The 56,990-nt window shown below is 73.2% G+C and carries 49 protein-coding genes and 2 pseudogenes (1 of these 51 only partly in view); 24 read left to right on the forward strand and 27 right to left on the reverse strand.

Features of this window, described 5'->3' with window-relative positions; translation table 11 throughout:
* Window positions 1–45: 45 nt before the first annotated feature.
* Window positions 46–741: a terpene synthase family protein gene (locus ACF9IK_RS04750; RefSeq protein WP_395292973.1), complete on the reverse strand. Its 696-nt coding sequence runs from the start codon at window positions 739–741 to the stop codon at window positions 46–48.
* A 43-nt stretch (window positions 742–784) separates the two neighbouring features.
* On the opposite strand from ACF9IK_RS04750, the gene ACF9IK_RS04755 reads away from it, so the two are divergent.
* On the forward strand, window positions 785–1,039 hold the full coding sequence (locus ACF9IK_RS04755) for a hypothetical protein (RefSeq protein WP_395292974.1): 255 nt from the start codon (window positions 785–787) through the stop codon (window positions 1,037–1,039).
* 68 nt (window positions 1,040–1,107) lie between these two features.
* Here ACF9IK_RS04755 and ACF9IK_RS04760 read toward each other — a convergent pair.
* Window positions 1,108–2,247: pseudogene (locus ACF9IK_RS04760) on the reverse strand (cytochrome P450); the annotation flags it as partial.
* Window positions 2,248–2,270: 23 nt separating this feature from the next.
* Between ACF9IK_RS04760 and ACF9IK_RS04765 the strand changes: the two are divergent.
* A complete protein-coding gene (locus ACF9IK_RS04765; protein ID WP_395292975.1) occupies window positions 2,271–2,450 on the forward strand; it encodes a hypothetical protein in 180 nt (59 codons plus the stop codon).
* On the opposite strand, the gene ACF9IK_RS04770 is transcribed toward ACF9IK_RS04765, so the two are convergent.
* Window positions 2,422–2,748: a hypothetical protein gene (locus tag ACF9IK_RS04770; RefSeq protein WP_395292976.1), complete on the reverse strand. Its 327-nt coding sequence runs from the start codon at window positions 2,746–2,748 to the stop codon at window positions 2,422–2,424. The genes ACF9IK_RS04765 and ACF9IK_RS04770 overlap by 29 nt on opposite strands.
* Window positions 2,745–4,001, reverse strand: a complete 1,257-nt coding sequence (locus tag ACF9IK_RS04775; RefSeq protein WP_395292977.1) for an IS256 family transposase — start codon at window positions 3,999–4,001, stop codon at window positions 2,745–2,747. Before ACF9IK_RS04775 ends, ACF9IK_RS04770 begins: the two co-directional genes overlap by 4 nt.
* A gap of 121 nt (window positions 4,002–4,122) precedes the next feature.
* On the opposite strand from ACF9IK_RS04775, the gene ACF9IK_RS04780 reads away from it, so the two are divergent.
* Window positions 4,123–4,416 (forward strand): EF-hand domain-containing protein, encoded by a 294-nt coding sequence (locus ACF9IK_RS04780; protein WP_395292978.1) that lies wholly within the window; start codon window positions 4,123–4,125, stop codon window positions 4,414–4,416.
* A gap of 161 nt (window positions 4,417–4,577) precedes the next feature.
* Here the strand turns inward: ACF9IK_RS04780 and ACF9IK_RS04785 are convergent, their stop codons facing one another.
* Window positions 4,578–4,793 (reverse strand): hypothetical protein, encoded by a 216-nt coding sequence (locus ACF9IK_RS04785; RefSeq protein WP_395292979.1) that lies wholly within the window; start codon window positions 4,791–4,793, stop codon window positions 4,578–4,580.
* A gap of 254 nt (window positions 4,794–5,047) precedes the next feature.
* Between ACF9IK_RS04785 and ACF9IK_RS04790 the strand changes: the two genes are divergently transcribed.
* The 3 genes from ACF9IK_RS04790 to ACF9IK_RS04800 all read left to right on the forward strand — a co-directional run bounded on the left by ACF9IK_RS04790 (window position 5,048) and on the right by ACF9IK_RS04800 (window position 8,611).
* Window positions 5,048–5,383: a hypothetical protein gene (locus ACF9IK_RS04790; RefSeq protein ID WP_395292980.1), complete on the forward strand. Its 336-nt coding sequence runs from the start codon at window positions 5,048–5,050 to the stop codon at window positions 5,381–5,383.
* 427 nt (window positions 5,384–5,810) lie between these two features.
* Window positions 5,811–7,706, forward strand: coding sequence for a hypothetical protein (locus ACF9IK_RS04795; RefSeq protein ID WP_395292981.1), 1,896 nt, complete (start codon window positions 5,811–5,813; stop codon window positions 7,704–7,706).
* A gap of 242 nt (window positions 7,707–7,948) precedes the next feature.
* The gene (locus ACF9IK_RS04800; RefSeq protein ID WP_395292982.1) at window positions 7,949–8,611 is read left to right on the forward strand and encodes an HAD family hydrolase; all 663 of its coding nucleotides are present in this window, start codon (window positions 7,949–7,951) and stop codon (window positions 8,609–8,611) included.
* Window positions 8,612–8,667: 56 nt separating this feature from the next.
* Here ACF9IK_RS04800 and ACF9IK_RS04805 read toward each other — a convergent pair whose 3' ends face one another.
* Window positions 8,668–9,135 carry an NUDIX domain-containing protein gene (locus tag ACF9IK_RS04805; RefSeq protein ID WP_395292983.1) on the reverse strand — a complete coding sequence of 156 codons (468 nt, stop codon included), beginning with the start codon at window positions 9,133–9,135 and terminating at the stop codon, window positions 8,668–8,670.
* Window positions 9,122–9,883: an XRE family transcriptional regulator gene (locus ACF9IK_RS04810; protein ID WP_395292984.1), complete on the reverse strand. Its 762-nt coding sequence runs from the start codon at window positions 9,881–9,883 to the stop codon at window positions 9,122–9,124. The genes ACF9IK_RS04805 and ACF9IK_RS04810 overlap by 14 nt, the downstream gene beginning before the upstream one ends.
* Before the next feature lie 307 nt (window positions 9,884–10,190).
* Here ACF9IK_RS04810 and ACF9IK_RS04815 point away from each other — a divergent pair, with 307 nt between their 5' ends.
* Entirely contained in the window at window positions 10,191–10,688 is a 498-nt protein-coding gene (locus ACF9IK_RS04815) for a hypothetical protein (protein WP_395292985.1), read from the forward strand.
* A gap of 256 nt (window positions 10,689–10,944) precedes the next feature.
* On the opposite strand, the gene ACF9IK_RS04820 is transcribed toward ACF9IK_RS04815, so the two are convergent.
* Window positions 10,945–12,180 (reverse strand): agmatine deiminase family protein, encoded by a 1,236-nt coding sequence (locus ACF9IK_RS04820; RefSeq protein WP_395292986.1) that lies wholly within the window; start codon window positions 12,178–12,180, stop codon window positions 10,945–10,947.
* A gap of 140 nt (window positions 12,181–12,320) precedes the next feature.
* Here ACF9IK_RS04820 and ACF9IK_RS04825 point away from each other — a divergent pair, with 140 nt between their 5' ends.
* Window positions 12,321–12,992 (forward strand): TetR/AcrR family transcriptional regulator, encoded by a 672-nt coding sequence (locus ACF9IK_RS04825; protein ID WP_395292987.1) that lies wholly within the window; start codon window positions 12,321–12,323, stop codon window positions 12,990–12,992.
* A 217-nt stretch (window positions 12,993–13,209) separates the two neighbouring features.
* Here ACF9IK_RS04825 and ACF9IK_RS04830 read toward each other — a convergent pair whose 3' ends face one another.
* The 7 genes from ACF9IK_RS04830 to ACF9IK_RS04860 form a co-directional block, all read right to left on the reverse strand.
* Window positions 13,210–14,037 (reverse strand): ABC transporter ATP-binding protein, encoded by an 828-nt coding sequence (locus ACF9IK_RS04830; RefSeq protein WP_395292988.1) that lies wholly within the window; start codon window positions 14,035–14,037, stop codon window positions 13,210–13,212.
* A gap of 40 nt (window positions 14,038–14,077) precedes the next feature.
* On the reverse strand, window positions 14,078–15,145 hold the full coding sequence (locus tag ACF9IK_RS04835; protein WP_395292989.1) for an ABC transporter ATP-binding protein: 1,068 nt from the start codon (window positions 15,143–15,145) through the stop codon (window positions 14,078–14,080).
* On the reverse strand, window positions 15,142–15,996 hold the full coding sequence (locus ACF9IK_RS04840; protein ID WP_395292990.1) for an ABC transporter permease: 855 nt from the start codon (window positions 15,994–15,996) through the stop codon (window positions 15,142–15,144). The genes ACF9IK_RS04835 and ACF9IK_RS04840 overlap by 4 nt, the downstream gene beginning before the upstream one ends.
* Window positions 15,993–16,952 carry an ABC transporter permease gene (locus tag ACF9IK_RS04845; protein WP_395292991.1) on the reverse strand — a complete coding sequence of 320 codons (960 nt, stop codon included), beginning with the start codon at window positions 16,950–16,952 and terminating at the stop codon, window positions 15,993–15,995. The genes ACF9IK_RS04840 and ACF9IK_RS04845 overlap by 4 nt, the downstream gene beginning before the upstream one ends.
* Entirely contained in the window at window positions 16,949–18,616 is a 1,668-nt protein-coding gene (locus ACF9IK_RS04850) for an ABC transporter substrate-binding protein (RefSeq protein ID WP_395292992.1), read from the reverse strand. Before ACF9IK_RS04850 ends, ACF9IK_RS04845 begins: the two co-directional genes overlap by 4 nt.
* A gap of 142 nt (window positions 18,617–18,758) precedes the next feature.
* Window positions 18,759–19,781, reverse strand: coding sequence for an agmatine deiminase family protein (locus tag ACF9IK_RS04855; RefSeq protein WP_395292993.1), 1,023 nt, complete (start codon window positions 19,779–19,781; stop codon window positions 18,759–18,761).
* A gap of 136 nt (window positions 19,782–19,917) precedes the next feature.
* Window positions 19,918–21,090 carry an agmatine deiminase family protein gene (locus tag ACF9IK_RS04860; RefSeq protein ID WP_395292994.1) on the reverse strand — a complete coding sequence of 391 codons (1,173 nt, stop codon included), beginning with the start codon at window positions 21,088–21,090 and terminating at the stop codon, window positions 19,918–19,920.
* Between the two features lie 259 nt (window positions 21,091–21,349).
* Between ACF9IK_RS04860 and ACF9IK_RS04865 the strand changes: the two genes are divergently transcribed.
* The gene (locus tag ACF9IK_RS04865; protein WP_313766947.1) at window positions 21,350–21,937 is read left to right on the forward strand and encodes a TetR/AcrR family transcriptional regulator; all 588 of its coding nucleotides are present in this window, start codon (window positions 21,350–21,352) and stop codon (window positions 21,935–21,937) included.
* Window positions 21,938–22,010: 73 nt separating this feature from the next.
* The gene (tatA, locus tag ACF9IK_RS04870) at window positions 22,011–22,313 is read left to right on the forward strand and encodes a Sec-independent protein translocase subunit TatA (protein ID WP_395292995.1); all 303 of its coding nucleotides are present in this window, start codon (window positions 22,011–22,013) and stop codon (window positions 22,311–22,313) included.
* A gap of 336 nt (window positions 22,314–22,649) precedes the next feature.
* Here the strand turns inward: tatA and ACF9IK_RS04875 are convergent, their stop codons facing one another.
* The 3 genes from ACF9IK_RS04875 to ACF9IK_RS04885 all read right to left on the reverse strand — a co-directional run bounded on the left by ACF9IK_RS04875 (window position 22,650) and on the right by ACF9IK_RS04885 (window position 25,907).
* Window positions 22,650–23,825 (reverse strand): agmatine deiminase family protein, encoded by a 1,176-nt coding sequence (locus tag ACF9IK_RS04875; protein ID WP_395298469.1) that lies wholly within the window; start codon window positions 23,823–23,825, stop codon window positions 22,650–22,652.
* A gap of 177 nt (window positions 23,826–24,002) precedes the next feature.
* Window positions 24,003–25,115 (reverse strand): agmatine deiminase family protein, encoded by a 1,113-nt coding sequence (locus ACF9IK_RS04880; RefSeq protein ID WP_395292996.1) that lies wholly within the window; start codon window positions 25,113–25,115, stop codon window positions 24,003–24,005.
* Between the two features lie 237 nt (window positions 25,116–25,352).
* A complete protein-coding gene (locus ACF9IK_RS04885) occupies window positions 25,353–25,907 on the reverse strand; it encodes a TetR/AcrR family transcriptional regulator (RefSeq protein WP_395298470.1) in 555 nt (184 codons plus the stop codon).
* 219 nt (window positions 25,908–26,126) lie between these two features.
* Between ACF9IK_RS04885 and ACF9IK_RS04890 the strand changes: the two genes are divergently transcribed.
* Window positions 26,127–27,194, forward strand: a complete 1,068-nt coding sequence (locus ACF9IK_RS04890) for a serine/threonine-protein kinase (RefSeq protein ID WP_395292997.1) — start codon at window positions 26,127–26,129, stop codon at window positions 27,192–27,194.
* Between the two features lie 210 nt (window positions 27,195–27,404).
* On the opposite strand, the gene ACF9IK_RS04895 is transcribed toward ACF9IK_RS04890, so the two are convergent.
* Window positions 27,405–29,228, reverse strand: coding sequence for an AfsR/SARP family transcriptional regulator (locus tag ACF9IK_RS04895; protein ID WP_395292998.1), 1,824 nt, complete (start codon window positions 29,226–29,228; stop codon window positions 27,405–27,407).
* A gap of 334 nt (window positions 29,229–29,562) precedes the next feature.
* Here ACF9IK_RS04895 and ACF9IK_RS04900 point away from each other — a divergent pair, with 334 nt between their 5' ends.
* Window positions 29,563–32,367 carry an AfsR/SARP family transcriptional regulator gene (locus ACF9IK_RS04900; protein ID WP_395292999.1) on the forward strand — a complete coding sequence of 935 codons (2,805 nt, stop codon included), beginning with the start codon at window positions 29,563–29,565 and terminating at the stop codon, window positions 32,365–32,367.
* Here the strand turns inward: ACF9IK_RS04900 and ACF9IK_RS04905 are convergent.
* Together ACF9IK_RS04905 and acs are read right to left on the reverse strand one after the other, a co-directional pair.
* Window positions 32,353–35,280, reverse strand: a complete 2,928-nt coding sequence (locus ACF9IK_RS04905) for a helix-turn-helix transcriptional regulator (RefSeq protein ID WP_395293000.1) — start codon at window positions 35,278–35,280, stop codon at window positions 32,353–32,355. The genes ACF9IK_RS04900 and ACF9IK_RS04905 overlap by 15 nt on opposite strands.
* Before the next feature lie 170 nt (window positions 35,281–35,450).
* Window positions 35,451–37,449: pseudogene (gene acs, locus ACF9IK_RS04910) on the reverse strand (acetate--CoA ligase).
* 375 nt (window positions 37,450–37,824) lie between these two features.
* Between acs and ACF9IK_RS04915 the strand changes: the two are divergent.
* The 5 genes from ACF9IK_RS04915 to ACF9IK_RS04935 all read left to right on the forward strand — a co-directional run bounded on the left by ACF9IK_RS04915 (window position 37,825) and on the right by ACF9IK_RS04935 (window position 42,830).
* Complete coding sequence (locus ACF9IK_RS04915) at window positions 37,825–38,616, forward strand: hypothetical protein (RefSeq protein ID WP_395293001.1); 792 nt, start codon at window positions 37,825–37,827, stop codon at window positions 38,614–38,616.
* Between the two features lie 43 nt (window positions 38,617–38,659).
* Window positions 38,660–39,724: an AMP-binding protein gene (locus ACF9IK_RS04920; protein WP_395293002.1), complete on the forward strand. Its 1,065-nt coding sequence runs from the start codon at window positions 38,660–38,662 to the stop codon at window positions 39,722–39,724.
* Window positions 39,725–39,901: 177 nt separating this feature from the next.
* Window positions 39,902–40,897: a GlxA family transcriptional regulator gene (locus ACF9IK_RS04925; protein ID WP_395293003.1), complete on the forward strand. Its 996-nt coding sequence runs from the start codon at window positions 39,902–39,904 to the stop codon at window positions 40,895–40,897.
* 43 nt (window positions 40,898–40,940) lie between these two features.
* The gene (locus ACF9IK_RS04930) at window positions 40,941–41,768 is read left to right on the forward strand and encodes an MBL fold metallo-hydrolase (RefSeq protein ID WP_395293004.1); all 828 of its coding nucleotides are present in this window, start codon (window positions 40,941–40,943) and stop codon (window positions 41,766–41,768) included.
* Between the two features lie 90 nt (window positions 41,769–41,858).
* Window positions 41,859–42,830 (forward strand): NAD(P)-dependent alcohol dehydrogenase, encoded by a 972-nt coding sequence (locus ACF9IK_RS04935; RefSeq protein WP_395293005.1) that lies wholly within the window; start codon window positions 41,859–41,861, stop codon window positions 42,828–42,830.
* A 36-nt stretch (window positions 42,831–42,866) separates the two neighbouring features.
* Here the strand turns inward: ACF9IK_RS04935 and ACF9IK_RS04940 are convergent, their stop codons facing one another.
* From ACF9IK_RS04940 to ACF9IK_RS04950, 3 genes are all read right to left on the reverse strand, one after another.
* The gene (locus tag ACF9IK_RS04940; RefSeq protein ID WP_395293006.1) at window positions 42,867–43,496 is read right to left on the reverse strand and encodes a hypothetical protein; all 630 of its coding nucleotides are present in this window, start codon (window positions 43,494–43,496) and stop codon (window positions 42,867–42,869) included.
* Between the two features lie 107 nt (window positions 43,497–43,603).
* Window positions 43,604–43,762, reverse strand: a complete 159-nt coding sequence (locus ACF9IK_RS04945) for a hypothetical protein (RefSeq protein WP_395293007.1) — start codon at window positions 43,760–43,762, stop codon at window positions 43,604–43,606.
* Window positions 43,763–43,907: 145 nt separating this feature from the next.
* Entirely contained in the window at window positions 43,908–45,122 is a 1,215-nt protein-coding gene (locus tag ACF9IK_RS04950) for an RNA-guided endonuclease InsQ/TnpB family protein (protein WP_395298430.1), read from the reverse strand.
* Window positions 45,123–45,147: 25 nt separating this feature from the next.
* Between ACF9IK_RS04950 and tnpA the strand changes: the two genes are divergently transcribed.
* Window positions 45,148–45,564 carry an IS200/IS605 family transposase gene (tnpA, locus tag ACF9IK_RS04955; RefSeq protein WP_395292292.1) on the forward strand — a complete coding sequence of 139 codons (417 nt, stop codon included), beginning with the start codon at window positions 45,148–45,150 and terminating at the stop codon, window positions 45,562–45,564.
* 219 nt (window positions 45,565–45,783) lie between these two features.
* Here the strand turns inward: tnpA and ACF9IK_RS04960 are convergent, their stop codons facing one another.
* Together ACF9IK_RS04960 and ACF9IK_RS04965 are read right to left on the reverse strand one after the other, a co-directional pair.
* Window positions 45,784–47,232 (reverse strand): IS1380 family transposase, encoded by a 1,449-nt coding sequence (locus tag ACF9IK_RS04960; protein WP_395292307.1) that lies wholly within the window; start codon window positions 47,230–47,232, stop codon window positions 45,784–45,786.
* Window positions 47,233–47,363: 131 nt separating this feature from the next.
* Complete coding sequence (locus tag ACF9IK_RS04965; protein ID WP_395293008.1) at window positions 47,364–48,125, reverse strand: phospholipase; 762 nt, start codon at window positions 48,123–48,125, stop codon at window positions 47,364–47,366.
* A gap of 453 nt (window positions 48,126–48,578) precedes the next feature.
* Between ACF9IK_RS04965 and ACF9IK_RS04970 the strand changes: the two genes are divergently transcribed.
* Window positions 48,579–49,790 (forward strand): enoyl-[acyl-carrier-protein] reductase FabV, encoded by a 1,212-nt coding sequence (locus ACF9IK_RS04970; protein WP_395293009.1) that lies wholly within the window; start codon window positions 48,579–48,581, stop codon window positions 49,788–49,790.
* A gap of 98 nt (window positions 49,791–49,888) precedes the next feature.
* On the opposite strand, the gene ACF9IK_RS04975 is transcribed toward ACF9IK_RS04970, so the two are convergent.
* Entirely contained in the window at window positions 49,889–50,872 is a 984-nt protein-coding gene (locus ACF9IK_RS04975) for a helix-turn-helix transcriptional regulator (RefSeq protein WP_395293010.1), read from the reverse strand.
* 303 nt (window positions 50,873–51,175) lie between these two features.
* Between ACF9IK_RS04975 and ACF9IK_RS04980 the strand changes: the two genes are divergently transcribed.
* The 5 genes from ACF9IK_RS04980 to ACF9IK_RS05000 all read left to right on the forward strand — a co-directional run.
* Complete coding sequence (locus ACF9IK_RS04980) at window positions 51,176–51,490, forward strand: hypothetical protein (protein ID WP_395293011.1); 315 nt, start codon at window positions 51,176–51,178, stop codon at window positions 51,488–51,490.
* Window positions 51,491–51,700: 210 nt separating this feature from the next.
* Window positions 51,701–51,934: a hypothetical protein gene (locus ACF9IK_RS04985; RefSeq protein WP_395293012.1), complete on the forward strand. Its 234-nt coding sequence runs from the start codon at window positions 51,701–51,703 to the stop codon at window positions 51,932–51,934.
* Between the two features lie 168 nt (window positions 51,935–52,102).
* Window positions 52,103–53,140, forward strand: coding sequence for an AfsR/SARP family transcriptional regulator (locus ACF9IK_RS04990; RefSeq protein ID WP_395293013.1), 1,038 nt, complete (start codon window positions 52,103–52,105; stop codon window positions 53,138–53,140).
* Window positions 53,141–53,442: 302 nt separating this feature from the next.
* Window positions 53,443–56,229, forward strand: coding sequence for a penicillin acylase family protein (locus ACF9IK_RS04995; protein ID WP_428846365.1), 2,787 nt, complete (start codon window positions 53,443–53,445; stop codon window positions 56,227–56,229).
* A 385-nt stretch (window positions 56,230–56,614) separates the two neighbouring features.
* Window positions 56,615–56,990, forward strand: partial view of a ketoacyl-ACP synthase III family protein gene (locus tag ACF9IK_RS05000; protein WP_395293014.1) — the start only. It continues 683 nt past the right edge of the window; only the first 376 of its 1,059 coding nucleotides appear in the window; its start codon is at window positions 56,615–56,617; its stop codon lies beyond the right edge, outside the window.

The following is a 56,990-nucleotide window of genomic DNA, read 5'->3' on the forward strand; positions in this document are numbered from 1 at the left end:
TGTTGGGGAGGCCCTGCCGGTCACCGTGCCAGGCGCTCACAGGGCTTATTCAGGCCGGAAGAGGGTTCGGTGCGGTGCGAGGATGACGGTGGCGGCGGTGTGGCCGTTCCAGGTGTGGTCTTGGCCGTTGTAGCGGGTGGTGATGTAGGACCATTCCAGGTTGCCGGCGATCATCCAGCGCAGTGCTTCGATGTACTGGCTGACCGCCGGGTCCCGGCCCGACGCTGTGGTCAGCAGGTGCTCGCCGAGGGCGCAGAACTCGTCCTCGGTTCGTTGGATGGTGTCGGTGATGCGGTCGACTGCGGCTTGCAGGTTGCCGCCGTTGGTGGTGAGGGCGAGGGTGATTTCGTTGATGGTGTCGCCGCTGTAGAGCTCTTTGCGGTAGGAGAAGATGTCGTTGACGCCGACCCAGTGTCGTGCCACCAGATGGTTGAGCCGCCTGAGCTCCGGCACGGCGGTGAAGTGGTCGGTGAGGTCGATGCCCAGTCCGTATTCCAGGAGTGGGAAGCAGCATTCGCCTACGCTCTTGATCCGCGATGCCTCGTAAGCGGCCATGTCTACGGCCGTGCCGGCCTCAAGCCAGTCCCGCTCGGTGCGGCAAGCGGCGAAGAACCCTTTCATCTCGTGGGCGAAACGGTTCCACAGGCCGGGCGGCATGCCGGCGCGGATGCGTTGTGCCAGTACTTGCAGCGCGCGGGTAGGAGGCTCTGGGGGCGGACTGGTCGTCGTCGAGGACGACATCGAGCTGGTGCAGACCTAGGCGTTCCAGGCGTGGGCGCGGGGCGTGGACGAAGAGATCGTCAATGCTGAACAGGACGTCGATCCAGTGGCAGATCGTCTTCGTCCGCTCGGTGTCGGTGGTGGGGTAGGCCAGCAGGTTCCACAAGGTGGTGCGCTGGTGGAGGAACTCCTCGAACGCCTGCGGGCTGTCGGCGTGGGCGTCCCGCAGGGCGTCGTCCAGCCATGTACGGCAGGAGTGCTCCAGGTCATCGATGCCGGGGCGGCGCAGTGCGGGCTGGAAGCGTGGGAGGGACGGTAGCCGAAAGCTGGGGTAGGAACTCGGTTCGACTGCATCGCCGGGCTGAAGGCCAGGGGTGGGGAGGCTGGTCACCCCGGAGCGCCTTCCGGGGCGCGCAGGTGCAGGGTGAGGGGTTGTTCGGCGGGGACGAGCAGGAAGCGCGGCAGCGGGCGGAGGGGGGCCGGCCGGGTGGGGCGCAGGTGCCAGGTGCGGGTGATGGTGGCCAGCGCGAGGGTGGTCTCGGTCATGCCGTAGAACTCACCCATGCACCGGCGGCGTCCGGCACCGAAGGCGAGGAACGACTGGCGCTGGCCGGTGGTGAGGTGTTCGGGCAGCCAGCGGTCCGGGTCGAGACGGTCGGCGTCGGGGAAGACGTCGGGGTTGCGTTGCAGGGCGTAGGGGCTGATCAGGACGTCGGCGCCCTTGGGCAGCAGGAATCCGCAGATCTCGGTCGGTTCGACGACGATGCGGCTGAGCAGCCAGGTGGGTGGGTACAGCCGCAGGACCTCGGTCAGCAGCCGCTTGGTGTAGGGCAGGGACGGCAGATCCTCGAAGGTGATCGGACGCTCTCCCCGGGCGCCGTCGACTTCCTCCCACAGCCGGTGCTGGATTTCCGGGTGGCGACCCAGGAGTTGGAAGGTCCAGGCGAGAAGCGAGGCAGATGTCTCCACGCCTGCGGCCAGCACCGACATCACCTGGTCACGCACCTCGGTATCACCAGGTCGGCGTCCGCTGTCCTCGTCCCCGGCCATGATCTGCGACAGCAGGTCTTGCCGGCCCTGCTCTTGCTGCCGGTACTGGGCGATGACCTCGCCGATGGCCGCGTCCAGGCGGGCGCGCGCCGCATCGAAGCGCCGGTTCGCCGGGGTCGGAACGCGGTGAACCCAGTCCGCCGGGATCAGCATCCGGCGGAGCAGACCGCGCAGGAGCTCCGGCAGCGCCTGCGCCATCACCTGTGCCGCCTGCCGGCCGGCCGGCGCGGATACCAGTGTTCGCGCGACCACCAGCGCCGCCACCCGGTACATCGCGGACCCGGCATCGAGTACCTGGCCCGCCTGCCAAGAGGATGTCGCTTCCACCACGCACTCGCGCATCACGTCGGTGTAGCCGGCGACCCGGCTGCGGTGGAACGCGGGCTTCATCACCGGCTGCTGAGCCCGGTGGTCCTCGGCACTGCAGGTGATCACACCGTTCCCGACCAACTGACGGGCCGCCTCCATCCCGGACGGCTCGGCCGGGCGACGATGCCAATGTGAAGGCCATCCACGAGGCGTTCGGTCAGTGGTGGGATCTGCTGGTCGAGCACCCGGACACCGACGGCGACGAGCTGGTCTCCCGCGAGGCGTTCAGGGCGGTCATGCAGGAACAGCGGAGCAATTGTCAAAACCTGTGGGCGGGCGGAGTCACGAGGAAGGGTTTGCGCCCTGGATGATCTTCCAGCCGTGAGCATTGTTCCCTGAAAGAAGGAGAGGCGTTCCTGCTCCGCGGAGGGTCACGAGGGCGGTGTGGGAGGGATCGAGTTCGTCGACCGGACGCTCGTAGAAGAGGATCTCCGTCAGCTCCAGGTCGATCGGGACCGCGGTGTCGCGGATGCGGTGGAAGCGCGCCCCGAGGCGGACCGGTCCGCGGATGCACCGCACGACAACGGTTGCCTTGTCTTCCTCGGTGCCCCGGATGCCGTCGATCTGGAGTTCCGCGTCGATCCGCGGGTGCTTGGGAGTCATCGTCACGCTGCCATGATCTCAGGGCATTCGACGAGCCGGCCGCGTTCGAAGCGTGCTCCCGCGCGGACGAGCGGGACGAGGTGGGCGCCGTTGACCGAGCGCCAGCGGCTTTGGGCGCACTCGACGAGCTTGAACACCATGGCCAGACCGGCAGCGCGGGAGCCTGCACCCTTGGTGACCTTGGTCCGCAGTCGGACGGTGGCGAAGGTCGACTCGATGGGGTTGGTCGTGCGCAGGTGGATCCAGTGCTCGGCCGGGAATTCGTAGAAGGCCAGCAGCTCGGCCTGGTCGTCGGTGATCTTCTTGACGGCCTTGGGGAATTTCGCCCCGTAGAGCTTCGCGAACGCCTTGATGGCCTGCTCGGCGTGCTCGCGGTCCTCGGCGTTGTAGATGTCCTGCAGGGCCTTCTTCGCCGCCGGCTGCGCGGATTTGGGCATGGCGTCGAGGACGTTGGCGGTTTTGTGAACCCAGCCCCTCTGCTCGCGGGTGGCCGGGAAGACCTCGCGCAGGGCCTTCCAGAAGCCGAGCGCGCCGTCGCCGACCGCGAGCACGGGGGCGCGCATGCCGCGGCGGGCGCAGTCGCGCAGCAGGTCGGCCCAGGCCTCGGACGATTCGCGGTAGCCGTCGGTCATGGCCACCAGCTCCTTGGCGCCGTCCGCGCGGACGCCGATCATGACCAGGACGGCGGCCTTCGTCTCGTCCAGGCGGATGCGCAGGTGGATGCCGTCCACCCACATGTACACGTAGTCGGTGCCGGACAGGTCGCGCTCCTGGAACGCAGTGTGGTCGGCCTGCCACTGCGAGGTGAGCCGGGTGACGGTGGCCGGGGACAGGCCGGCGGCAGAGCCGAGGAACTGCTCGAGCGCGGGCACGAAATCGCCGGTGGACAGGCCGTGCAGGTAGAGCAGTGGCAGCACCTCCGCGATCTTCGGTGACCTGCGGCACCAGGGCGCAAGGATCGCCGAGGAGAACCGCTTGCGTTCCCCGGTGGCCGCATCGACCCGCTTGTCGTTGACCCGCGGGGCCTTCACCTCGACCGATCCGGCGGCGGTGGTGACCTTCCTGGCCTGGTGGTAGCCGTTGCGCACCACCAGACGGCGACCGTCCGGATCCCGCTGGTCGGATAATTCGGCGATGTAGGAGTTGACCTCGGCCTCCAGCGCGGCGGCCAGCATCCGGCGTGCGCCCTCTCGAACTATCTCGTCCAGCAGCGATGCACCGCCAGGGGTGGTGCCGTCGGTGTTGACTACGGTGAGCACGGACGTGCCTTCCCGGCCGACGTTGACCTGTCGGCCTTGCTCGGTGACCTATCGATCGATCACCAGGGAAGGTACGTCCTCCCCGGGCGATCCACAGGTTCCGAGCATTGCTCAGGACAGCGTGACCGCCCCCGCACACTTCGAGAGCGCGGTGATGCGGATCGCCGACGCGGTGATGAACGCCTTCGACACCAACGGGGACGGCGTGCTGTCCCTGGAGGAGTACATGCGCCTCTACGACACCCTGGGCGTTCCCCGCGAAGTGTCGGCACCAGCGTTCGCCCGGATCGACCTGAACGGGGACGGCGTCGTCAGCCGCGCCGAGTACCGGCAGGCGATCGTGGAGTTCTACCTCAGCACCGACCCCGCCGCACCGGGCAACTACCTGCTGGGCCCGGCAGGTCTCCCCTCCTGACCCGTCCGCCCATCGACGCGGGACATGACGGCTTGTGGTGCGCCCGGACAGCCCCAGGGGTAGGGACGCCAGGCCGCCACCAAGGGCGGACAGGTGCGGTCGTCCGTCTGGCGGGCACACCTGCCCCGGGCGTCCCAATCGTTCGCAGGCCGGCCTTTGATCTACACGGGAGGCATGGCGTCGACAAGAGCCGGGGCGCTGTGGATGGTGCCACCGAGCTGCATGGATGTGGTGGCCCACCCGCCGTCATCGACCCTCTCCTCGACACCGGTGGCGGCGAGGCAGAGCTTGCCTTGATGGGCTGCCAGGGCTGGCGCCTTCGCGGTCTTGAAGTCGGTGACGGTTGGGAAGGCGCCCCAGCCGACGCCTTGGAGCATGGCCACGTACACCTGAGCGTTCTCACCCCTGCCGCCGGCCGCACAGTAGAGAATGCCGTCGCAGCTGGCCAGGGCCGGCCCCACGGAGCTGCCGCCGGGGAGCTCGGCGGCCCGTCGCCCTGCACTGCGCAGACAAACGGGATCGAAGAGGGCGGCCGGCCCCCCCTTCCGCGTTCGGCTGACACGGTAGGCAACCGGACCCTACGCTGAGGTTGATCATCTTTGCCCACGCCGACTGAACCGAGGACCTCCTCATGGCAAGCGTGCTCCCCAACGGTGCGACCCTCAGCGATGCCGCCGAAAGCGCCCTCAACACGGCGCGGAACCGGACCGAGTACGAAGACGCCCTGCGCCTGGCGCCGGCCTGCCTCTACGCAGACCCCTTCGGCAGCGGCATGACCTACTACGAGAAGACAGCCGACGGGCACCTCTTCCTCATGCACACGGCCGCCTGCAATCTCCAGCCGGAACGCTGCCCGGAGGGCTACCTCTACTTCAACATGACCGAGCAGAAGAACCTCTACCCCGACGAGACCCCCTGCCTGGGCGACCACAGCGACCCCAACCCGCAGACCGGCCAGATCTACTAGATTCGCCAGCCCGCTGCAGCGCGGTGCGGTGAAGTTCGAGTGGCGCCGTGAGACGGAGCGAGTGGCCCTCGCCGCGGCGGATGATGCGCTTGGAGACGGCGGCGCGGGGCGATTGGATCGGCGCATGGGGGCGTAATCGACCGGTTCAGCCCCCCGGCCGTGATGAACGGGCCCGGGCGGGACCGCGACCGCCGGCGGTGTCGGCCCACGGCCTCACGCTTCGGCGCATCGTGGAGTAGGCGTCGCAGTCGAGATCAAGCCATTCGCGATACATTCCGTGCGCGTGCGACTACGGACCTTCTAGGTTGTTTCGGGCATACCCACGCTCGGGCTCGTCGATCCTAAGGAGCGTCCCATGGTCCAACTCGATTCCACGCCCGAGGAACGACTTGCTCGACTGCGCACGCGGCTGGGGGACAATCCCACGGTGTCACGTGCGGCTGGCCGGATGCAGATGAACCGGCCCTGCAACGTCCTGGCCGGTGTGATGATGCACGCCGCTGCCCGCCGGGATCAGGGCTTGGCCCTGTCCGACCTGGAGCAGGGGCTGGTGGACGTGCTGGGTGTGTTCGTCTCCGACGAGGAGATCTCCGCCGCCGGGCGTATCTGGCGCAAGGCATCCCCGAGTACCTCCGCACAACTGTTCCCTGCGGTCGTCACTGCCCTGCCCGTCGAGATCGCGTACACGTTCGACGACCTCGCCGCCGACCTGCCGGGCCTGGCCGCGGAGATCCTTGCGCAGCCGAATGTGAACATCGTCGATGTCTCCACCCTGGAGTCCGACGGGAGCGTCGACACGGCCGAGGACGTGGACGCGATGACCGAGTACGGTGGCAGCGCCGTCACGGTCCTGACCGGCCCCGCCCTGGACGAGAGCGCCCGCGCGGCCCTGACCGGGGTGAACATCGTCCCGAAGTCGTTCTCTTGTGTCCGTAGCACGCCGGGCGAGGCGGGGAACGACGAGATTTACTGGGTCTGCGGCGCCGGCAGCGACACCGAACAGCAGACGGAGTATAGGTCGGCCGTGTTCGAGGGCCTGAGGACCGGCCACGTCAGGGACTTCCCCGCCGGACAGCCTCTTTTCCTCGGTTCCCTCCACGAATCGCTCATCCTGAACATCGAGTGCTGGGAGGAGGACAACGGCGCGATCTTCGAGGAACTGCGCAAGCAGCTGTGGAAGATCTCTCAGCAGGCCGCCGCCTCCGCCAAGAGCATCATCGACCACGGCGAGTCCTCCGATGCGGCCCTGGCCGCCGTCGTCGCGGTGGTCGCCGCGCTGCTGACTTGGATCCTGGGGTGGTTCACCAACGACGACGACCTCGTCGGCGAGCGAAGCATCGCCATCACCGCCAAGGCCCTGGGGTACGCCGCCTCCCGCCTCACCGACGGCCCGTCGATGCCGAACACGCCCGGCTTCACGTGGGACTTCTCCAGTTCGGAGGGCCACTACCGGCTGGTCACGGCCGCCGATGCCGCGCCGGACCAGAACATGTACCTGCGCACTTGGTCGGCCGATCGGGGCTGGAGTGGGGAGTCGTTCGTTCCCGGGGTGCGCGTGGGCACCGGCGCCCCGGCGGTGGGTGTCCTCAACGGCACCTTGCACTACCTCCACCGCGAGTGGAACGCCGAGGAGTTCACCAACGCCGTGCAGTGGCGCACGTACGACGGGACGACCTGGAGCGACTACACCAAGACGCCCTTCGCCTCCGAGACCCCCCTGTCGAACCTGGCCACCATGGGCGACCACCTTTACCTCTGCTACATCCCCTGGCCGCACGGCGGAGACAAGCTGAAGCTGGATCGCACCGACGGCACCCGCTGGAACGGGCTGGCCTCGCCCATGGGCGGGTCGCGGGAGCACGCCCCCGGCTTGGCCGTCATGGACAACACGCTCTACTGCGCCTACCAGCGCGGGGACGGCATCTACTGCCACCCCTACCGCTCCGACGGTACCTGGGGGGATTGGATTCCCGCCATCCCCTACAGCAAGGACGCCAAAGGCCACGTCCTGGCGGCGTATCTCGGCAAGCTCCACTGCGTGTTCCGCGACAGTGCCGACGGCTTGATCTGGGCGTCGTACGACGGCTCCGTGTGGACGACACATGGAGCCATTGCCGGAGCTCGCAGCCCCGCCACCCCCGCTCTAGCCGTGCGCGTCAACATGATGTACTGCGTCCACCGCGGCATGGACGGCGTCAACTGGTGGAGCAAGTTCAACGGCGCCCGATGGAACACCTGGGAAAAGCTGCCCGGTAACGATCCCATCGACAGCCCGGTCATGACAGTGTTCCGGGACCAACTGCACTTGTTCTATCGCCGCTGAGGCCCTGTCGACCTACAAGAGTTCCCCACCGGCCCCGGCTGGCTCCACATCCAGTGGGGCGAGCGCCTGGCAATGTGACCGGCGGGGGCCTCCCCATCACGAAGCGTTACTTAATCAACACGCTCGGCGGAACCGGGGCGCCCATGCCGCCCCGTCCTCGTGCTCGTGATCGTGATCGTGATCGTGCGGCAGTCAACCGCCAAGCCGGTGAACCTTCCCGGTCACGGCACTAGGCTGCGGACATGACGATCAAGGCTGTGGTGTTCGACGTTGGGGAGTGCCTGGTCGACGAGACTCGGGAGTACGGCACCTGGGCGGACTGGTTGAACGTGCCACGTCACACCTTCGTCGCTCAGCTCGGCGCGGTGATCGCGCAAGGCCGGGACTATCGGGAGACGTTCCAGGTCTTCCGCCCCGGCTTCGACCTCTATGAGGAGCGTGAGAAGCGCGCGGCCGTTGGTCGACCAGAGACCTTCGGTGAGGAAGACCTCTATCCGGATGTCCGGCCCTCATTCGCTCAGCTCCGCGCGGCCGGCCTGTGGCTGGCGATCGCCGGGAACCAGACCGTCCGGGCCGGCGGGATCCTGCGCGAGCTGTTCAGCGCTGATGTCGACCTCATCGGCACGTCGGACGACTGGGGAGCGAGCAAGCCGGACCCGCTGTTCTTCGAGCGGGTCGCCGAGGTGACGCCGGCCAGCCCAGGGGAAGTCCTCTATGTTGGCGACCGGCTCGACAACGACGTGCTCCCCGCAGCCCGCCAAGGGATGCAGACGGCCCTCATCCGGCGCGGGCCGTGGGGCTGGATCCAACAGCACGACCCGACTACCGAGCAGGCCACGTTCCGGATCGACTCGCTCGCAGAGCTGCCGGTGCTGATCGCCAACTTCAACGCTGCAGCGCGCTGAGGGTCGTCAACCAGGGGTACGAGCGATTGTCCAGATGCCTGCCACCCAGATCAGGTTCAGCGCACTACCGGGATCATCCCGGATCGCCAGTCCGTGATCCGCTTGCGGATGCTGGCGACCATCGGGAGGTCGTCCGTCTCCGCGGGCTTGAACCATGCCACCTCGTGTGACTCGTCGGACACTCGCAGCTCGCCTCCAACCGGGCGCCCGAGCAGGCAGATGCTGAACTCCTGCCGGACCTCACCGTCGTCGTAGGCGAAGACGTGCCCCGGGTTGGTATAGGTACCGACGACCCCGGTGATCTCAACCCGGATTCCGGTCTCCTCGCACGTCTCGCGGATGCCGCAGTCGCCGAGGGACTCGCCCAACTCCATGACGCCACCGGGCAGCGCCCACATGCCGTTGTCGGTGCGGCGCTGGAGGAGCACCCGGCCGGCGTCGTCGACCACGACGACGCTCGCGGCGGGCACCAGACTGTTGGGCCTCGGGGCATTCGGGTCGTCCTCGTAGTCACGCCTGGGCACGGTCCACCTCCGGGGTCGTCCATACATCGCGGCCACGCGCCCACAGGTCCTCGACGTGACCGGCGAACCGGTCGAACACGCCGTCATCCTGGCACCTTCGCAGGTGCATCATCGGGGCATCGTGGCCGAGCCCACCGGGCAGCAACGGGGTGACGATCATGTCGTTGTCAAAGCGGAAGACCGACAGGCTCACGTGCCCGGTCTCGTACCGCGCTTCGATCGGTGTATCGCGGAGTTTGGCCAGCTCGGACATGGTCACCTCGATCCGGGTGGACAGGGTGAGCGGCACGTTCTCTTCCCGTTCGCGCTGCCGGGTGACGGGGCTTGCGGGGTCGCCGAGGATGAATCGGACCCGGACGCCCGACTCGGTCTTCGCTCTGAGCAGGGCGCCGAAGTTCGCTTGCTCCAGCCACAGGAAGTAGTTCGTGTATCCAGCAAAGATCAGTTCACAGGTGGCGCCCCTTATCAGCTGCCGCCAAAGCGTCGCCGGCGCTGCCGATCGGTAGGGATACATCCGTACGAGCTCCCTGTCGGGCCCGCTCTTCACCCGCTGCTGGACGGACGGCCACAACGCGGTCTCCTCCTCTCCGAGGATCCGGCTTGCCGCTTCACGGTGCCGGGGGTGGGGTTCGCGCGAGGGGTTGGCGATCCATCGTCCGACCGTCTTGGGGTCGACTCCGCATGCCCTGGCGAGCTGGGACTCGGTCAGGTTGGCGCGGATCATCGCGTCGCGGAGCGGACTGTTCACGGGGCCTGCCTCTCACAGCCAGGACGAATCAAGTTGTACCGCGGAAACGTCCCAAGTGTCCCGCAAAGGCGGTATGACGTCCCGTCACATGCGCCGACGATTCTTCCGTGAATCGCCCCCCGACCCCGACGCCCTTCACCAGGGCTCAGCGGGAGTGCCGCGCGTGCATCACCTGCGGCCGCTCCGATGTGAAGCTGGCCGCGACCGGCCACTGCTGCACGCAGACCAGTGAGGACCGGGCTCCGCTCGGCTGGGCTGTCGTTGCATGCGCCGCCTGCCAAGCGGCCGAGAATCCCGAGGAGAGGACATGACGACCGAAGACGGGGCCCTGACGGTGGCGGTGGACGGCGTGTTGGATCCGACCGTCGAGCCGATCGAGACCGCCATCACCACCCTTTGGCGGTGCCTTCGCGGCCTGGCCATCGGTGACTTCCAACGGCGCGCAATGCACCGGCTCCTCGGCGCCGGCGACACGCGGCCGATCGAGAAGCTGCTCGACGGCGAAGGGCGGATCGACTGGCCCCTCCGACTCGCGAGCGGCGGCACGGTGACCGTGCGGGTGTGGCGGGGCGACGGGCTCACCACCCAGCAGCGGGTTGCTGCCCGCTACGTACCCGTGCAGCTGCCGGCCGCGCGTCACGGCGAGGGGCTGTGGGCGGTACGGGACAGGGCCACGGACGAACTCGTCCGTGACGACGAGGGACAGGCGCGTCGATTCGCTCTGGAGCACAGCGCACGAGCCTGGGTCAGCGGCCAGGTCGCGCTCGCCGGATACCGCGGCTACCGTCAGGGCGGCACCGGGTGAGCGGCGTCGGTGGGCAGCCCGGCGGGGCGGTTCGGACCACCGGCACGTGTACCGAATGCGGTGAGTTTCCCGTCGTCGGGTGGCTGCTCCGGACTGTCGACGAGCGGACCGAGCTGGTCACCGGCCACGCGTGCAAGCGCAAGCGGCCTGCGCCGAAGCGGCCCGCGGAACGCCCCCACTGACTCTCCTCGGCCGGGCGTGCCGGCGCACGACCGGCCGAGGAGTTGCTGGTCGAGGCTGTGAGCAGCCGGAGCTGTCAGGGCTTCGGCTTCGGCTGCTGCTGGGTGACGCAGTGGATGCCGCCTCCGCCGAGGCCGATGTAGTCGACGTTCAGCTGCTCGACGACCCGGCCGGGGAAGAGGGACTGGAGCTTCGCCTTCGCGGCGGCGTCGGCGCGCGAGTCGCCGAACTGGGACGCGATGACGGCGCCGTTGCAGACGTAGTAGTTGGCGTAGGAGCCGACGAAGTACGGGTCGCTCTGCCGGATGGCGTAGTAGTCGGGGCCGCCGAGTTTGGTGGCCTGGATGCGCACGCCGCGGGCGTCGGTCGCCGCGGAGAGCACGTTGTACTGGTTGAGCTCGTCCTTCGTCCAGACGTCCGACGGGTCGTCGGTGGCGTTCGGCTGCTGGACGAGGCCGCGGCCCGGGGCGAGGAAGCGCGAGGTCGCGTCGACGTGGTCGCCGGTGATGTCCTGCCCGGCGACCCCGGTGAACCAGATGACCTTCGAGGCGCCGTACGTGGCCGTCATCGCGGCCTCGGCCCGGGCCTGCGTCATGCCCGGGTTGCGGTTGGAGACGAGGATGCTGCTCCGGGTGGCCATCAACGTGCCTGCGCCGTCGGTCTCGATCGCGCCGCCCTCCGCGACCAGACCGGCCGCCGTGAAGGGGACGCCGACGAGGGCGGCCACGCGGGCGGCGACCTTGCCGTCGTTGGTGTAAGTCTGTTTGCCGCCCCAGCCGTTGAAGTTGAGGCCGATCGCGTCCAGGCCGCCGAGCCCGTCGGTGCGGAAGACCGGTCCGGAGTCGCGCATCCAGCAGTCGTTGACCGGGATCGTGGTGATCACGGTGATGTTGGCCGACGGGCAGGCCCGGCGGGCGCCCGCGGCGGCGGCGGGGTTGGCGCACAGGTAGACGGGCTCGTACTTGGCGATGGTGTTGGCGACCAACGCGATGTTCGCCTGGATCTGCGCGAGCGACGGGGTGGTGCCACCGCGGCGGCCGCCGCGACGGCCGGTCCAGATGGCGGGGTCGTCCGGCCATGCCATCCAGGTCCGGGTGTGGGCCACCGTGTCGACCGGCACCGCGAAGGTGCCGGCCGCGGAGGCGGCGGGGGCGGAGGCGGCGGGGGCGGCTGCCCGCACTGCGGCGCGGGCTCCGTTCGCTCCGAGGGCGGTGCCCGCCACCGCGAGTCCGGTGGCGGCGAGGAGCCCCCGCCTCCCGATTGCACCCGGGACTCTTCCGGACGAGACGTGCGGTGCGTCGTGACCGTTCATCTCTCGGCCTCCTGTCCTGCCTGTCCATCGGTGGTCGGTCCACGCGATGGCCAAGACGCTAAAACTAACCAAGCGCTCGGTCAATACTTTGCGCAGCGGTCGGCGGGCGGGGGCCCGGGAGCAGGCCCTAGAGTGGCCCGATGGCTCAACGTGCTGCGCAATCCGGCGAGGCGAAGTCCGGCAGGGCGAACACCGGCGAGGCGAGGTCCGGCGAGGCCCCCGCCCTCAGGCGTCCGCGCCCCTCCGCCAAGGGCGAGCAGACGCGCGCACGGCTGCTCGCCGCCGCACGGGAGTTGCTCGCCGGGGACGGCTCGACGCCCTTCACCACCCGCAACGTGGCGGCCCTGGGCGGGGTGACCCACGGCATGTGCCACTACCACTTCGCGAACCGCACCGACCTGATCGTGGCGCTGGTGGAGAGCATCCGGCCGGAGTGGATCACGCCCCTGGAGGAGGCGGTGGCCGGGCCGGGCACGTTCGCCGAACGGGCCGAGCGGGTCGTCGGGCTGCTGGCCGAACCGGAGGGCGGCGACCTGGCCCGGGTCCACGCCGCCCTGCACTGGTTCGCGGCGGGCGACGAGCGCGTACGGGAGTGCCTGGAGGCGGAGTACCGGCGGTGGCGGGAGTGCTTCGTCGCACTGTTCCGGGTGCTCGCGGAGGAGCACGACGGCGCGTTCGACCCCCGCCCGCTGGGCGAGGCCGCCGCCGCCGGGACCGACGGGCTCGCCGCCTTCCAGTCCCTCGGCGCGGCCGTCGACCCCGCTCCGGTGATGCGGGCGCTCGTGTTCGGACTCGCGGCCGGCGCCGCGTAGCCGCCCCCGTCGGCAGACGGGACCCGGGGCGCGGCGCCCATGGCAGGGTCCCCTCACGGCTCGCATTCACCCGGAAGCAGGTGATATCCGACAGTAGGGGCGGCCGGGCGGCGAGCCGGTGAACCCGCCTGCCGCCGGTCGGGGGAACGGGTCCGGACCGCCGCCGTGGGGGCGTCGACGGCCCGGACCCGGCACAGGGTGACGCGCGCCGGGCGCCCTACGGGGCGCGCTCCGCCAGAGTGCGGCGGGCGGCGGCGATGGACCGCGGGTCCCACCCGGGCCTGGGCACGGATTCCAGTAGCAGCCGGGTGTAGGGGTGCTGCGGGTGCGCGAGGACGTCGGCGGTCCGCCCGGATTCGACCACCTTCCCGTGCCGCATCACGATCACGTCCTCGGTGACGAACCGGACCACGCCCAGGTCGTGGGTGATGAAGAGGTAGCCGATGCCGGTCTGCTCTCGGATGTCGGCGAGCAGGTTGAGGATCTGGGCCTGGACCGAGACGTCGAGCGCCGCCACGGCCTCGTCCAGGACCAGCACGGCCGGCTCCACGGCCAGCGCCCGGGCGATGGCCACCCGTTGGCGCTGCCCGCCGGAGAGCTGCCGGGGCAGCGCGCCGGCCTCGCGCTCGCCGAGGCCGACCTGGTCGAGGAGTTCCGCGATCCGGCGCGGGTGGTCCGCGTCGGGGAAGTGCAGTCGCAGGGTCTCGCGCAGCACGGCACCGACGGTGGTGCGCGGGTCCAGGGACTGGTACGGGTCCTGGAAGACCATCTGGACCTCGCGCGCCCGGGCGAGTCGGTGGGCGCGACCCCGCCGGTGCTCGGTGCGGTCCCGGCGGTGCACCAGGACCCGACCGGTGTCGGCCCGTTCCAGGCCGACGACGATCCGGGCGGTGGTGGTCTTGCCGGAGCCGGACTCGCCGACGATGCCCAGCGACCCGCCCTCGAACAGCGTGAAGGACACGTTGTCGACCGCGCGGACGCCGCCGTAGGCACGGTGCAGGCCGACGGCCTCCAGCACGGCCCTCCCGCTGTCCGGCTGTGGCATCGGCGGCGTTCCCTTCGGACGGGCGGCGGTGGTGCCGGGGCTACGCATCCGCGCTCCCCTCCCCCGTACGGTCGCTGTGGTGGCAGGCCGCGCGGCGTACCGGTTCGGCCTCCACCGGCAGCAGCGCGGGCTCCTGCTGGGTGCAGAGGAAGGTGGCGAGCGGGCAGCGGGGCGCGAACGGACAGCCCGTCACCTCGTCCCGCAGGCTGGGCGGCCGGCCCTCGATCGCGGCGAGCCGGCTCCCGGGGGCTTCCAGGCGTGGCGTCGAGGCGAGCAGCGCGGCCGTGTACGGGTGGCGCGGCCGCTCGAACAGCGCCTCTGCGGGACCGGTCTCGACGATCCGGCCGGCGTACATGACGCAGACCCGGTCGCTGATGGCGGCGGCGAGGCCGAGGTCGTGGGTGACGAACAGCAGGGCGGTGCCGAACCGTTCCTGGAGCGCGCCGAGGAGCGCGATCACCTCGGCCTGGGTGGTGACGTCGAGTGCGGTCGTGGGCTCGTCGGCGAGGACGATGGTGGGGTCGCCCATCAGGGCGGCGGCGATCATGACGCGCTGGAGCATGCCGCCGGAGACCTGGCCCGGGTAGCGGTAGAGGACGGTGGCGGGCAGGCCCACCGCGTCCAGCATCTCGGTGGCCCGCGCGCTCGCCGCCGCGGCGGTGAGCCCGCCGTTGAGCCGCACGCTCTCGGTGAGGAAGTCTCCGAGGCGGCGCATCGGGTTGATGGCGGCCCGGGGGTCCTGGAAGATCATCGCCGCGGTGCCGGTGCGCAGGCGGCGCAGCCGGTCGGGCGTCATGGTCAGGACGTCCTCGCCGCCGACGCGCACGGCGCCCTCGGTGGTGGCGCCCTCCGGCAGCAGTCCGAGGACGCTGCGGGAGGTGAGGCTCTTGCCGGAGCCGGACTCCCCCACCAGGGCGACCGTCTCGCCGGCGGCCACGGTGAGGTCGACACCGTCCAGGACCGGCCGGGCGGTGCCGGGCAGGCGCAGCCGGTAGGCCTGGATGTCGAGTGCGGCCTGGTCGGACGCGGTCGGGCGGGACACGGCCGGCTCGGACGTGGCCGTGCGGCGCCCGGTCGGGTCGGACGCGGGCGTGCGACGTGCGGTCATCGGTCCCTCCTGGAGACCTGGTCGGCCCAGCGCTCGCCGACGACGTTGAAGGCGACGACGGTCAGCACGATCGCCAGGCAGGGCAGGACCGCGGAGAGCGGGTACCCGTGCTGCACGGCGGACTGGCCGTCGAAGACCATGCGGCCCCAGTCGGGGGTGAGAGCGGGCACGCCGAGCCCGAGGAAGGAGAGGCCGGCCAGGTCGATCAGGGCGTAGCCGAAGTTGACGGTCGCCTGGGCCAGGACCACCGGGGCGATGCCGGGCAGGACGTGGCGCAGGCAGATCTGGAGCCCCGAGTGGCCCTGGACCTGGTAGGCCTCCACGTAGGGCCGGGCGCGTTCGGCGAGGACGAGCGAGCGGGTGAGGCGGCTGACGTAGGGCAGGTAGGCGACGGCGAGGGCGAGGACCGGGGCGAGCAGGCCCTCGCCGTAGACGGAGACGATCAGGATGGCCAGCAGCAGGCCGGGGAAGGCGAAGACCAGCTCGGCGCTCCGGGAGAGGACGGAGTCAAGCCAGCCGCCGCGCCAGGCGGCGGTGACGCCGACGGTGACGCCGGCCAGGGTGGAGAAGGCGACCACGCCGAGCGGTCCGAGCAGGGAGGTGCGGGCTCCGGTGAGCAGCCGGGTCAGGGTGTCGCGTCCGGAGGCGTCGACGCCGAGCAGGTGCTCCCCGGAGGGCCCGGCGAGGGCGTCGCCCAGGTCGACGGCGTTCGGGTCCTGGGGGGCGATCCAGGGTGCGAGCACTGCCGCGAGGACGACCAGGACGACGAAGGCGAGGCAGATCCGGTGCAGCGGCGCGCGGTCGGTGCGCAGGCGGCCGAGTCCGGGCCGGCGCAGCAGGGTGGCGGTCATCCGGTGGCCTTCCGGGATCCGAGGGTGACCCGCGGGTCGACCAGCGGGTGGAGCAGGTCGACCACCAGGTTCACGGCCATGAACAGTCCGACCATGATCAGGGAGATGGCCTGCACGGTGGGGAAGTCCTTTGTGGTGGTGGACAGTTCGAGCAGTTGTCCTACGCCGCCGACGCTGAACGCGGTCTCCACCAGGACGGTGCAGACCAGGAGGGTGGAGACGATCAGACCGCCGGTGGTCAGCACGGTGCCCAGGGCGTTGCGGAAGACGTGGCGACGGATCACGTGGTGTCCGGTGACGCCGCGGCTGCGGGCGACGGTGACGTGTTCGTGGCCGAGGACGTCGGCCATCGCGGCGCGGGTGACCCGGGCGAGCATGCCGATCAGGTAGAGGGCGAGGGCGACGGCGGGCAGGGCGAGGTGCCAGATCATGTCGCCGACGCCGTCCCCGGTACCGCCGCTGGGGAACCAGCCCAGCTTCACCGCGAACAGACCCTGCAGCAGCACGGCGGCGACGAAGGAGGGGGTGCCGACGGCCACGGTGGTGGAGACCAGGACGGCCGAGTCGACGGCGCCGCCGCGGACGGCGCCGATCCAGCCGAGCAGCAGGCCGAGGGTGACGACGAGGACGAGCGCCATCACGACCAGGAGCAGGGTGGCGGGCAGCCGGTCGGCCAGCAGCCGGGAGACGTCGGTGCGGTAGGTGATCGAGCGGCCGAAGTCGCCGTGCAGGATCCGGCCGGCCCAGCGCAGGTACTGGAGCAGGAACGGGTCGTCCAGGTGGTAGCGGGTGCTGATCGCCTGCAGTGCCTCCGGGGAGGCCGAGCGGCCGGCGAGCAGGAAGCTCGCCGGGCTGCCCGGGGCGAGGTGCATCGCGCCGAAGATCAGGAAGGAGGCGCCGGCCAGGGTGGCGGCCATCTCGACCAGCCGGCGGGCGGCGAATCTCAGGAAGCTCACCGGGCCGCCCCCACGTCGGCCGCCCACGGGTAGTACATGTAGGAGATGGTGGTGGGGGCGCCGGTGATCCGCTTGTTGAGGAACACCGCGGTGGGCCACTCGGCGACGGGGATCCAGAGCAGCTGGTCGGAGGCGGTCTTCTGGAGCTGCGCGGTGACGGCGAACCGCTGGGCCGGGTCGGTGGCGGCGACCGCCTTCTTGACCAGCTCGTCGTAGGCGGGGTCGCTGAAGGACGCGAAGTTCTGGTAGGCGCCGGTCCTGAAGTTCGCCAGCAGATCGAGCGGGTCGGTGATGGAGTCGTAGTACGTCTCCGGGAACATGTCGATGCCCTCGCGCGCCGCCGGGTCGGTGAAAAGGGCGGTGAAGGCGTTGGGGGCGACCGTCTTCAGCCGGACGTCCAGGCCGATCTTCGCGCCGGCGGACTGGACGGCCGTGGCCAGCACCGAGACGTCCTGGCCGATCGGGCTGGTGGCGACGGTGAGGGTCTTTCCGGTGGCGCCGGCCTCCTTGACCAGGGTCTTGGCCCGCTCGATGTCGGGGGCGGTGGGGGTGAGCCCGTCGAAGGCGGCCTTGCGGACCTCCTCGGGCGCGCCGGCCCAGGCCGCCCGGGTGGTCAGGGAGCCGGTGACGCTTCCGGCGCCGCCGAGTCCGGTACGGACGAAGCCGGAGCGGTCGAGGGCGAGCGAGAGCGCCCGGCGGACCCGGACGTCGCCGAGCACGCCCTGCATGCTGGTGACGTTGACGTTGACGGTGCTGAGGCCCTCGCCGAAGTAGAGGGTGCCCGGGCCTGCGGAGCGCAGCCGCTCGTACGACTCGGTGGGGATCAGGTAGCCGCCGTCGGCCTCGCCGCTGAGCAGGGCGTTGACCCGGGCCGAGGGGTCGGTGAGGAAGCGGAAGACGGCCTTGGACGACTTGGCCCTGGTCCCCCAGTAGCCGTCGAAGCGCTGCAGCTCGATCGACTGGCCCTTGGTCCAGGTGCCCAGCGCGTACGGGCCGGTGCAGGCGAGGCTGCCGCCGGTGCCGTAGTCCTTGCCGGCGGCCTCGATCCCGGCCCGGGAGGCGACGACGCCGGCGGCGGTGGCCATGTACTGGTTGAACTGCGAGTCGGGCTGGGTGAGTTTGACGGTGACCTGGAGCGGGCCGGTCTTGGTGACGGAGCCGACGTTCTGGAACTGCTGGGCCCAGGCGGCGGCGTTCTGGGGGTCCATCTGCCGGCCGAGGCTGTAGACGACGTCGTCGGCGGTCATCGTGCCGCCGTCGTGGAAGCGGACGCCGGGGCGCAGGTCGTAGACCCAGGTGGTGGGGTCGGGGTTGGAGGCCTTCTCGGCGAGCCCCGGGGCGAGGGTCAGCTGCGGCGTCCACCGCATCAGGCTCTCGCAGACGTTGGAGAGCACGGTGTTCTGCGGGTAGTCGAACGCGGAGATGTAGTCGAGGGTGGGCGGTTCGGCGTAGACGGCCCAGGTGAAGGAGTCCAGCTCGCCCCCGGCCGCGGGGGTTCCGGCGGAGAGCCGGTACGACTCGCCGTCGGAGCCGCCGGTCTTCGGCGGGCCGGAGCAGGCGGCCGCGAGCATGGAGGTGACGAGGGCGGCGGCGGCCACGGCCGTGAGCGGGTGCCGGCGGCGGGGCCTGCGGGTCGTTCTCGACCCGTTGCGGGGTTCTGGCATGAGGGTGGCTCTCTTCCGTGCGGGACGGGACTGCGAGGGGGCCGGACAGGCGGGCCGACGGGAGTGGGACCGCGGCCCGCCTGTCCTGCTCAGGGGGAGGCGGGCGTCGGCAGGGAGGCGCGCATGACCGGAAGGGCGGGCGTCACGCGGTGCGGCACGCCGCGGGCACCTGCTGGGTGATGCAGTGGACACCGCCGCCGCCGTAGGCGATCACCCGGGAGCGCACGCCGACGACCTTGCGGCCGGGCAGCGCGGCCGCGATCACGGCCAGCGCCCCCTGGTCCGCCTCCGGAACGCCGGCGATCGGGACGACCACGCCGCCGTTGGCGATGTAGAAGTTGAGGTAGCCGACCTCGGTCTCCTTGCCGTCGACCTGGACGAAGGCGCTCTGCGGCAGGTCGATGATCTCCAGCTTCCGGCCCCTGGCGTCGACGGCGGCCTCCAGCACGGCCCGGTTCTCGATCATCCGGTAGTAGTCCGGGTGACCGGGGTCGCTCGGCAGCTGGACGACGACCTTGCCCGGCGCCACGAAGGCGCAGACACCGTCGACGTGACCGTCCGTCTCGGTGTCCAACAGCCCCCCGTACGGGAGCCAGATCACCGTGGTGACACCGAGCTTCTCGATCAGTTCGGCCTCGATCTCGGCCTTGGTCATGCCCGGGTTGCGGTTGGGGTGCAGCAGGCACTGCTCGGTGGTGATCAGCGTCCCCTCGCCGTCGACCGTGACGGCGCCGCCCTCCAGGATCATCCGGGAGTCGATCCGCTCGACGCCGAGGCGCTCCAGCAGGACGCCGGCGATCCGGTCGTCGGTGTCGAACGGGTGGTGCTTGCCGCCCCACGCGTTGAAACGGAAGTCCACGCCGGCGCGCCGGCCGTCCTCGTCGAGCACGAAGATCGGGCCGGAGTCGCGGAACCACGAGTCGTCGACGGGGAGTTCCACCACCTCGACGCCCTCCCCGCACAGGGCGCGGGCCTCGTCGCCCTGACCGGGGCAGGCGACCATCGTCACCGGTTCGAACGCGGCGATCGCCCGGGCGACCTCGGCGTACTCGCGCCGGGCCTCGTCGAGGGTGCCGCCCCACAGGTCGGCCCTGGTCGGCCAGGCCATCAGGCAGCACTCGTGCTCGGTCCACTCGGCGGGCATGCGGTAACCACGGGTACTCACGGTGGGACTCTTCTCTGCTGGGAGGTTCGGTCGGTGGGGCGGTTCGGCCGGTGGGGCCCGGGTCGGTGGGAGGGGTCCGTCGGTGGGGCCTCCCGCCCGGGCGCACACCAGGCCCGGGCGGGAGGAGCCGGGAGGGTCAGACGGCGCCCGGCACGGCCGGCTGCGACTGCGTGGCGCAGTGGACGCCACCGCCGCCGCTCGCGATGCTGTCGATGCCGACCTGGACGATCCGCCGGTCCGGGTACTTCGCCTGGAGGATCGCGTAGGCGACGCCGTCCGCGTAGCCGTCACCGAACTGCGGGGCGATGACGGCGCCGTTGACGGTGTAGTAGTTGCCGTAGCTCGAGAGGAACTCGTTGCCGCGGCCGCGGATCAGGGTGCGGTCCGGACCGGGCAGCTCGGTGATCTCCAGCCGCCGGCCCCGGGCGTCGGTGGCGTTCTGCAGGACCCGCTTCGCCTCGTTGTAGACCGCCACCCACTTGGCGTCGGCACCGGGACCGGGCTGGTCCAGGAGGACCCGGCCGGGGGCGGCGAACCGGGCGAGGCAGTCGATGTGGCAGTCGGTGATGTCCTGGCCCGCAAGCCCCGGGACCCAGATGACCTTGTCGATGCCCAGCGACGACTTGAGCGCCCGCTCCACCTGGTCCTGGGACATGCCGGGGTTGCGGTTGGGGTTGACCAGCGAGCTGACGGTGGCCAGCAGGGTGCCGTCCCCGTCGGTCTCCAGCGAGCCGCCCTCGCCGACGAACGGGGCGCGGACCCGGCCGACGCCGTACTCCGCGAGGAGGGTGCCGGCCGCCGCGGCGTCGTTGGCGAACGGCTGGTAGTAGGCCGTGCCGGTCTTCCCCCACCCGTTGAAGTTGGTGTCGACACCGGCGATCACGCCCGGGCCGACGACGAAGGTGGGCCCGAAGTCGCGGATCCACAGGTCGTCGTTGGCGATCTCCAGGACGTCGATGACGTGGTAGGCGCCGGACCCGCAGTAGTAGCGCGCGTCGGCGGCCTGCCCGGGGCGGGCGAGGACGACGACCGGCTCGAAGCGCGAGATCTCGTAGGCCAGGCTGGCGATGTCCAGGCGTACGGCGGACAGCTGGTTCTGCCAGACCGAGAACAGCGCGGGCCAGGCCATGAAGGTCCGGGTGTGGCGATCGGTCTCGGCCGGCATCCGCAGGGCCGGCCCGGCCGGCGACGCGGCCGACGACTCGGCAGCGCGGGCGCTCACCGGGAGGACCGCGCCGAGCGCGGCCAGCGGCAGGGCGGCGGCACCGAACTTGAGCAGGCTGCGCCGGGAGGAGTCGGGGGTGTTCATGAAGCTCCCTGGAGGGATCGGGAGGTGTGGGGTAACCGCCATCCTGGACCGGACTGAAAGTTCAGTCAATATTTCGCTCGCAGCTGTCTCAACCCGCCGCCCGGCCAGCCTGCTGAAGCCCGTCCCGTGCGCGAACGCACCGATTCCCCGCCCATCCGCCTCGCAGGAGCCCTGGGGGCCGCGCTCAGCGCAACAGGTCCTGAAGATGTGGTCAGCTGATGGAGCCCGAGCCGCCTACGGGCGAGTACAGTGAACGACCGTGTCAGACCGTCGAACAGAGATAGTCAGAGCCGCCACCCGCGTCATCGCACGACGCGGCGTCCGCGGACTGCGGGTTGGGGAGCTGGCGGCCGAGGCCGGAGTGTCGACCTCGCTGATCTACTACCACTTCACCGACCGCGCCGGGATCCTCCGCGAGACGCTGGAGTTCATCGGCGAGCGGGCAGACCGCTACACCGCCGAGCCCGCCCGCACCGGAGCGGCGGACGACCCCGGCGGGGAGCTGGAGCGGACCCTCCTGCTGGAGCTCCAGGACACCGCCGAGGTGCGCGAGAACAGCACCGCCTGGGGCGAGTTGAGAGCAAGCGCGGTCTTCGAGTCCAGCCTGCGCGAGGACCTGGCCAGGGCCACCCACACCTGGGTGCACGAGATCGCCGAGCTACTCGGCCGCGCCCACCCGGCCGGCACCGCCCCCGCCCACGCCGCCTCCGCCGAGCGCCTGACCGCCCTCCTGGAGGGCCTCAGCGTCCGGTGGCTTAGCGGGTCCCTCCCGCTCGACCACGCCCGCACACTGCTCGGTGAGGCGATCGCCGCCGAGCGAGCGAGCCATCGATCGAGCATTGACTGATATTTCAGCCGATGCGAGAGTGGTCCCGCTCGACCGAGCCCACCCCCTGCTCCGAAAGGCCCGGTGAGACGCGATGCTCCGCAATGGTCTGGAACCCTGGCACCTGCTGGTCGTGGTGGCCGTGGTCGTCCTGCTCTTCGGCTCGAAGAAGCTGCCCGACATGGCGCGCGGCCTCGGGAAGTCCCTGCGCATCCTCAAGGCCGAGACGGCCGCCATGCGCGAGGGCGAGGCGCCGCCGGCGGCCGCCGACACCGCCCCCGCGCACCCCCGCTCGGCGGCGCCCCCGGCACCACCCGCCGGGACCCCGGCTCCGCCCGCCGCAGCGGTGGCACCGGCCGGAGCCGACCGGACCCGCCGGACCGATCCCCCCGCCTGACGGCCACGGAAGCCCGGCACCGGCCGGACCGAAGCCGCCGTGGGCGACACCCCGTGTCGCCCACGGCGGCTTTCGGCTGTGCACCCGGCGGGCGCGCCGACCCGTCCCGCAACGGCACATCCGGCGTCGGGTGGACCGGGCACGCCGAAGCCCCCGAGCCGTGGTACGGCTCGGGGGCGGGCCCCGCACCCGGTCGGGGGCCTCTGCAGGAGCCGGCGGCGGTTGCGGCCGACGGAGTCGGCGGATCCGGAGTGCACCGGTTCGCCGTCCGGCACCGGTTCGCCGTCCGGCGAGACGGTCCGGCGCGGACGTGCACGTGTCCCGCCCCGAGGAGGGTCAGGATTCCGGCTTGCCGGGCTGGTCGTGGGTGGAGCAGTGGATCCCACCGCCGCCGGAGGCGATGTTGTCGATCTTCACCGGGACGATGTCGCGACCGGGGAAGTGGTCCCGCAGGATCTGCTGGGCCCGGTCGTCGGCCTTGGCGTCGCCGAATCGCGGCAGGAACAGCGACTTGTTGGCGACGTAGAAGTTGACGTACGAGGAGACGAAGGCGTCGCCGCGGCCGGTGATCCGGTCCGGGTCCGGCTGCGGCAGGTCGATCACCTGCAGCGGCTTCCCGTGGGCGTCGGTGGCGCTCTTCAGGACCTCGCGGGCCTGGGCGGCCGAGCGCGACCAAACGTCGGCGGGCGCCCCGGGGAAGGGCTGGTCGAGCAGGACGACACCGGGGGCCGCGAAGCGGACCAGGCAGTCCACGTGCGCGTCGGTGATGTCCTGGTCCCGGACGCCGGCGAACCAGATCACCTTGGTGACGCCGAGCGCCTTCTTCAGCTCGGCCTCGATCTCGTCCCGGCTCCTGCCGGGGTTGCGGCGCTGGTTGACCACCGAGCTCTCGGTCACCAGCAGTGTCCCCTGCCCGTCCGTCTCGAAGGAGCCGCCCTCCGCGACCACCGGCGTGCGGACCCGCTCGACCCCGTACTTCACGAGCACCGCGGCGGCCAGCGCCGAGTCGTTGCCGTGCTCCTTCTGCTTGTTGCCCCAGCCGTTGAAGTTGAAGTCGACGCCCTTGAGCGTGCCGCCGTCCTCGACGAACACGGGCACGGTGTCACGCGCCCACAGGTCGTCGACGGGCAACGGGACCACCTCGACGCCCTTTCCGCAGGCGTTCTGCGCCGCGTCCACCTGGGCGGGCCGGGCGAACATCACGACCGGCTCGTAGGCACCGACGGCGCGGGCCAGCCGTGCGATGTCGCCGCGGACGTCGGGGAGTTGATCGGCCCAGATGCCGGTGGACGCCGGCCAGGACATGAAGGTCCGGGCGTGACCCTCCCACTCGGCGCCGAACCTGCGCCCGGGGGTCGCCCCCTCCCCTCCGGGCTTCGACGGCGGCGCGGCCGTGCCCGGCGCGTCGGGCGTGCCCGGCGCGCCCGGCTCGGGCTCGGCGGGCCCGTCCAGGTCGGAGCAGGCGGTGGCGCCCAGCGCCAGCAGGCCGGCGCCGCCCACGGCACGCAACATCGTGCGACGGGACGGGGTGGCCGGGGTGGCGGGGAACGGCGAGGAGGGGTTGGTCACGGAACTCTCCGGCTGAACGAGGGAAGGCGTACGGGACGTGCGTGGGTGGAGGTGCGCCACCCCGGCGTGGTCACGGGGCGGACGGCGGGCCGGGAGCGACGGTGCCGCCGGGGACCGGCCTCACGGCAGCGGTTCCTGCATCGTGGAGCAGTGGATGCCGCCGCCCCCGGCCATCAGGCGGTCGGCGTCGAGCTGGACGACCTCGCGTCCGGGGAAGGCCTCGGCGAGGACGCGGCGGGCGGCCTCGTCCTTGGCCGGGTCGCCGAACTGGGCTGTGATCACGCCGCCGTTGACGACGTGGAAGTTGAGGTACGAGTCGACGAACTTCGGATCGCGCGAGCGGACCGTGTCCGGGCCGTCCACCCGGATCACCCGGAGCCGGCGACCCCTGGCGTCGGTGGCGCGGGAGAGGATGTCGAACTGCTCACGGGCGTCGCGGGCCCAGACGTCACGGCGGTCCGCCGGGGGCAGCTGCACCATGACGACGCCGGGCCGGACGAAGCGCGAGGTGACGTCGATGTGGTCGTCGGTGATGTCCTTGCCCCTGATGCCGGGCACCCAGATCATCCGGTCCGCGCCGTACACGTCGAGGACGGCCTTCTCGATCTCGTCCCGGCTCATCCCCCGGTTGCGGTTCCTGTTGACCAGGCTGCTCTCGGTGGCCATCAGGGTGCCGTCGCCGTCCGTCTCGACCGACCCGCCCTCACCGACGAAGTCCGCGCAGGAGAAGGGGAGTCCGAGCACCCCGGCGATGCCGCGCGCCGCCTCGGCGTCGTCGCGGTGGGTCTGCTTGCCGCCCCAGCCGTTGAAGTTGAGGCCGACCGCGTCGAGCCGACCGTCGCCGTCCCGGCGGAAGACCGGGGCGGTGTCCCGCATCCACAGGTCGTCGGTGGGGACGTCGGCGGTCACGGTGACGCCCGGCCCGCACAGCGAGCGGGCCTCCCGGACGCCGTAGTCGTCCGGTGCGCACATGACCACCGGCTCGAAGCGGGCGACGGTCCGGGCGATCAGGGCGATGTCCTGCTGGACGCCTGCCAGCTGCCCGCCCCAGACGGACCTGCGGGAGGGCCAGGACATCCAGGTACGGGCGTGCGGGACGTCGTCGCGGTCCACCCACCACTGCGGCAGGCCGTGCTCCGGGTCGCGCCACTGCCCGCGCTCCGCCGCACGCGGCGGCGGGGCTCCGAAGAGGCGGCCGAACAGGGAACGGCTGCCACCGTGGGTGTCGCTCATACGGATCTCCAGAATCGAGTATGGCTCACCGGATGAACCGGCGGCTCCGCGTGCCCCACTGTGACACTGACTGAATCTTCAGTCAAACCTCGGATCACAGGTCCACGCCTTCCCGAACACACACGGGCCCGGGACCGCCGCCCCCGGCGCGTACGGATCCCGGCCCCGGGCCGTCTGGCGCGGGGCCGGGATCCGTACGCGCCGGGGGAACCGGCACAAGCCACCCGCAAGCGGCCCTCAGCCGCGCAGACGCTCCAGTTCGCCCTCGATCGCGCCCGCCATCAGCTCCCGGGCGTGCTCCAGCGGCAGGCTGCCACTGAGCCAGCGGACGCTCAGCCCCTCCAGCAGCGCGGTCAGCCGCTCCGCGGAGGCGGCGAGGGCGGCGGCCCCGTTCATCGGCCGCACCCGGCCGAGCAGCTCGGCCACCTCCTGCACCCAGACGAGGGTGGCGCGGGCCAGGTCCTCCCGCAGATCGGGGTCGAAGACCGCACTCGCCCGCAGCTCCCCCCAGGCCGTGCTGTTCTCCCGCACCTCGGGGGTGTCCTGGAACTCCAGCAGCAGCGTCTGCTCCAGCTCGCCCCGGGCGTCCAGCGGCGGCGCGTCCGGCTCGCGCTCCGTCGTGTAGCGCTCGGCCCGGTCGTTGATGAACTCCAGCGTCGAGCGGAGGATCCCCGCGCGGTCCTTGAAGTGGTAGTAGATCAGCGCGGTGGACACGCCGGCCTCCGCGGCCAGCTCCTCCACGCGCAGCCCGCGGACGCCGCGCCGGGCGATCACCCGCGCGGCCGCTTCCATGATCAAGGTTCGACGGTCAGCCACAAGCGATCACCTTACCCGGCCGGCCTCCCCGGCCGACCCCTCCGGGGCCGCCCCTGACTGAAACTCCAGTCGAGGCTATGGTCCGGTGCGACTCCGGACGCCGGTGCACCCCACGCGGGCGCGACCTCGCCCTGTCCCACCCGGCCCGCCGCACCACCCTCCGTCCCGACCGTTCGACCCGCTGGGAGAGCCACCATGACCGTAGAGCCCATCGGCGCCCCCGCCTCCTCGGCCTTCCAGTCGCTGTCCCCGGACGACCCCCGCGAGATCGGCGGCTACCGCCTCTGCGCGCGGCTCGACGCGGGCGGCATGGGCCGCGTCTACCTCGCCTACACCCCCGGCGGGCGGCCGGTCGCGCTCAAGGCGGTCCGGCCCGAGCTCGCGGAGGACCCGGAGTTCCGGCACCGCTTCGCGCAGGAGGTCGCCAGCGCCCGGCGCATCCACGGCCTCTACACCGCCCAGGTCGTCGACGCCGGCACCGACGCCGCCACCCCCTGGCTCGCCACCGCCTACGTGCCCGGCCCCTCCCTCCACCAGGTCGTCGCCCAGCACGGTCCGCTGCCCGAGCGGACCGTCCTGCTGCTCCTCGCCGGCATCGCGGAGGCCTTGCAGGCGGTCCACTCCGCCGGCGTCGTCCACCGCGACCTGAAGCCCGGCAACGTCCTCGTCGCCGCCGACGGCCCGCGCGTCATCGACTTCGGGATCGCCCGCGCCGCCGACGCCAGCCCGCTCACCGGCACCGGCCTGCGCATCGGCTCGCCGGGCTTCATGGCCCCGGAGCAGGCCCTCGGCCGGCCCGCCACCCCCGCGACCGACGTCTTCGCCCTCGGGGCCCTGATCGCCCTCGTCGGTTCCGGCGCGGCGCCCTTCGGCGACGGCCCCGAGTCCGCCTCGCTCTACCGGGCCGTGCACGAGGAGCCCGATCTCTCCCGCCTTCCGCTCGGGCTGCACGACCTGGCACTGCGCTGCCTGGCCAAGGCCCCCGCGGACCGCCCGGACACCGGCTGGCTGATCGAGGCGGCCCGCAGCCACCCCGCCACCGGCGGCGAGCTCCGCTTCTCCGACGACTGGCTGCCCCGGCAGGTCAGCACCGCGCTGCACCGCCACAGCGAGCTGCCGACCACGCCTCCCCCGCCGGCCACCGGGCTCGACCCGGCCCGCGCCGCGGCCGACGCCCCGACCGCCCGCGTCCGCCCCGTCCCGGCGCCCACCAGGCTGCAGCCGGAGCCGTCACCGTGCACCCCCGGCCGCCGCACCCCCTGACCGTCACCTTCGCAACCGCGGGTCGCCCGGCGAGTCCCCTTCCGACGGACGGGCCGGAACGCCGGGGCCGCCGGTTCGGCGCGGCGAGGTGGGGGGATCGGGGGCCCGGCGCCCGTGCCCCCTGATCCGTGCTCAGCGATTCCGGCAAGCCGTGTCCCGGAAGAGTCGCCCAGTCCGCTCGACCGGAGCAGTAACGGCACGGTCCAACGGTCAGACCCGCTGCGACGGGTCCGGCTCCCGCGACTGCAGGGCGAACAGCCGGACCAGGTCGTGGAAGGCGTACCGGCCCCGGACCGGGGCGTCGAGCATCCCCGCGGCGGTGAGCCGTTCGAGGATCACGCCGGCCGCGGACTCCGGCACTCCCATTGCGGCGGCGGCCTCCGGTGCCGAGCAGACCGGGAGGGCGGCGAGGCGCGGGAGGGCGGCGGAGAGGTCGGACGGCAGCAGCAGCCGGCTGCGGCGGAGCTCGGTCTCGACGGCGAACCCGCCGACCCGCAGTTCGCCGAGACGGCGGTGCTGGTCCCGCAGCCGGTCGGCGAGGGCGGCGACGCTCCACGCGGGCCTGGCCGCGAGCTTGGTGGCCGCGACCCGCAGGGCGAGCGGGAGCTGCCCGCAGGCCGCCGCGATGGCGACGGCCGCCGCCGGCTCGGCGGCGATGCGGGCCGGACCGGCCACGGCGGACAGGAACTCCACCGATTCCGCCGGCGCCAGGCGGCCGAGCCGCACGGCGAGCGACGGGGCGAGCCCGGCCAGGCCCGAGCGGGCCGTGACGAGCACCGCCGCGGCCGACCCGCCGGGCAGGAGGTGGCACAGTTGCTCCTCGTCCCGGGCACCGTCGAGCACGACCAGGACGCGCCGGCCGGCCAGCAGGGCCCGGTAGCGCTCCGCACGTTCCGCCGTCCCCTCCGGGATCCCCTCGGCCGGTTCGCCGAGCGCCCGGAGGAAGCCGGCCAGGACGGCGCCGGGGCCGGCCGGTTCGTCCCCGGTACCGTTCAGGTCGGCGTAGAGCTGGCCGTCGGCGAACGTGCTCCGCACGGTCCGGGCGACGCGGACCGCCAGGGTGCTCTTGCCGACCCCGATCGCACCCGAGACCGCCACGACGGCCGCGCCCGACCGCCCGGCGTCGGCCGTCAGGGCGTCGGCGATCAGTTCGACCTCGGCCGTGCGACCGGTGAAGTCGCCGACATCGGGCGGCAGTTGCGCCGGGACCGCCGCCGCGGACGCGGACGGGCCGACGGAAGCGCTCACGGCCGGTGCGGCGGGCACGGGCGGCGCGAGTCCGGGATCGGCGCAGAGGATCCGCTGCTGCAGCCCCCGCAGCTCCGGGCCGGGCCCGACGCCGGTCTCCTCCGCCAGCGTCCGGCGGGCGTCCGCGAACACCTCCAGCGCCTCCGCCTGTCGACCGGCGCGGTAGAGGGCGGTCATCAGAAGCGCTCGCAGGCCCTCGCGCAGCGGGTGCTCCGCGGCCAGCGCGGTCAGCTCCTCGATCAGTCGCGCGTGCTCACCGAGGTCGAGTTCGAGCCCCAGGCAGTCCTCGAGAACGGTCAGCCGCCGCTCGGCGAGCCGCTCGCGCTGCTGTTCGGCGTCGGGGCCCGGCACGCCGGAGAGCGCGGTGCCCGTCCACAGCGCCAGAGCCTCGCGGTACCGCCGGGCCGCCTGCGCCGCCTCGCCGCGTTCCCGGTGGCTCCGGGCCGCGTCCGCCAGTCGGTCGAACTCGGCGGCGTCCAGACCGTCGTCCGCGAGGTCCAGGGCGTACCCTCCGCCCCTGGACACCAGGACCGTCGCCGCGTCGCCCCCGGCGGCACCGACGGCGGCCCGCAGCCTGGAGACGTGATTGCGCACCACCGCGCCGACGGAGGCCGGCGCGCTCTCCCCCCAGACGAGGCGGGCCAGGGCGTCGGCCGTCACGACATACCCGGCGCGCAGCGCCAGCGCCGCCAGCACCGCCTGGCGCTGGCCGGACCCGGCCGCGACCTCCCGGCCGCCGTACCGGACCCGCACCGGCCCCAGCACGGAGATCCGCAGCCCCGTCATCCCCGCGCCCTCTCCCTCCACGACACCACCCCGACGGCACCGGCTCCGCCCGGCCCCTGTCCGGCGGCGTCCGACCGATCGGCGCCACACCGTTGTGGTGTGTCATCGCCGCGCGCCCGGATCCGCCCGATTCCGGCGGCTCCGGTGGGATTGTCCCACGCCTGTCGGGCACGCCGCCCGCCACCGGGGAACGGTCTCCGGGCCGGGACCGGGTAGGTTGGCCCGTCTCGCCCCGTTCGTCCCGCTCCGGGCCGTCGCACCGCGGTGGGCGCCGCCGCGGAGTCCCGGCGTCACGGGGGGCGGAACGACACACGAACGAACAGGTGGAAGAGACGTGACCGGCATTCGGATATCCCTGCTCGGACCGGTACGGGCCTGGCGCGGCGACGCAGAGCTCCCGCTCGGCCCGGCCCAGCGGCGTGCCGTGCTGGCCATGCTCGCGGGAGCCGAGGGCCGCGCGGTCACCACCGAGGAGCTGATCGACGGCCTTTGGGGCGAGGACCTGCCGAACCACGCCGTCGCCGCGATCCGCAACCACGTCTCCGGGCTGCGTTCCGTGCTGGAGGAGGACCGCACCGCACCGCAACTGCTGGTCTCGGTGGGCGGCGGTTACGCCCTCCGGCTCGCGCCCGACGGGACGGATCTCGCGGTCTTCCAGCAGTTGGCCCGGGATGCCGCCCGGCTCCGGGCCGGGGGCGATCCCGCCGGGGCGTCCGCGCGGCTGCGCCGGGCGCTGGAGCTGCCGACGGGTACGCCGCTGGCGGGCGTTCCCGGGGGCCACGCCGAACGGCAACGGGAACGGCTCGCCCAACTCCGCCTCGCCGTCCTGCACGAGCGCCTCGAACTCGACCTGGAGCTCGGCCGCCACGCCGAGCAGGTGAACGAACTCACCTCCCTGGTGGAGGAGTTCCCGCTTCACGAGGGCCTGGCGGCACTGCTGATGACAGCGTTGTACCGCAGCGGCCGACCGGCCGAGGCACTCACGACGTTCGCCGCAACCCGCCGTGCCCTGGACACCGGGCTGGGCGTCGAGCCGACCCTCCCGTTGCGCGAACTGCACGAGCGGATCCGGCAGGGCGACCCCGGACTCGCCGCGCCGACCGCGCCTCCCCCGCATCCCTCTCCGGCGGCCGCGGGGCCGCGGGAGAGTCGCCCGCGGCCCGAGCAACTTCCCTCGGATGCATCGGAGTTCACCGGCCGCCGGGAGCTGGTGCAGTCCCTGATGGGACTGGTGGAGAGGCCGCCTGCCTTCGCCCCCACCATCATCGCCGTCGCCGGCATGGGCGGCGTCGGCAAGACCGCGCTCGCCGTCCACCTCGCCCGGAGGGTCCGCGCCCGATTCCCCGACGGGCAGCTCTACGTCAACCTGCGCGGCGGCCGCCCCGACCCGATGGAGCCCGGTGCGGTCCTGGTCCACTTCCTGCGGTCGCTGGGCGTGCCCGAGAGCGCCGTCCCCGACCAACTGGACGAGCGGTCCGGACTGTTCCGGTCGTTGCTCGCCGAGCGCCGCGTCCTGGTCGTGCTGGACGACGCCCGCGACCTCGACCAGCTGCGTCCGCTGCTGCCCGGCTCCGAGCACAGCACCGTCCTCGTCACCAGCCGTTCGAGCCTGCTCGGCCTGGCCCCCACCCGGCACGTGGACCTGGACGTCCTGGAGCCCGACGAGTCGCTCGAACTGCTCGCCCGGATCGCCGGCCGCAGGCGGGTCGCCGAGGAGCCCGACGCCGCCCGCGAACTGCTCGCGGCCTGCTGCCACCTCCCGCTGGCCATCCGGATCGTCGCCGCCCGCAGCGCCCTGCGCCCGGACTGGTCGCTCGCCGCCATCGGCGCCCGGCTGGCCGACCGACGGCAGCGGCTGGCGGAGCTCAGCCTGCACGACCTCGCCGTCGAGGCCTGCTTCCAGCTCAGCTACGACCAGCTGACGCCGGGCGCCGCGCACGCCTTCCGGCTGCTGGCCGTCCCGCAGACCGCCGACCTGTCCCTGCCGGCCGCCGCGGCGGCCCTGGAACTGACCGAACACGCCGCCCTGGACGTCCTGGAGGGCCTCGTCCACGCCGGTCTCCTGGAGTCCCCGGCCCCCGACCGGTACCGGTACCACGACCTGCTGCGCCTGTTCGCCCAGGCCCGGGCCGAGCAGCTCGACTCCCCGCAGGAGCGCGCCGGTCTGATCCTCCGGATGGTCGATCAGGCGGTGGCCACCGCGGCCAACGCCTACCGCACCGTGCGCCCCTCCCACGCCGTCGCCGACGCGATCGGCGCCGTGCCGGTGACCGGGTCGGCGCTGACCGATCGCGCGGGCGCGCGCCGCTGGCTGGACGAGGAGGGCGGGAACCTGCTGGCCCTGGCCGAGCAGGCGCTCGGCATCGCCGGCGCGCACCGGGTCGTCGCCGACCTGCTGCTCGCCCTCGACCCGCACCTGGAGGCCGGGTTCCGCTGGCGGGCGCTCATCGACGTCTGCCGCCGCACGATGCGGCAGGCCGCCGACCGGGGCGACGCCCGGGCCGAGGGGAGGGCCGGCTACATGCTCGGCGGCGGCCTCATGCAGCTGGGCCGGCTGGACGAGGCGGAGCCGGTCGCCGACCGGGCCGCCGAGCAGGCCCGCAGCTGCCGGGACCTGCCGGTGCTGGCCGAGGTCCTCAACGTCTGCGCCATGATCGCCCACATCCGGCAGCGCACCGAGGTGTCACACGTCCTGCACGCCGAGACGGTCCGCCTCGCCGAGGAGTGCGGCAGCACCTGGACCACGGCGAACGCCCTGGCCACCAGCGTCCCGTGGCACCTGGCCCGTGGCGACGCCGGGACGGCCGTCCGCGCGGCCGAGCGGAGCCTGGCCCTGTTCCGCGCCCTCGACGATCCGTTCGGCGAGGTCTACGCCCTGCACTCGACCGGACGCGCGGCGCGCGTCCTCGGCGACACCGAGCGCGCGATCTCGCTGCACGAACGGGGCCTGGCGCTGGCGGACGCACACGGCTTCCTGGTCTTCGAGCCGATGGCCCTGGTGCACCTCGCCAACTGCCACCTGGAGGCGGGCCGGCCGGCCGAGGCGGCGGCGCGGGCCGAGCAGGCCGTGACGGCCAGCCGTCGGCTGCACCGGCAGGACACCGAGACCGCGGCGCTCGATCTGCTACGGCGCGTCTGACGCGGCCTGAGGCGTCTGCAAGGGTGCGAGCGCCGCGGCCAGCCCGGGGCGGCCGTCGATGCCGAGCTTGCCGTAGACGTGCGTCAGGTGGACCTCCACCGTGCGCAGACCGACGAACAGGTGCTGGGCGATCTCCCGGTTGGTCATGCCCCGGGCCGCCAGGCCGGCCACCCGGTGCTCGGTCGGGGTGAGGGCCGCCGGCCCGTGGAAGGTCCGGGTGCGCGGGCGGTCGCCGGCCGCGCGTAGTTCGTCCAGCGCGCGGTCGGCCACCTGCACCGCCCCGCAGCGGTGGGCCACGGTCACGGCCTCCTGGAGACATCCCCGGGCCTCCGCCACCCGCCCGGCACGGCGCAGCTGGGCCCCGAGGTCGACCAGGGCCTGGGCGTGCCGGGACCGGCCCGGGGTGCCGGCCAGCGTCCGGACGGCTTCGCGCAGCAGCTCCTGGCCCTCCGGCCCGCCGGTGGCGAGGGCGAGCGCGCGCCGGGCGGCGCCGACGGCCTCGGGCACGCCCCAGCGCAGGGCGAGCTCCAGCTCCTCCGCCGCCAGGGTCCGGGCCTGCCCGGGCTCGCCGAGTGCCGTCAGGGCCAGGGCGGCCTCGGAGCGCCAGGGGTAGATCCACGGGCAGCGCATGCCCCGGGCCCCGGTCCGCCGGCCGCACTCGCGGAAGTCGGCGAGCGCCTCGGCCGGGCGGCCCTGGGCCGCCCGCAGCCGGCCTCGGACCAGGTGGACGTGGTCGTTGATCCAGTGTCCGTTCAGGTCGGCGGTCAGTGCGGCCCGCTCCAGGACCGCCTGCGCCTCGGCGAGCCGGCCCTGCAGGACGAGCGCGTCGGTGAGGGTGGCGGCTGCCAGGACGCTGTGGCAGTGCCGCGGGTCGACGCCGATCTCCCGGAGCGCCGCCAGGGCGGCCTCCGCCTCCCCCTGACAGTCCGGCACCCGGCCGAGCTGGCCGTAGACGGACGCCCGGATGATGCGGCTGTGCGCGAGGGAGAAGGCGGAGCCGCGGGTGCGGGCCTGTTCCACGGCCGCGTCGGCGTAGTCGAGGGCCAGCTCGGTCTCCCCGGTGGCGCCGAGGAGGAGGACGGCACCGGAGTAGACGAAGGACTCGTCGTCAGCCGGGTTCATCCCCTGCGTGAGCGCCTGCCGCACCAGGGCCACGGCCTCGGCCGGCGACTCGCCGCGCACGATCGCGCGCAGGCCCAGCAGTGCCGCCAGCGGCCGCTCGGCGGACGTTCCGGCGGCGTCCTCGATCCGCAGGTCGAGGAGCCGGGGCAGCACTCCTGGCGCCGACTCGACCTCGTGCAGGCCGGCGTAGACCTGGTCGATCTCCAGTCGTAGGGCGAGTGCGGCGTCGGTCCCGCGCAGTGAGGCGGCGGTGCGTTCGAGGACGGCCAGGCCGTCCGGGTAGCGGTCCACGGCGAACAGCGCGCCGGCCAGGCGGCGCGCCGTGGCGGCCCGTTCGACGGGGTCGCGGGAGAGGTCCAGCCCCAGCCAGAGGTTGCGGACCGCCTCCGGGACGTCGAAGGCGAGGCCCGCCTCCCCCAGCCGGATCACCAGCGTGGCGCGCAGCTCGTCCTCCAGCGGCTCGCGCAGCGCCCGGCGCAGCAGCTCGGCCGCGCGGTCGGGGGCGCCCGTGCGCAGCGCCGCCGCGGCGGCGCGCTCCAGCACCTCGGGCACCCAGGGCAGGCCCAGCGACGCGTGGATGGCGTGGACGGCGGTCTGCTCCGCGGGCGCGCCCTGGGCGAGCATCAGCTCGGCGGCGCGGACGTGGACGTCCTGGCGGATGCTGGGCAGGACGTCGTCGGCGAGGGCGATGCCGATCATCGGGCAGGCGAAGGCGGCGCTGTGCCCGGCCCGGTGCATCAGGCCGGTCCGTTGCAGCGCGTGGACGGCGTCCAGGACCGCGGGCTCCGGAAGGCCGGTCGCGGCGGCGACCACGTCGAGGGCCGGGGTGCCCCCGAGCACGGCGACCGCCCGGGCGACGTCCCGGGTGTGCGGGCCCGCCGTCGTGACGAGCACGTGGAGCGCCCGGCCGGCGTCGGCCGGGACGAACCGGGTGATCCGGGCCGCGGTCTCCGTGTCGGGCGCGTGCCCGGCCGCCTTGATCGTGCGCAGCAGGGTGTGCAGCAGGAACGGGTTGCCTCCCGTCGTGGTCCGGACGGCCTCGTGGAAGCGGTCGTCGCCGGGCTCGCCGAGGAGCGCCTCGGTGGCGGCGGCGACGGACTCGTCGTCGAGGGCGGTCAGCACGACCCGGTGCCGGAAGAGCGGGGCCAGCCGGCCGAGGACGTCCGGGTCGGCAGTCGCGGGTGCGGGGCCGACGGTGGCGACCACGATCACCGGCAGTTCGTCGGCCCTGCGGAGCAGGCGCTGGAGCCAGAGCAGGGAGGCCCGGTCGGCCCACTGCAGGTCGTCGATGCCGATGACGAGGCGGCCGCGGGCGGCGAGGTCCGCGGTCAGCCGGTACAGCCCGGTCAGCGTCGCGGCGGTCGGGTCGCCGGCGGGTGTGGACGGGGCCGCCGGCCCCGTCGGCCAGAGGAGTTCGGCGGCGCGCGCCGCAGATTCGGCGGGCGCGGCGTCGGCCTCGCCGGCGGCGAGCGCCGGTTCGAAGAGCTGGCGGGCGACGCCGAGCTCCACCCCCTGCTCGGAGGGGTCCGCCCAGGCCGACAGGACGGTGCCGCCGTCGCGGCGGGCGCGTCCGAGCGCCGCCCGGAGCAGTGCGGTCCGGCCGGTGCCGAACTCGCCCTGGATCAGCACGAACGTCCCGTTCGCCGAACCCTGCTGCAACAACCCTTCCAGCGCTTCGAGTTCGCGCTCGCGGCCGATCAGCAGGGGGTCGTCGGGCCGGCGGCGCGGCCGGCCGGCGACCGGGCCGGCGGCACGGGTGCGGGGGTGGGGCACGACGGGGGCGGACGTCACGGCGGAGAGTTCAGGCATCGGTGCTCAAGGGTGCTGGTCGGTGGTCCGGGACCGGCCGGTGGCCGGCTGACCGGTCGGGTGGCCGGCGGGTCGTCGGCGACCCGCCGGCCACCCGGCCGGACCTGCATCCTGCCGAGCACGTGTAACTGTCCGATAAGTCGTCCGTGCCCCTAGTGGTGCGGCCGGACTCGGTCCGCGCTGTCGGTGGGCGGGAGCTGGGACTGGATCAGGCTCATCACGGTGCTGTCGGCCAGCGTGGTGGTGTCGCCGACCTCGCGGCCTTCGGCGATGTCGCGCAGCAGGCGGCGCATGATCTTGCCGGAGCGGGTCTTGGGGAGTTCCCCGACGACCTTGATCTGCTTGGGCTTGGCGATCGGGCCGAGGGTCTTGCCCACGTGGGCGCGGAGTTCGTCGACGAGTTCGGGGGTCTCGGTGGCGGTGCCGCGCAGGATGACGAAGGCGACGATGGCCTGGCCGGTGGTGGCGTCGGTGGCGCCGACCACGGCGGACTCGGCCACCGCCGGGTGGCCGACCAGGGCGGACTCGACCTCGGTGGTGGAGATGTTGTGGCCGGAGACCAGCATGACGTCGTCGACCCGGCCGAGCAGCCAGATGTCGCCGTCCTCGTCCTTCTTCGCGCCGTCGCCCGCGAAGTAGCGCCAGATGCCGTCGGGCCGGGTGAGGCCGGGGCTGAAGCGGGACCAGTAGGTGTCGATGTAGCGCTGGTCGTCGCCCCAGACGGTGCGGAGCATGGAGGGCCAGGGCTCGGTGAGGACGAGGTAGCCGCCGGAGCCGCCGGGGACCTCGCGGGCCTCGTCGTCGACGACGGTCGCGGCGATGCCGGGCAGCGCGCGCTGGGCCGAGCCGGGCTTGGTCTCCGTCACCCCGGGCAGCGGACTGATCATGATCGCGCCGGTCTCGGTCTGCCACCACGTGTCGACGATCGGGGCCCGCCCCCCGCCGATGTGCTCGCGGTACCAGACCCACGCCTCGGGGTTGATCGGCTCGCCGACACTGCCCAGCACCCGCAGCGAGGACAGGTCGAACTTCGCCGGGATGTCCTCGCCCCACTTCATGAACGTGCGGATCGCGGTCGGCGCGGTGTACAGGATCGTCACCCCGTACTTCTGGACGATCTCCCAGAACCGGCCCTGGTGCGGGGTGTCCGGGGTGCCCTCGTAGACGACCTGGGTGGCGCCGTTGGCCAGCGGCCCGTACACGATGTACGAGTGCCCGGTCACCCAGCCGATGTCGGCGGTGCACCAGTACACGTCCGTGGCGGGCTTGAGGTCGAACACCGCGTGGTGGGTGTAGGCGGCCTGGGTCAGGTAGCCGCCCGAGGTGTGCAGGATGCCCTTGGGCTTCCCGGTGGTGCCGGAGGTGTAGAGGATGAACAGCGGGTGCTCGGCCTCGTGCGGCTCGGGCGTGTGCTCGGCGCTCTGACGGTCGGTGATCTCGTGCCACCACACGTCACGGCCCTCGGTGAACGGGGTGTCCTGGCCGGTGCGGCGCACCACCAGCACGTGCTCGACGCCGTCGACCTTGGTCAGCGCCTCGTCGATGGCGGGCTTGAGGGCGGAGGGCTTGCCGCGGCGGTAGCCGCCGCCGGCGGTGATGACCAGCTTGGCGCGGGCGTCCTGGATCCGGGAGGCCACCGCGTCCGCGGAGAACCCGCCGAAGACCACGGAATGGGTGGCGCCGATCCGGGCGCAGGCGAGCATCGCCACCACGGCCTCGGGGATCATCGGCAGGTAGACCGCGACCCGGTCGCCCTTGGCGACACCGAGTTCCAGCAGGGCGTTCGCGGCGCGGCACACCTCGTCCCGGAGCTGCGTAGGTGATCGAGCGGCCGTCCCCGGGCTCGCCCTCGAAATGGATCGCGACCCGGTCGCCCAGGCCGGCCTCGACGTGGCGGTCGACGCAGTTGTAGGCGACGTTCAGCCGGCCGTCGGCGAACCACTTCGCGAACGGCGGGTTCGACCAGTCCAGCGTCTCGGTGGGCTCGACCGCCCAGCTCAGACGGCGGGCCTGCTCGGCCCAGAAGCCCAGACGGTCCTCGGAGGCCTGCGCGTACGCGGCCGCGGTGACGTTCGCGCCGGCGGCGAGCTCTGCCGGCGGGGCGAAACGCCGCTCCTCCTTGAGCAGGTTGGCCAGGCTCTCGTTGCTCAACGCGCACTCCTCATGCTGTTCTTGCTGATCCCCGCCGGTTCTCGGCGGAAGGCGGCCGTTCCCGGCGGCTCCTCCCGATCCTCGGGGCCGCCGACGAGTGCTCCGGCCCGGATCGGGAAGAACTCTCGGTACCCGGCCCCAAACCTTTCGGTACCGGGGCGGCCACCGGTCGGACCGCACCGCGGTTCCGCGCCCCTGGCCGAAACCCCGTCAACCGGCCAAATCCTTCGGCTCCGACCGTCATCCGCCGCCGTCCGGCCGGTCCTAGCGTGACCACCGGCGGCGTCCGACGGTTGGGCTCCGTCGAGCGGCCGCACCCGTCACGCACAGGTCGGCCGCTCGCCCATCGGGGGACGGTAGGAAGGGGAACGACGGATGGCGCTGCACAGGGTGACGACGGAACGAACCGCGCGGGGGGTCGCCGCCGGCCCGCCGATGCACCGGCCACTCGCCGCCCTCGCGGCCGCCGCCGTGCTGCTGACCTGCGGGTGCGCCGGTGGGCCCGGCGCCCCGGCCGTCTCCGGCACGGCGAAGCGGGCGGCGGCACCGGACGCCTTCGCCGGCGGGTCGCCGGCGCCGGAGGACGCCGTGCTCCCGGGCGGTCCCGGCGACCCGGCCGCCGCGCCGACGGGCGGCGCGGCGTTCGGCCCCGACGGCCCCCGCGCCCCCGCCTACGGCGGTCTTGGCACCCTGACCGCCTGCGACTCCGGCCGGCGCCTGGCCGTCCTGGACGCCCCGCTGACCGATGTGCCCGACGGCGCCCGGGTCGGCGCCACCGAGCCCACCGGCGCCAACGGCGAGGAGTGGCTGGCGTGGACCGAACCGGACGGCGGCCTCGTCCTGCAGTCCCTGCTCTCCAGCGGCGCCCCCGTGCCCAGGCTGGTCACCGCGGAGCCGGCCGGCACCGTCGCCGTGCGGGACGAGGCCCCCGGCGCGGGCACCGCCGAAGCCTCGGCCCAGCGCTGGCAGCTCACCGACCGCCGGCCGCAGCCGGGCGCCGCCTCGGCGGACGGCTCCGCCGTCCCCGACTGTCTGCGGATCAGGACCCAGGACGGCACCGGCTGTCTGCTCGACGACGGCGCCGACGTGCCGCTGGCGGTCGGCGACTGCTCCTCGCGGGCCGCCTGGTGGAGCCCCCAGGGGCTGTCCGCACCGACCGGTGTCTGACCGCCCCGCCCAAGACCGACCGCCCCGACCGATCGGAGCCGCCATGCCGCCGACCGAGCCGCCGACCGTGACCGGCCCCACCACCGGCACCACCCCTCACCCGTCACCGCCGACCGCCCCGAACCACCCCGACGGCGCGGACGGCGCGGACGGCGCGGACGGCGCGGTGGCGCTGTACGCCGTCGACGCCGTCGGCGCCGGACGGAGCGTCACCCGGCGCGAACTGGCCGCACAGGTCGACCGGGCCACGGCCGCCATGCGCCGGTTCGGCGTGCGCCCGGGCGACCGGGTCGCCCTCCAGCTGCCGCCGACCCCCGAAGCCGTGGCCGCCCTGCTCGCCTGCACCCGGATCGGCGCCGTCGCCACCACGCTCCCCCCGGCGTCCCGGCACCACGATCCGGCCGACGAGCTCGCCCGACGGCGCCTGCGGCGTGTCCAGCTGCTGGTGACCACCGACGACGGGGGTCCGGCCGGGAGCGGGGCCGGGGCCGCCTCACCCGCGTCGCCGCCGGTCCTGACGGTGCGCCCGGCCGGGGGCCCCGGCCGCGCCGAGGAGGGCGCGAGTCCGGGGTGGCACCTCGCCCGCACCGCGCCTCCGGCCGGACACGGCCCTTCCGGGGCGGCCCTCGACGAGCGTGCCGCCGCCGTCCGTCTCGGCCTCCGCGACCCCGCCGACGTCTTCTGGTGCGCCGCCGAGCTCGACTGGCTGGTCCGCCACCCGCTGACCGTCACCGGACCGCTGGCCCTCGGGGCCCCGCAGGTCCTCTGCGCGGACCCGGGCCGCGCCACCCACCCCGAACGCCTCCGGGAGACCCTCGACACCTACCGCGTGACGGTGTTCCACGCCCACCCCGACGCCCTGCACGAGGTCCTCCGGGACTCCCGGACGACCGGCCCGCACACCCCGGACGCGCCCGGCCTCCGTGTCGTCGCCCCGCTCCCCGGACCAGGCGCCCTGGCCGCGCCCGACCACTGGTACTGGGAACGGGACCGTCTGCCCGCCCCGGCCTGGCGCCTGCAGCACGGCCCGAACCCCTGGTCGCCCCCGCCCGCCGTCACCGTCACCGGCCCTTTCCCCGGGCGGCCCGGCGCTACCGCCCGGCCGTGAGCGCCGGCGCCGGCCCCGCCGTCGCCGACGCCCGCCGCTCTTCCAGCCGAACTGCGCCCCGCGCTCCGTTTCCGGACCGTCGCCACCGGGGCCCGCCCGGGGCGAACGGCGCCGGTGGCCGGATCCGACAGAACCCCGTCATTGCGGACACCTGCGGTCCGGCGGAAGGATCGCCGTATGCCCGAACCGCGCACCGTCGTCATCGCCGCCTTCCCCGGCGTCGAACTGCTGGAGGTGACCGGCCCCGCCGAGGTGTTCTCCATCGCCTCGCGCCTGGTGGCCGAGGACGCCCCCGCCTACCGTGTCGAGATCGCCGCCCCGCAGGCCGGCCCGCTGCCCACCGCCGCCGGGATCGACCTGGTCGCGGCGCGGTCGCTGGCGGAGGTGGGCCCCGGCGTCGACACCCTCCTGGTGGCCGGAGCGATGACCGCCGCGGACGGTCGGCACGAGGCGGTGGTCGATCCCGACGTCGTCGCGTGGCTGGCCACGGCGGCCCCGGCCGCGCGGCGCGTCGGCGGGGTGTGCGCGGGCGTCCACCTGCTGGCGGCGGCCGGGCTCCTCGCCGGCCTGCCCGCGACCACGCACTGGCTCACCGCCGACCGACTGGCCGCGGAGTACCCGGACGTCGCGGTCGATCCCGAGCCGATCTTCATCCGCGTCGGCCGGACCTGGACCTGCGCCGGCGTGACCTCCGCCCTGGACCTGGCCCTCGCCATGGTGGCCGAGGACCTCGGCCCCGCGCTCGCCCTCGACGCCGCCCGCGCCATGGTCATGTACGTCAAGCGCCCGGGCGGACAGAGCCAGTTCAGCGTTCCGCTCTCCCTCCAGACGACCGCCGACGACCGGATCGACGAGCTCCGCCGCTGGATCGACGACAACCTCACCGCCCGGATCTCGGTCGAGACCATGGCCGCCCGCCTTCACCTGAGCGTCCGGCACTTCGCCCGCGTCTTCCGCGAGTGCACCGGCCGCACCCCCGCCGACTACCTGGAGGCGGTCCGGGTGGAGGCCGCCCGCCGGCTCCTGGAGGAGTCCACGCACAGCCTGCCCGACGTCGCGGCGGCCAGCGGACTCGGTTCGGTCGAGACGCTGCACCGGGCCTTCCGTCGGCGGCTGGGCACCACCCCGGCCGAGTACCGGCGCCGGTTCCACCGCCATCCGTCCGCCCGCTGAACCCACCGATCGTAGCCGCGTCCCCCTCCCGAAGGAGTCTCCGTTGTCCCGCACCGAGGTCGTCACCCTGCCCGTCGTGGGCCGGCGAGCAGTCAACGCCCACCTGCTGCTCGGCCGCCACCCGATCATCGTCGACGCCGGAACCCCCGGCAGCGGCCGGCGGATCACCGAACAGGTCGCCGCGCACGGCGTCGACCCGGGCGACGTCCGCCTCATCGTCGTCACCCACGGCCACCTCGACCACTTCGGTTCCGCCGCCGAACTGCGCCGGCTCACCGGCGCGCCGATCGCCGCGCACGCGGCCGACCTGGGCCCCTACCGGTCCGGGCGGGGCCGCCTGCCGTACCTGCCCACCGGGCCGATGGGGCGGGTGATGGCCCGGAACGGGAAGCTCCACGAACCGGCCGAACCGTTCGAACCCGACATCGTCCTGCACGGAGAGACCGACGTGTCGGACTTCGGCGTCGACGGCCGCATCATCCCCACCCCGGGGCACACCGCCGGATCCGTCTCGCTCCTCACCGACGACGGGGACCTGGTGGCCGGCGACCTCATCGCCAACTCCTTCCTGGGCCTGGTCCCGGGCCGACCCGCCAACCCGCCCTTCCACGACGACCCGCTCGCCAACCTCGCCAGCCTCCGGGCGATGCTCGCGCTCAAGCCGGCCCGGCTCCACGTCGGCCACGGCACGCCGCTCGACCCGGCCCGGGTGGGCCGCTGGGCGAGGTCCGAGCAGCGCAGGCTCGACCGCCGGGCGGCTCGGGGCCGCCTGCGGTCGAGGCCCCGGGACTCGGGCGGGGAGACCGCGCCGGCCCCGGCCGGATCCGCGACCTCCTCGCCGGCATCCTCCGCGGCCGGCGAGGAGGGGTAGCGGGCCAGAGCCGGCCCGGGGCGACGCGCGCGGCGCGCACCGGCCGGCGGGCGGGCGGGCGGGCGGGCGGGCGCCGTAGGCTACCGCGTCATGAGAGCCATGGCACAGCGCAGTTGGAAGGCCGGCGAACGGTTGGCGCTCGTGGAGCTGCCCACACCCGAACCCCGCAAGGGGGAGGTCCGGGTCGGCGTGCGGGCCGTCGGGGTGAACCCGGTCGACTGGAAGATGCGCAGCCACGGTCCGCTGCGGCTGGCCGCCCGGGTGCTGGGGCCGAGGCCGCCGGTGGTCGTGGGGGTGGACTTCGCCGGGGTGGTCGACGCGGTCGGCCCGGGGGTGGCGGGCTTCGCGCCCGGCGACCGGGTGGTGGGCGGGACCGACTTCTCGCGGCGGCAGCGCGGCTCGTACGCCGACACGGTGGTGGTGCGCGCGGACCAGCTCTGCGCGGTCCCCGACTCGGTCGACCTCACCGTGGCCGCCGCCCTCCCGGTGAGCGGGGTGACCGCCCGGATGGCGGTGGTGGACCTGGGCCGGATCCGCCGGGTGCAGCCGGCCGAGCGCCGGGTGCTGGTCCTGGGCGCCTCCGGGGCCGTGGGCCAACTCGCCGTGCAGATCGCCGCGTCGGAGGGCGCGTTCACGGTCGGCGTCTGTTCGGCTCGGAACGCGGAGCTGGTCGCCGGCCTGGGCGCCGATGCGGTGATCGACTACGGACCGGGTGACGCACTGGCCCGGGCCCGGGCCCACGCCCCCTTCCACCTCGTCGTCGACTGCGTCGGCAGCTACCCCGGCGCCGGTTGCCGGGCGCTGCTGTCCGCGCGGGGCCGCCACATCATGGTGGCGGGCGACGACCCGGCCTCCGCCCTGCAACTGCTCGTCGCGCCGCGGCGCTCCCGGAGCATCCTCGGCAGGCCCACCGGCCGACGGCTGGAGCCGCTGGTCGCGGCGGTGGCCGACGGCAGTCTCCGGGTCTCCCTCGCGCAGACCCTGCCGCTCACCGAGGCCGAGGAGGCGCACCGGCTCAGCCGGAGCGGCCGGATGACGGGCAAGCTGATCCTGCTGCCCTGAGCCCTCCCCGCCGGATCCGTCGGGCGCCGGGGTCCGTCAGGCGTCGCGGGCCAGTCGGCGGCCCTGGTCCAGGAAGGCCGTGAGGGCGCCGACGCCGCCGAGTTCGCGGACCGTCCGGGCGGCGCCGAACGGCGCGTTCCAGAACCCGCCCTGCCGCGGCGGGGTGTGCGGGCCGACGTAGGCGTAGGGCTCGGGCTGGAAGGCGTCGCCCGGCGAGACGCCGTAGTTGACCTCGTCGACGGTCACCCCGATGTCGAAGTGCTCGGGCCAGATGACCGGGTCCGCGCCCGCGAACAGCCCGCGGAGCGCGGCGTCGCCGAGCGCGAAACAGTCCGCGATCCGGCGGGCGGCGGACGGGTCCGCCTCCACCGCGTCGCCGGGCGCAACGCCCGGGCCGTCGTGGTACAGCCCGGCGGGAGCGCCGACCGCCAACCCGAGGGCCGCGCCGAGCTCGGTGCAGGTGGTCCGTTCGAGGGACAGCACCCGCCCGGTCGCGACCAGCTCCGCGCCGACCACCCGCAGCTCCGGCTCGACGACGGTGGCGAAGCCGCCCGGACAGGCGCGCAGGCGGATGGTGCCGCCGGCCCGGTACTGCGGCCCGGCGAGGACCAGCTCCGCCACCGCGTGCAGGGCCCGGCGGGTGCGTACGAGCGTCTCGGTGTCCATGGGGGCATGCTCCCAGAAGCCCGGGGAGCCCGCCCGGGGATCCCTTCCGCCCGGCGGGAGCCGGACGGGCCCGCGGCCGCGGCGCAGCGCCCGGGGGCCCGGTGCCGCTACCGGAACAGGCGGTCACCGCCGGTGGCCATGCGATGGGTGCCGCTGTGGCGGTTCACCCAGTCGCGGACGAGGTTGACGGCGTTGGCGCACTGCCAGCTGTTGTCGTACTCGCGCACTCCGGTGAAGGCGCCGTAGCCCGCGATGATGCCGTTCACACGCGCATCGCCCAGCAGCTTGTCGACGTACCACGGGTCGTTGTAGGTGGTCGTCCAGGAGAGCGTGGCCGCGAGCTGGCCGGCGGCACGGTCGCCGGCGCCCTTCTTCAGCTCCGCGCAGGTGTTTTGACTTCCGCTCCCCGCCCTAAAGGGCGGGGATTCCTACCACGGTCGTCTGACCGTCTCGGTGGGTTCCTGCTTCTTCGCGCTGTGCGGGGACGGGTCCCCGGCTTACCCGCGCTCGACAGGCTGACACCGCCAGTCCGGCGGCCGTGGCTATGTTGACGGCGGCGTTGACGTCCCGGTCCAGCCAGACGCCGCACGCCTGGCACTGCCAGACGCGGATGTTCAGCGGCTTGGGGCCGTCCTTGACGCCGCAGTGGGAGCAAACCTGGGAGGTCGGCTCGAAGCGGCCGATCTTGATCAGGTTCCGGCCGTACTTCGCGGCCTTGTACTCCAGCATGGTGACGAACGCCGACCATCCGGCGTCGTGCACGGACTTGGCGAGCCGTGTGCGGGCGAGTCCCTTGACCGCCAGGTCTTCCACCGCGATTGCTTGGTTCTCGCGAATCAGTCCGGTGGAGACCTGGTGGTGGAACTCGCGCCGGGCGTCGGCCACCCGTGCGTGGTTGCGAGCGACCTTGTGACGGGCCTTCTCGCGGTTCTTGCTGCCCTTGGCCTTACGGGACAGGGCTTGCTGTGCGCGTTTGAGCTTCTTCTCTGCGCGCCGGAGGAACTTCGGGGCGTCGATCTTCCGCCCGTCCGAGAGGACGGCGAAGTGTCCGAGGCCGAGATCGAGACCGGTGACCGGTTCGGTCTCGGGAAGGATCTCGGGGTCCGTCTCGACAACGAAGCCGGCGAAGTACCGGCCTGCGCTGTCCTTGATCACCGTCACCGAGGATGGCACGGACGGCAAGGCGCGGGACCACTTCACCCGCACGTCGCCGATCTTCGGCAGCGATAGGTCGCCGCCCGGTGTGATCTTCCATCGGGCGTTCGCGGTGAAGCGGATCGCCTGCCGGGTGTCCTTGCGGGACTTGAACCGGGGCGGTCCCATCTTCGGGCGCATGCCCTTGAGGCCGTCGAAGAAGTTCCGGTAGGCGGTGTCCAGGTCCCGGAGGGACTGTTGCAGCACCACGGCGGACACCTCGCCGAGCCATGCCCGTTCGGGGGTGTTCTTCGCGGCCGTGAGCTGCTTGGACAGCTCGCCGGACGGGATGAACGGCAGCCCGGCGGCGCGGGCGGTCTCACGTGCCCGGAGGGCATCATTGAAGGCCACCCGTGCACACCCGAACGCCCTGGCCAGCGCGGAACGCTGAGGCCCGTTCGGGTACACGCGGAAGCTGTACCTGAGCTGCACGGTCAGCACCGTACCATTTTGGTTTATGGCTGAGTATCAGAACATCCGCACTGGTCGGCACTGCGCTTTCGCCCTGCATGCGCACTTGGTTTTCGTGACGAAGTACCGTCACAAGGTGTTCGCCGAGCGGCATCTGACCCGGCTCGAAGAGATCATGCGGGACGTGTGCGCCGACTTCGAGGTGGAGTTGGTCGAGTTCAACGGCGAGAACAACCACGTCCACCTGCTGGTGAACTTCCCGCCGAAGGTCGCCCTGTCCAAGCTGGTCAACTCGCTCAAAGGCGTCAGCTCGCGCCGGCTGCGGCAGGAGTACCCCGAGCTGGTCAAGCACTACTGGCGGGCACAGCGTCTGTGGTCCGGTTCGTACTTCGCCGGATCAGTCGGCGGCGCGCCGCTGTCGATAGTCCGGCAGTACATCGAGCAGCAGAACCGTCCGGCTTGACGGTCTGCGGTGGGCACCGTCCACAGTGCGGGAGGGTGCCCACCGCACAGGTCAGACCCGAATCCGCAGGTAGTGGCCGACGGCCTGTCAGTTGATCTCTTTGGCTGGTCGTCGGCTGGAGTGTGGGGTGTGTGGGTAGGCCAATGGCCCGGCTGGCGCGTCGGGTGGGCGGCTTTCCAAGGCGGTGGCGGGTGGTTCTGGACCGGTCGGGGCGGTCGGTCAGGCGGACTGGAGGCGGCGGTGGGCTCGGATGCGGGCCAGTGTCTGGCCGATCAGGCTGGCCGCTGCGGCGGTGAACCGGAGCCGACGGCGGCGACCGGTGCTGGTCAACCGGGCGGCGCGGGCGATGAGCAGGCGACGGACGGTGGCGATGCGACGGCGTGCGGTGCCGATGGGTGCGAGCATCTGCAGCCAGGCGGAGAGGTTGTAGGCCAGCAGCGCGCCCCACATCCACATGGCGTTGACGGCGTGGGACGCGGAGGGCAGGTGGTTCAGGCCGGCGCCGTGGGCGGTGTCGCGGAACAGTTCCTCGACCTCGGTGCGGCGACGGAACTCCCACTCCGCGAGCGCGATCTCCTCGTCCAGGTCCAGCACCTCGTTGGTCGTGAAGAACGAGTAGGCGAACGCCTGATCGGCGATGCCGTCCAGCACCAGGGCGAGCTGGTCCCTGCCGACGGTCCGCGAGCGACGCGAGCGCGCGTCGGCCGAGAGGTCGGCCGCGTCGTAGCGGACTCGTCGGGCGATCACCCGGGTGCCTTCCGGCCAGCCGGCCGGTGCGTGGTCCAGCAGGGCGGCCTGCGCGTCGGGATAGTCGAGGGCGTCGATCCAGTCGTCCTCGTGCACGCGGGCGACCGCTCGCCACAGCGCCGTGCTGCGTGGGACGCCGAGCCGGAACAACGCGCCACGGGCCACGATCTTCTCGGCGACCCTGCCCGCGAAGTAGCCGGTGTCCCCCTGGAACAGGACCTGTCCTGTGGCGTTGGCCGCGCGGACGGCGTCCACGGCCCGGTCGATCTGGCCGAGGGCGTGGGTGCGGCCGTCGGAGCGGCCGTCCAGCAGGTCCGCGACCAGTACCACGCCGGCCTGGGCCCAGTGCGCGGCGTGCACCCGTGCGGAGATCTCGCCCTTGTAGGAGCGGACCACCTGTTCCTTGCGGGTGGAGAACACCTCGACGTCCTTCGCGTCCAGGTCGACGGTCACCCGCCCGGACAGGATCCGGGCCCGCTCGGTGACCGGCAGCGCTGCCAGCGCCCGCCCGGTCAGCTTCGCGCACGCGGTCTCCACGCCCTCCCGCTGCGGCTGCCCGAACCGGGCCGCGAGCGTGGCGGCTGTGGTAGCAGCCGGGACCGGTGCGGGCAGCAGCCCTTCGCCGACCGCATCCGCGCGCAGACGGTCGAAGCCGACCAGGTGGTCCTCTCCGGTCAGCTGCACCACCGCGCAGGCCAGCGCGAACTCGCCCCCGGACAGGCCCCGGTCGCGCTCCTTGACCGGGCCGATCCCCGCGTCCAGCGCGGCGGTGACCCCCAGCACCCGGTCCAGCTCGGCAACCAGCAGCAGGCCGCCGTTCTCGGTCAGCGACCCGTCCACCCCGCCCACCTGGGCGTTCAGACGGGTCCAGCGACCACCGGGAGTACGGGAGGCGGTACGGCGACGCGATATCGTCTTCACCAGACAGGTGCACTTTCACGTTCGAGTCGATTAGGCGTAGGAACCTCAATCTTCTCAAACCGAAAGCGCACCTGTCGTCGTATCAGCTACCAGCCTCCGCCACTACCTGCGGATTCGGGTCAGAGCAGGGTTCAGAATCGCTTCACCACCGGGCTGAAGCCCGGTGCACTGCGATTAGTCCAGGTAGCAGCGTTCGAGGCGCTGTTGCCGAAGCCCTTGGTGATGTCGCTGTCGCCGTAGTCCATCACCCGGTGGCCGGCGGGGAATCCGGAGCCGGACCGGTTGAAGGCGTTGCGGACCTGGTCGCGGGTCCCGGTGGTGGTGATGCCCTCCAGGGGGCCGAGCCTGCCCTCCAGGCTCTTCCAGCCCCGGCCGCCGACGTCCGGGGTGTTGCCGCCGTGGTACTCGTAGAAGCCGTAGAGCACCTGGATCCCGGCGGCCGTCAGCCGCTGCGCCCTGTCGCGCAGGCCGGCGACGCTGCACCCGCGGTTCTGCTGCTCGCCGCAGTCGTTCGGGTCCTTGACGTCCAGCCAGACCAGCGCGAGCCGGCGCCCCGCGTTGGCGTTGGACACGATGCGGTCGATCATGCTGTCGAAGCTCGGGCCCAGCCGGTTGTCACCGGCCGAGGAGCAGTCGTGGTAGGCGCGCCCTTCGTTCGGGTTCCACCAGGCGCAGACGTCGATCTCGATGCTGTTCGCACCGTGGTTGAGGGCGGCGTCCACGCCGTCCAGGGTGTCGACCCGGTGCGCGATGGCGTAGACCGGGTGGCGCTGGTCGGCCGCGGCCGCCGGGGTCGCACCGACCGCGCCGGTGCCGATGATCCCGCACAGCGCCGCCGTCAGCGCCGGCAGGGTCCGCGTGCGACCGGTGGCGCGCCTGAGGTGAGAGGTCACGAACGACACTCCTTCTTGTCGGTGTCCTGACGTGGATCCTCGATCTCACCAACGGTAGGTTGACGTCCGATGAACGGACTCGAAACCCGGACGAGGACGGCTCGGGCCCGCACGGGCCGGTGCCCCGCGTCCGGCGACCGACCCGACCACCCCTCGACTGCACGCCCGACGCGGTCCGTCGACGCCCCGGGGAGGCGACGACGGGGACTCACCCTGGGCGGTCTCCGGTCACCTCGCGAGGAACGCACCGATCCGGCCGAGCAGGGCGCCCCGCCCCGGCCCCGGCCGCTCCGAGCGGTTGACAAGATCGACATCGACAGGATTCCCGGCCGGAGCCTGGTGGGTATCGCCACGTCCCGCTCCGGGCCGGCCGGACAGGATGGTGCCCGGCCGGCCCACCGCCGGTGGCGTACGCCTCTCACCGGGGCGACGGCTCCCGAGCGAAGGAAACCGATGACTCTCCGCCAGATCAAGCCCGGCAACCGCGGCTTCCTCTACGTCAACTCCCACCCCGAGGGCTGCGCCGCCGTCGTCGACGAGCTGTGGCAGCAGACCCCGGCACCCGCCGCACCGGGCACCGCACCGGGCACCGCACCGGGTCCGGTCGCCCTGATCATCGGCTCCAGCGCCGGTTACGGCCTCGCCGCCACCGTCGCCGCGCTGCGCACCCACGGGATGCGCGGGCTCGGCATCGCCTTCGAGGCCCCCGAGACCGAGCGCCGCACCGCCTCCGGCGGCTGGTACCGGACGGCCCGCACCGCCGCGCTCGCCGGACCGGACGGCGACTTCGCCTTCCTCAACGCGGACGCCTTCTCCGACGCGGCCAAGGAGCAGGCGCTGGACCACCTCGCCGCCCGGTACGGCAGGGTCGACCACCTCGTCTACAGCGTCGCCGCGCCCCGCCGCACCGACCCCGTCACCGGCGAGGTCCACCACTCGGTGATCAAGCCCCTCGGGTCCGCCTACCGGGCCAAGACCCTGCAGTTCGACGGCGACACCCCACTCGTCGGCTCCCTGGAGCTCGACCCTGCCGTCGAGGCGGAGCGGAACGCGACCGTGCAGGTCATGGGCGGCGCCGACTGGAAGCGCTGGGTCGACGCCCTCACCGGTCGCGGCCTCGTCCACCCCGGCTTCCACACGGTGGCGCTGACCTACGTGGGCTCGGACCTGACCGCGCCGATCTACCGGGCCGGCACCATCGGCGCGGCCAAGCAGCACCTGGAGGACACCGCGCGCCGCCTCCAGCAGGACCTGGCCCCGCTCGGCGGACAGGCCCACACCGTGGTCGCCGGCGCGGCCGTCACCCAGGCGTCGACGGCCATCCCGTCCATCGCCCTCTACACCAGCCTCCTCCGCGCCGAACTCGGCGACGGATTCCGGAGCACCGCCCAGCAGGCCACCGCCCTCTGGCAGCAGCTCACCGGCGCGGCGCCGCTCCAGCTCGACGAGGAGCAGCGGATCCGTCTGGACGGCTGGGAGATGGACGACGAGGTCCAGGCCGCCGTCCACGAACGCTGGGCCGCCGCGACCACCGACACGCTGGCCGGGCTCGCGGACACCGACTGGTTCCGGGCGCAGGTGGGCCGGCTCTACGGGTGGCACGTCCCCGGGACCGACTACGACGCCCCGGTCCGGACCGCGGTCCCCTGGCCGTCCGCGATCTGAGCCGCTCGGCCGGGCCGTCCGCGGCGGGAGGCGACGGGAGGCGACGGGAGAGCGTCCACGCCGGGAGCGCCGGGAGCGCCGGCGGGCCCGCCGGGCCGTCAGAGGAGGCCGCGCTCGGTGACCCGCTGACCGAGCTGGAACCGGCTCTGGGCGCCGAGCTGCTCCATCAGGTCGGTGATCATCCGGCGCTCGGTCCGGAGGGAGACTCCGAGGCGGCGGGCGGCGGCCTCGTCGGTGAGTCCTGCGGAGAGCAGGCGGAGCAGTTCGCGCTGCTGCGGGGTGATCTCGCCGGCCGGGGTGACGGGGGCGGCGCCGAGCACCTCGGACTGCTCCCAGATCTGGTCGAAGAGCGCGCACAGGCCGGCGACGGCGCCGAGTTCGCGGATCACGGCGACGCCCTTGCTCAGGTCGTCGGGGTCGAGGGGGACCATCGCGACCTCGCGGTCCACGATCTGCATCCGCATCGGCAGGACGCTGGTGGTGCGGGTCTCGCCGCCCTGCGCGGCCAGCCAGTTGGCGTGCTCGACACTGCCCGGATCGTTGCGGATGCTGCTCAGGTAGACGGTCCTCACCTTCACCCCGCGGTCCAGCAGCGCCTGCGTGATCGGGCGGCTGGCCTCGCGGTTCTCCGGGGTCTGCTTGCCCCCGGGGGCGAAGGACATCGTCTCGCGGCGGGCCTGGGTGCCCAACTCCTCCAGCCGGGCCCGGATGTCGTCCAGGCCCGTCAGGTGTTCGACCCCGCCGGAGCCCTCCTCGGGCCGCAGCATGGAGTACTCGGCGACCAGCCCGGCGATCGCGGCCCGACTGGACTCCACCTCGTGCTGCTTGCGCGCGACCTCGGCCTGCCGGCGGGCGATCAGCGCCTCGAAGGCGACCCTGGGGCTGACCGTGCGCATCGCACCGCCGCCCTCCCAGGACGGGCGGATCAGCTCGTGGTCGGCCAGCTCGTCCATCGCGGCGCGGACGGCCGCCTCGGCCAGGGCGAGCGACTCGGCGATGCGGATCACGCCCCAGTCCGGCTGACTCAGCATGAGGCGGTAGACGGCCTCGGCCTCGCGCGTGAGTCCCAGCGTGGTCAGCATTCGATCGGCCCCCTGACGTGAAACGAGCTGCGCCGCGACCAGGAACCGGTTCGCGCACGTACGGTAATGGACGCAGAGCTCCGACGTGCACATCTGAGCAGGTCCAGGTCAGAAAATACCACCGCCGCCGAAAGCCCAGGCACCCGCCGATCAGCCGGTGTTCGGTGCCACCACAGGGGGACGAAACCGAACGGGAAGGCACCGGGAGCAAGCCGGGACGGGGCGGCGGCCGGCGGTCGCAGAACGGGATCGATCACAGGAAATCGGACTTTCGGGCTGGCACAGGCAGGCCATGGCAAGAACGTGCCCGCCCGGGCCCGCCTGTCGGCGCCCGACTTCCACCATCGTGGCTGCGTGCATGTCGTTCACTTCACCATGACCCGCCCCCGCGACGCGCCGGTTCCGGCCGACGGTACGGTGGCCGCCGCGTTGCGCGCCGCCGCCCGCCTCCATCGCGGCCCGGAACACATCCGCGTGCACGGCTCGCGCGCCGGCGCGCGCGGCGTGATGTTCGTGATCGCACCGTGCCCGGACACCGCGCGCGCCCTCTGCCTGACCGTCTGCGCCCAGGCGATCGCCGGGACCCCCGAACTGACCGGGTGGTTCGTCGACGTCTGACCGCCGCGACGCCCCCGGCACGATCCGGCCGCGACCGCTGACACAGATATGCCAGCGACAACTTGTGTCACCCGAGAGCAAGGACAACCGGCTTGCGGGCCGGGCAGAATCGAAGTGTCGAAGCGCGGCGAGCAGCACTGGCACGGACCGCCGCCCGACCGACCACCCACACCACGCGACCGGGCATCCCCATGCCCGAAAGGAGCCACCATGTCCGCCCTGAAGTTCCGTCTCGTCTCCGCCCTCGCCGCCGTCACCGTGGTGCTGGGCGCCGCCGCCGGGCTCGCCGCCGGCACCGGGACCACGGCACCGGACCGCGGCACCGCCACCCTCGCCGGCCAGGAGCCGGCCACGTCCACGGCGACCACCACCAGCGCCACCACCGCCACCACGGGCTCCCAGCACCACAACGCGGACACGAACGACATGGGCTGGCAGTGGTGAACCGGCGCCGGCCCGCCCGGCACCACCGTCCGGCCGGCCCGGACCCGCGCCGCCCCGGCGCCGACCGACCCTGAACGGACCCGGCCCCGGTGCGGCCCTGACCCCGCACCAGCTCCCACAACTGCGTCCGAGCCGCCACGCGACGGCCCCGGCTCGGCGGAGGCTGCCATGACCACTCCTCTCCTTCCGACCACCCACCCGGCCGGCCTCAGCTTCGAACTGCTGGGTGAAGTCCGGGGTTGGCGGGACGGCATCGAACTCCCGCTCGGAGCGCCCCGCCAGCGCGCCCTGCTCGCCGTCCTGCTGCTGCGCGCCGGCTCGCCCGTCGGCCGCGACCACCTGATCGACGGGATCTGGGGCGACGCCACCGTGGCGGACGGCGCCAACCTGGTGCAGGCGTACGTCTCCAAGCTGCGCAGGCTCTTCGAACCCGACCGGGCACCGCGCACGACCGGCGGCGTGCTCACCCGGATCGGCGCCTCCTACCGGCTCTCCGTCGGCCCCCACCAGTGCGACCTCGGCCGCTTCGAGCAGTCGGTGGCCGATGCCCGGGCGCTGCGCTCGGCCGGGCAGCCCGAGGCCGCCGAACGGACCCTCGCCACCGCCCTGGACTCCTGGTCCGGCCCCGCACTCACCGGGGTCAGCGGCCCGCTGCTCGACGTCGAACGCGCGCGGCTCGCGGAGCTGCGCCTCGCCGTCGTCGAGGAACACGCCGAGCTGGCGCTCCAACTCGGCGGCCACGCCTGGCTGGTGCCCCACCTGCTCGTCCTCACCACCGAGCACCCGTACCGCGAGCGGCTCTGGGCCCTGCTCATGGTCGCGCTGTACCGGGGCAGCCGGCAGGCCGACGCGCTGGCCGCGTACCAGCGGGCCCGGCACACCCTGACCGAGAACCTCGGCCTGCTACCGGGGCCGGAGCTGCGCAGCATCGAGGAGGCGATCCTCGCCGGACGCCCCGACCCGCTCGTACCGGCCCGGCCCGCCGCCCCGCTCTCCCTCACCCCTCCGCCCGGCCCGGTCGGGCCGGGCGGCGACCCGGCCCCGGGCCGTGGCGTACCCACGGCACCGGCGGCGGCGCGCCGCACGGAGCCGGCAGCGGGGCGGCCCCACCTGGCCCTGGTCGGCACGACGCCGGCCACCGTGCCCGCACCGCGCGCAGCCGCACGCGGCCCCTGGGCCGACGGTCCGACCCGCCTGGCCCGCTGAGCCGTCGGACCGGCGCGCTCCGGTCCGTCCCGCCCCTGTGCGGCCGGGGACCGCACGGCCGTGAACTCCCCGCGCCCCGACGTCGGCCCGACCGGCACCCGCGGCGCCCGGCCCTGCGCGAACCTCCGCCCGTCCGTCGCGCCCCCTCTGCCCGAGCGATCGCCCCGCGTCCGCCCTTCCGTCTGCCCGTTCGCTCGTCCCCGCCCGCTTGCCCCCGCCGCCGTGCGCCCGCGCCCGCCTGCGCGCGCACGGCGGCACTCGCCATGGCCGGATCCCCGTCGAGACAAGGAAGCACCCGCCCCGTGACAGTCCAGACCGACACCACCGCGCCGGACGATCCGCGTCCGGCCACCGAACCCGGACCGGAGGCCGGCCCCGCACCGGAGGCCGGCCCCGCACCGGAGGCCGCAGCCGTACCGGGAGCCGAGCACGCACCAGGCGCCGCCACCGACACGACCGCCGCGGCCGGGGCCGACCCCGCCCCCGCCCCCGCCCCCGCCCCCGCGGCGCGCCCACGACGCCGGCGGCGGGTGCTGCGCATCCTCAGGCGCACCGCGGTCGTCCTCACCGCCCTGGTGCTGCTGGCGGCCGCCAGCCTGGCCGGCTACGCGTACTGGACGGTGCAGCGCTCGCTGCCGCAGCTGTCCGGCACCACGACCGTGCCGGGGCTGTACGGCGACGCCCGGATCGTCCGGGACGCCTCCGGCATCCCGCAGATCTACGCCGACAGCGCGCACGACCTCTTCCTCGCCGAGGGCTACGCCCAGGCACAGGACCGGTTCTGGCAGATGGACGTCCAACGGCACGTCACCGCCGGCCGGCTGGCCGAGATGTTCGGCCCGAGCGAGGTGCAGACCGACAAGGTGGCCCGCACCTTCGGCTGGTACCGGGTGGCCGAGCAGGAGGTGACGATGCTGTCACCACAGACCCAGGAGTACCTGCGGGCCTTCTCCGACGGCGTCAACGCCTACCTCGGCCGGCACGAGGGCGCCGAGCTGTCGGTGGAGTACCCGGTGCTCGGCTTCGTCGCCGACGACTACCGGCCCGAGCCGTGGACCCCGGCCGACTCGGTCTCCTGGCTGAAGACCATGGCCTGGAACCTCAACACCGGCATGATCGACCAGTTCGAGCACGCGATGCTGCCCGCCGACCTGCCGGACGGGGCGTCCGACGACCTCTTCCCCGACTACGACTACCGGCGCTGGACGCCCATCGTCCCCGACCGGGCGCCCGCCGGCCAGCCGCCCGCCGACGACCAGGCGGCACCCGCCGCGCCCGCCGTCCCCGCCCCGCCCGCCGTCCCCGCCGCGGCCTCGGCCGCGCTGGCCGACAGCGCCGAGGTGCGCACCGTCCTGGCCGCCGTCCTCGGCCCGCAGGGCACCGGTATCGGATCCAACTCCTGGGTGGTGGCCGGCAGTCGCACCACCACCGGCAAGCCGCTGCTGGAGAACGACCCGCACCTGACCCCCTCGCTCCCGGGCATCTGGTACCAGGTCGGCCTGCACTGCACCCGGACCGGCCCGGACTGCGCCTTCGACGTCAGCGGCTTCACCTTCGCCGGCATGCCGGGCGTGGTGATCGGCCACAACGCCGACATCGCCTGGGGCTTCACCGACCTCGGCGCCGCCGACTCCGACCTGTTCGTGGAGCGGGTCGACGGCTCCAGCTACGAGCACGAGGGGAGCCGGCTGCCGCTGACCCTCCGCCAGGAGAAGATCAAGGTGGCGGGCGGACACCCGGTCGACCTGACCGTGCGGTCGACCCTGCACGGCCCGCTGATCTCGGATGTGCTCAAGACCGCCGGCGAGGTCGCCGACCGCGGCCGGATACCGGACGTCCCGCCGCACGGCGAGCAGGACGGCTACGCGGTGGCGATGCAGTGGACCGCACTCGACCCCGCCCCCACGGTGGACGCCCTCTTCGCCCTGGACCGGGCCAGGGACTGGAACGACTTCCGCGCCGCCGCCGCGGTCTTCGCCTCCCCCGTGCAGAACATGATCTACGCGGACACCGCCGGAAACATCGGCTACCAGACGCCGGGCCGCATCCCGGTCCGCAAGGCCGGGGACAGCCGCCGCCCGGTGCCCGGCTGGACCGGCGCCTACGACTGGACCGGCTACCTGCCCTTCGACCAGCTTCCCACCAGCTTCAACCCACCCGAGGGCTACATCGTCACCGCCAACAACGCGGTCGTCGGCCCCGGCTACCCGCACCTCATCGGCGCCGACTGGGGCACCGGTTACCGCAGCCGCCGGATCGGCGAACTGATCGAGCAGGCCGGCAAGCTGGACGTCGCGGCGATGGAGCGGATCACCCAGGACACCTGGAACGGCAACGCCGCCACCCTCGTGCCCCACCTGCTCCGGGTCGAGGTCGGAGCCGAGACCGGGCCGGCCCGCGACCTGCTCCGCGGCTGGGACTTCACCCAGGGCGCCGACTCGGCGCCGGCCGCCTACTTCAACGCGATCTGGCGCGAGCTGTTGAAGGAGGCGTTCACCGACCGGCTGAGCCGGGCCGGGGTCAAGGGCTACGCCTACCCGGACGGCGGCGGCCACTGGTTCGAGGTGGTGCGTGGCCTGCTCGACAAGCCGGACAGCCTCTGGTGGACGAGTACCGCCGAGCCCTCCGTCCAGGGCCGCGACGCCATGCTGCGGCGGGCGATGGAGCAGGCCGCCACCGACCTGCGGAAGCGGCTCGGCGACGCCCCTGAGAAGTGGCGCTGGGGAGCCCTTCACACCCTGACGCTGGAGAACCCCACCCTCGGCACCGCCGGCCCCGCCCCGCTGCAGTGGCTGCTGAACGCCGACCCGATCGGCGTCGGCGGCGGCACCGACACGGTGCTGGCCAACGGCTGGGACCCGAAGAAGGGCTTCGAGGTGATCTGGGTCCCCTCGATGCGGATGGTGGTGGACCTGGCTGACTTCGAACGCTCGCGCTGGATCAACCTGACCGGCGCCTCCGGCCACGCCAGCGCGGACACCTACACCGATCAGACGACGCTCTGGGCCAGGGGCGACAGCCTGGCCTGGCCGTACGGGACGGCCGCGGTGGACGCGGCCGCCCGCGACCGCCTGCGCCTCACCCCCTGAGGCCGCGCCGCTACTCCCGTCCCCCGGAGCTCCTTGCGGAGGTCCCTCCCGGTGCCCGGTCCCGCCCACGGCGGGGCCGGGCACCGGCGTGCGACGGGCCGGGGCGGGCCCCGGTGCGGGTTCGGCGCTGTTTCAGTGCGGCTTCAGTGCCACGTCAGTGCGGCTTCGGTCCGCTGCCGGTGGGCCATCGGTCGGTGGCCCGTCCGGCGTCAGCGGCACCACCCCGGCCGGTCAGCCGGCTTTCCGTGCGCCGTCAGACGGAGGCCAGCGCAGCACCGACCGGGCGCCAGTGGAGGGCAACCGCGCGGCAGGCGGCGGACGGAAGCATCGTCACCGACAGTCGCCCCCGGCAGAGCGCTGCCACGGGGCCGGAGATCGGAGGGACATGCGCTGGGAGCAGGTGTACCTGGCCGGCACGGGTGTCTGGCTGGCCGACCGCGCGGACGCCGCCGCGGCGGTCGCGGCCGGTGCGTACGACGCCCGGGAACACGCCGTCAACCGGATCGACTCGGTCAGTGCGGCCACCGCCGGCGGTCCGGACGACCTGGCACCGCCCGAGATGGCGGTCCGTGCGGCCCGCACCGCACTGCGCCGGGCGGGCCGCACGGCCGAGCGGATCGGCACCGTATTCCACAGCTACCTGTGGTTCCAGGGTGCCGAGTTGTGGCCCGCCGCCGCGTACGTGGCGCAGCACACGGTCGGCCCGGCGGTGCCCGCCTTCGACCTGCTGCAGCAGTGCAACGCCGGGCTCGCCGGGATGG

Source organism: Kitasatospora hibisci, from assembly GCF_043950205.1.
Lineage (GTDB): Bacteria > Actinomycetota > Actinomycetes > Streptomycetales > Streptomycetaceae > Kitasatospora > Kitasatospora hibisci.

Coding starts and splice junctions, on each gene's coding strand:
- ACF9IK_RS04750 (WP_395292973.1), bottom strand. CDS start 741: ATGTCGTCCTCGACGACGACCAGTCCGCCCCCAGAGCCTCCTACCCGC.
- ACF9IK_RS04785 (WP_395292979.1), bottom strand. CDS start 4,793: ATGCTCCAAGGCGTCGGCTGGGGCGCCTTCCCAACCGTCACCGACTTC.
- ACF9IK_RS04790 (WP_395292980.1), top strand. CDS start 5,048: ATGGCAAGCGTGCTCCCCAACGGTGCGACCCTCAGCGATGCCGCCGAA.
- ACF9IK_RS04800 (WP_395292982.1), top strand. CDS start 7,949: ATGACGATCAAGGCTGTGGTGTTCGACGTTGGGGAGTGCCTGGTCGAC.
- ACF9IK_RS04815 (WP_395292985.1), top strand. CDS start 10,191: ATGACGACCGAAGACGGGGCCCTGACGGTGGCGGTGGACGGCGTGTTG.
- ACF9IK_RS04820 (WP_395292986.1), bottom strand. CDS start 12,180: ATGAACGGTCACGACGCACCGCACGTCTCGTCCGGAAGAGTCCCGGGT.
- ACF9IK_RS04825 (WP_395292987.1), top strand. CDS start 12,321: ATGGCTCAACGTGCTGCGCAATCCGGCGAGGCGAAGTCCGGCAGGGCG.
- ACF9IK_RS04830 (WP_395292988.1), bottom strand. CDS start 14,037: ATGCCACAGCCGGACAGCGGGAGGGCCGTGCTGGAGGCCGTCGGCCTG.
- ACF9IK_RS04835 (WP_395292989.1), bottom strand. CDS start 15,145: ATGACCGCACGTCGCACGCCCGCGTCCGACCCGACCGGGCGCCGCACG.
- ACF9IK_RS04840 (WP_395292990.1), bottom strand. CDS start 15,996: ATGACCGCCACCCTGCTGCGCCGGCCCGGACTCGGCCGCCTGCGCACC.
- ACF9IK_RS04850 (WP_395292992.1), bottom strand. CDS start 18,616: ATGCCAGAACCCCGCAACGGGTCGAGAACGACCCGCAGGCCCCGCCGC.
- ACF9IK_RS04860 (WP_395292994.1), bottom strand. CDS start 21,090: ATGAACACCCCCGACTCCTCCCGGCGCAGCCTGCTCAAGTTCGGTGCC.
- tatA (WP_395292995.1), top strand. CDS start 22,011: ATGCTCCGCAATGGTCTGGAACCCTGGCACCTGCTGGTCGTGGTGGCC.
- ACF9IK_RS04875 (WP_395298469.1), bottom strand. CDS start 23,825: ATGTTGCGTGCCGTGGGCGGCGCCGGCCTGCTGGCGCTGGGCGCCACC.
- ACF9IK_RS04880 (WP_395292996.1), bottom strand. CDS start 25,115: ATGAGCGACACCCACGGTGGCAGCCGTTCCCTGTTCGGCCGCCTCTTC.
- ACF9IK_RS04885 (WP_395298470.1), bottom strand. CDS start 25,907: ATGGAAGCGGCCGCGCGGGTGATCGCCCGGCGCGGCGTCCGCGGGCTG.
- ACF9IK_RS04890 (WP_395292997.1), top strand. CDS start 26,127: ATGACCGTAGAGCCCATCGGCGCCCCCGCCTCCTCGGCCTTCCAGTCG.
- ACF9IK_RS04895 (WP_395292998.1), bottom strand. CDS start 29,228: ATGACGGGGCTGCGGATCTCCGTGCTGGGGCCGGTGCGGGTCCGGTAC.
- ACF9IK_RS04915 (WP_395293001.1), top strand. CDS start 37,825: ATGGCGCTGCACAGGGTGACGACGGAACGAACCGCGCGGGGGGTCGCC.
- ACF9IK_RS04920 (WP_395293002.1), top strand. CDS start 38,660: ATGCCGCCGACCGAGCCGCCGACCGTGACCGGCCCCACCACCGGCACC.
- ACF9IK_RS04925 (WP_395293003.1), top strand. CDS start 39,902: ATGCCCGAACCGCGCACCGTCGTCATCGCCGCCTTCCCCGGCGTCGAA.
- ACF9IK_RS04935 (WP_395293005.1), top strand. CDS start 41,859: ATGAGAGCCATGGCACAGCGCAGTTGGAAGGCCGGCGAACGGTTGGCG.
- ACF9IK_RS04940 (WP_395293006.1), bottom strand. CDS start 43,496: ATGGACACCGAGACGCTCGTACGCACCCGCCGGGCCCTGCACGCGGTG.
- tnpA (WP_395292292.1), top strand. CDS start 45,148: ATGGCTGAGTATCAGAACATCCGCACTGGTCGGCACTGCGCTTTCGCC.
- ACF9IK_RS04970 (WP_395293009.1), top strand. CDS start 48,579: ATGACTCTCCGCCAGATCAAGCCCGGCAACCGCGGCTTCCTCTACGTC.
- ACF9IK_RS04975 (WP_395293010.1), bottom strand. CDS start 50,872: ATGCTGACCACGCTGGGACTCACGCGCGAGGCCGAGGCCGTCTACCGC.
- ACF9IK_RS04985 (WP_395293012.1), top strand. CDS start 51,701: ATGTCCGCCCTGAAGTTCCGTCTCGTCTCCGCCCTCGCCGCCGTCACC.
- ACF9IK_RS04990 (WP_395293013.1), top strand. CDS start 52,103: ATGACCACTCCTCTCCTTCCGACCACCCACCCGGCCGGCCTCAGCTTC.